The sequence below is a fragment of the Vreelandella vilamensis genome (genome assembly GCF_031451755.1).
In the GTDB taxonomy this organism is placed as follows: Bacteria; Pseudomonadota; Gammaproteobacteria; order Pseudomonadales; family Halomonadaceae; genus Vreelandella; species Vreelandella vilamensis.
In genome coordinates, this window is the sequence record NZ_JARWAN010000021.1 from 1 (window position 1) to 56998 (window position 56998).

At 58.3% G+C, this 56998-nt stretch carries 56 protein-coding genes (1 of these 56 cut by a window edge); 31 read left to right on the forward strand and 25 right to left on the reverse strand.

Annotation, left to right across the window (positions count from 1 at the left end):
* The first annotated feature begins 328 nt into the window (after nt 1-328).
* Entirely contained in the window at nt 329-745 is a 417-nt protein-coding gene (locus tag QC823_RS12320) for a hypothetical protein (RefSeq protein WP_309656649.1), read from the forward strand.
* Between the two features lie 103 nt (nt 746-848).
* On the opposite strand, the gene rpoD is transcribed toward QC823_RS12320, so the two are convergent.
* The 3 genes from rpoD to rpsU form a co-directional block, all read right to left on the reverse strand.
* Nucleotides 849-2699, reverse strand: coding sequence for an RNA polymerase sigma factor RpoD (gene rpoD, locus QC823_RS12325; protein ID WP_309656650.1), 1851 nt, complete (start codon nt 2697-2699; stop codon nt 849-851).
* Between the two features lie 292 nt (nt 2700-2991).
* A complete protein-coding gene (gene dnaG, locus QC823_RS12330; RefSeq protein WP_309656651.1) occupies nt 2992-4836 on the reverse strand; it encodes a DNA primase in 1845 nt (614 codons plus the stop codon).
* A gap of 102 nt (nt 4837-4938) precedes the next feature.
* On the reverse strand, nt 4939-5154 hold the full coding sequence (rpsU, locus tag QC823_RS12335) for a 30S ribosomal protein S21 (protein WP_160419605.1): 216 nt from the start codon (nt 5152-5154) through the stop codon (nt 4939-4941).
* Nucleotides 5155-5398: 244 nt separating this feature from the next.
* Here rpsU and tsaD point away from each other — a divergent pair, with 244 nt between their 5' ends.
* Entirely contained in the window at nt 5399-6463 is a 1065-nt protein-coding gene (tsaD, locus tag QC823_RS12340) for a tRNA (adenosine(37)-N6)-threonylcarbamoyltransferase complex transferase subunit TsaD (protein WP_309656652.1), read from the forward strand.
* Here the strand turns inward: tsaD and plsY are convergent.
* Nucleotides 6447-7022 carry a glycerol-3-phosphate 1-O-acyltransferase PlsY gene (gene plsY / locus QC823_RS12345; RefSeq protein ID WP_309656653.1) on the reverse strand — a complete coding sequence of 192 codons (576 nt, stop codon included), beginning with the start codon at nt 7020-7022 and terminating at the stop codon, nt 6447-6449. The two genes, tsaD and plsY, sit on opposite strands and share 17 nt — an antisense overlap.
* Nucleotides 7023-7134: 112 nt before the next feature.
* Here plsY and folB point away from each other — a divergent pair, with 112 nt between their 5' ends.
* Both folB and folK read left to right on the forward strand, forming a co-directional pair.
* Nucleotides 7135-7503 (forward strand): dihydroneopterin aldolase, encoded by a 369-nt coding sequence (folB, locus tag QC823_RS12350; RefSeq protein WP_309656654.1) that lies wholly within the window; start codon nt 7135-7137, stop codon nt 7501-7503.
* Nucleotides 7503-8048, forward strand: a complete 546-nt coding sequence (gene folK / locus QC823_RS12355; RefSeq protein ID WP_309656655.1) for a 2-amino-4-hydroxy-6-hydroxymethyldihydropteridine diphosphokinase — start codon at nt 7503-7505, stop codon at nt 8046-8048. The genes folB and folK overlap by 1 nt, the downstream gene beginning before the upstream one ends.
* Nucleotides 8049-8059: 11 nt before the next feature.
* Here folK and QC823_RS12360 read toward each other — a convergent pair whose 3' ends face one another.
* The 7 genes from QC823_RS12360 to QC823_RS12390 are packed head-to-tail and all read right to left on the reverse strand — an operon-like array spanning nt 8060 to nt 15848.
* Nucleotides 8060-9202, reverse strand: coding sequence for a tRNA nucleotidyltransferase/poly(A) polymerase-related protein (locus tag QC823_RS12360; protein WP_309656656.1), 1143 nt, complete (start codon nt 9200-9202; stop codon nt 8060-8062).
* Nucleotides 9199-10014, reverse strand: a complete 816-nt coding sequence (locus tag QC823_RS12365; RefSeq protein ID WP_309656657.1) for a symmetrical bis(5'-nucleosyl)-tetraphosphatase — start codon at nt 10012-10014, stop codon at nt 9199-9201. The genes QC823_RS12360 and QC823_RS12365 overlap by 4 nt, the downstream gene beginning before the upstream one ends.
* A gap of 33 nt (nt 10015-10047) precedes the next feature.
* Entirely contained in the window at nt 10048-10425 is a 378-nt protein-coding gene (gene apaG, locus QC823_RS12370; protein ID WP_309656658.1) for a Co2+/Mg2+ efflux protein ApaG, read from the reverse strand.
* Nucleotides 10422-11237 carry a 16S rRNA (adenine(1518)-N(6)/adenine(1519)-N(6))-dimethyltransferase RsmA gene (gene rsmA / locus QC823_RS12375; protein WP_309656659.1) on the reverse strand — a complete coding sequence of 272 codons (816 nt, stop codon included), beginning with the start codon at nt 11235-11237 and terminating at the stop codon, nt 10422-10424. The genes apaG and rsmA overlap by 4 nt, the downstream gene beginning before the upstream one ends.
* 17 nt (nt 11238-11254) lie before the next feature.
* Nucleotides 11255-12331, reverse strand: a complete 1077-nt coding sequence (pdxA, locus tag QC823_RS12380; protein ID WP_309656660.1) for a 4-hydroxythreonine-4-phosphate dehydrogenase PdxA — start codon at nt 12329-12331, stop codon at nt 11255-11257.
* Complete coding sequence (locus tag QC823_RS12385; protein WP_309656661.1) at nt 12331-13356, reverse strand: peptidylprolyl isomerase; 1026 nt, start codon at nt 13354-13356, stop codon at nt 12331-12333. Before QC823_RS12385 ends, pdxA begins: the two co-directional genes overlap by 1 nt.
* Nucleotides 13357-13400: 44 nt before the next feature.
* Nucleotides 13401-15848 carry an LPS-assembly protein LptD gene (locus QC823_RS12390; protein ID WP_309656662.1) on the reverse strand — a complete coding sequence of 816 codons (2448 nt, stop codon included), beginning with the start codon at nt 15846-15848 and terminating at the stop codon, nt 13401-13403.
* Nucleotides 15849-15918: 70 nt separating this feature from the next.
* On the opposite strand from QC823_RS12390, the gene QC823_RS12395 reads away from it, so the two are divergent.
* The 4 genes from QC823_RS12395 to speD all read left to right on the forward strand — a co-directional run bounded on the left by QC823_RS12395 (nt 15919) and on the right by speD (nt 19160).
* Nucleotides 15919-16944, forward strand: a complete 1026-nt coding sequence (locus QC823_RS12395; protein ID WP_309656663.1) for an aminoglycoside phosphotransferase family protein — start codon at nt 15919-15921, stop codon at nt 16942-16944.
* Entirely contained in the window at nt 16941-17606 is a 666-nt protein-coding gene (gene murU / locus QC823_RS12400) for an N-acetylmuramate alpha-1-phosphate uridylyltransferase MurU (RefSeq protein ID WP_309656664.1), read from the forward strand. Before QC823_RS12395 ends, murU begins: the two co-directional genes overlap by 4 nt.
* A 162-nt stretch (nt 17607-17768) precedes the next feature.
* Nucleotides 17769-18194, forward strand: a complete 426-nt coding sequence (locus QC823_RS12405; RefSeq protein WP_309656665.1) for an OsmC family protein — start codon at nt 17769-17771, stop codon at nt 18192-18194.
* A gap of 171 nt (nt 18195-18365) precedes the next feature.
* Nucleotides 18366-19160, forward strand: coding sequence for an adenosylmethionine decarboxylase (gene speD, locus QC823_RS12410; RefSeq protein WP_309656666.1), 795 nt, complete (start codon nt 18366-18368; stop codon nt 19158-19160).
* A 65-nt stretch (nt 19161-19225) separates the two neighbouring features.
* Here speD and lpxL read toward each other — a convergent pair whose 3' ends face one another.
* The 12 genes from lpxL to QC823_RS12470 all read right to left on the reverse strand — a co-directional run bounded on the left by lpxL (nt 19226) and on the right by QC823_RS12470 (nt 29911).
* A complete protein-coding gene (lpxL, locus tag QC823_RS12415) occupies nt 19226-20140 on the reverse strand; it encodes an LpxL/LpxP family Kdo(2)-lipid IV(A) lauroyl/palmitoleoyl acyltransferase (protein ID WP_309656667.1) in 915 nt (304 codons plus the stop codon).
* 60 nt (nt 20141-20200) lie between these two features.
* A complete protein-coding gene (alr, locus tag QC823_RS12420) occupies nt 20201-21310 on the reverse strand; it encodes an alanine racemase (RefSeq protein WP_309656668.1) in 1110 nt (369 codons plus the stop codon).
* A gap of 33 nt (nt 21311-21343) precedes the next feature.
* The gene (rpoS, locus tag QC823_RS12425; protein ID WP_309656669.1) at nt 21344-22321 is read right to left on the reverse strand and encodes an RNA polymerase sigma factor RpoS; all 978 of its coding nucleotides are present in this window, start codon (nt 22319-22321) and stop codon (nt 21344-21346) included.
* A gap of 174 nt (nt 22322-22495) precedes the next feature.
* Nucleotides 22496-23515: a peptidoglycan DD-metalloendopeptidase family protein gene (locus QC823_RS12430; RefSeq protein WP_309656670.1), complete on the reverse strand. Its 1020-nt coding sequence runs from the start codon at nt 23513-23515 to the stop codon at nt 22496-22498.
* 7 nt (nt 23516-23522) lie between these two features.
* Nucleotides 23523-24488: a DUF368 domain-containing protein gene (locus QC823_RS12435; protein ID WP_309656671.1), complete on the reverse strand. Its 966-nt coding sequence runs from the start codon at nt 24486-24488 to the stop codon at nt 23523-23525.
* Complete coding sequence (locus tag QC823_RS12440; protein WP_309656672.1) at nt 24485-25162, reverse strand: protein-L-isoaspartate(D-aspartate) O-methyltransferase; 678 nt, start codon at nt 25160-25162, stop codon at nt 24485-24487. Before QC823_RS12440 ends, QC823_RS12435 begins: the two co-directional genes overlap by 4 nt.
* A complete protein-coding gene (surE, locus tag QC823_RS12445; protein WP_309656673.1) occupies nt 25149-25895 on the reverse strand; it encodes a 5'/3'-nucleotidase SurE in 747 nt (248 codons plus the stop codon). The genes QC823_RS12440 and surE overlap by 14 nt, the downstream gene beginning before the upstream one ends.
* Nucleotides 25896-25931: 36 nt before the next feature.
* Nucleotides 25932-26981: a tRNA pseudouridine(13) synthase TruD gene (gene truD, locus QC823_RS12450; protein WP_309656674.1), complete on the reverse strand. Its 1050-nt coding sequence runs from the start codon at nt 26979-26981 to the stop codon at nt 25932-25934.
* The gene (gene ispF, locus QC823_RS12455) at nt 26978-27460 is read right to left on the reverse strand and encodes a 2-C-methyl-D-erythritol 2,4-cyclodiphosphate synthase (protein WP_309656675.1); all 483 of its coding nucleotides are present in this window, start codon (nt 27458-27460) and stop codon (nt 26978-26980) included. Before ispF ends, truD begins: the two co-directional genes overlap by 4 nt.
* A 57-nt stretch (nt 27461-27517) precedes the next feature.
* Nucleotides 27518-28216: a 2-C-methyl-D-erythritol 4-phosphate cytidylyltransferase gene (gene ispD, locus QC823_RS12460; RefSeq protein ID WP_309656676.1), complete on the reverse strand. Its 699-nt coding sequence runs from the start codon at nt 28214-28216 to the stop codon at nt 27518-27520.
* Nucleotides 28213-28593 carry a cell division protein FtsB gene (gene ftsB, locus QC823_RS12465; protein WP_309656677.1) on the reverse strand — a complete coding sequence of 127 codons (381 nt, stop codon included), beginning with the start codon at nt 28591-28593 and terminating at the stop codon, nt 28213-28215. Before ftsB ends, ispD begins: the two co-directional genes overlap by 4 nt.
* A gap of 118 nt (nt 28594-28711) precedes the next feature.
* Nucleotides 28712-29911, reverse strand: coding sequence for a GNAT family N-acetyltransferase (locus QC823_RS12470; protein ID WP_309656678.1), 1200 nt, complete (start codon nt 29909-29911; stop codon nt 28712-28714).
* Between the two features lie 88 nt (nt 29912-29999).
* Between QC823_RS12470 and QC823_RS12475 the strand changes: the two genes are divergently transcribed.
* The 4 genes from QC823_RS12475 to QC823_RS12490 are packed head-to-tail and all read left to right on the forward strand — an operon-like array spanning nt 30000 to nt 36671.
* Nucleotides 30000-31364, forward strand: a complete 1365-nt coding sequence (locus QC823_RS12475; protein WP_309656679.1) for an aldehyde dehydrogenase family protein — start codon at nt 30000-30002, stop codon at nt 31362-31364.
* Between the two features lie 54 nt (nt 31365-31418).
* A complete protein-coding gene (locus QC823_RS12480) occupies nt 31419-34025 on the forward strand; it encodes an ATP-binding protein (protein ID WP_309656680.1) in 2607 nt (868 codons plus the stop codon).
* The gene (locus QC823_RS12485; RefSeq protein ID WP_309656681.1) at nt 34025-35785 is read left to right on the forward strand and encodes a GGDEF/EAL domain-containing response regulator; all 1761 of its coding nucleotides are present in this window, start codon (nt 34025-34027) and stop codon (nt 35783-35785) included. Before QC823_RS12480 ends, QC823_RS12485 begins: the two co-directional genes overlap by 1 nt.
* A gap of 16 nt (nt 35786-35801) precedes the next feature.
* The gene (locus QC823_RS12490) at nt 35802-36671 is read left to right on the forward strand and encodes a MurR/RpiR family transcriptional regulator (RefSeq protein ID WP_309656682.1); all 870 of its coding nucleotides are present in this window, start codon (nt 35802-35804) and stop codon (nt 36669-36671) included.
* Between the two features lie 20 nt (nt 36672-36691).
* On the opposite strand, the gene QC823_RS12495 is transcribed toward QC823_RS12490, so the two are convergent.
* Nucleotides 36692-37051, reverse strand: a complete 360-nt coding sequence (locus QC823_RS12495; protein WP_309656683.1) for a RidA family protein — start codon at nt 37049-37051, stop codon at nt 36692-36694.
* Nucleotides 37052-37193: 142 nt separating this feature from the next.
* On the opposite strand from QC823_RS12495, the gene queA reads away from it, so the two are divergent.
* From queA to secF, 5 genes are all read left to right on the forward strand, one after another.
* Nucleotides 37194-38225 (forward strand): tRNA preQ1(34) S-adenosylmethionine ribosyltransferase-isomerase QueA, encoded by a 1032-nt coding sequence (gene queA / locus QC823_RS12500; RefSeq protein WP_309656684.1) that lies wholly within the window; start codon nt 37194-37196, stop codon nt 38223-38225.
* A gap of 34 nt (nt 38226-38259) precedes the next feature.
* The gene (gene tgt, locus QC823_RS12505) at nt 38260-39378 is read left to right on the forward strand and encodes a tRNA guanosine(34) transglycosylase Tgt (protein WP_479715093.1); all 1119 of its coding nucleotides are present in this window, start codon (nt 38260-38262) and stop codon (nt 39376-39378) included.
* 88 nt (nt 39379-39466) lie between these two features.
* Nucleotides 39467-39793 carry a preprotein translocase subunit YajC gene (gene yajC / locus QC823_RS12510; protein ID WP_309656686.1) on the forward strand — a complete coding sequence of 109 codons (327 nt, stop codon included), beginning with the start codon at nt 39467-39469 and terminating at the stop codon, nt 39791-39793.
* Nucleotides 39794-39967: 174 nt separating this feature from the next.
* Nucleotides 39968-41824, forward strand: a complete 1857-nt coding sequence (secD, locus tag QC823_RS12515; RefSeq protein WP_309656711.1) for a protein translocase subunit SecD — start codon at nt 39968-39970, stop codon at nt 41822-41824.
* Between the two features lie 31 nt (nt 41825-41855).
* On the forward strand, nt 41856-42782 hold the full coding sequence (gene secF, locus QC823_RS12520) for a protein translocase subunit SecF (protein WP_309656687.1): 927 nt from the start codon (nt 41856-41858) through the stop codon (nt 42780-42782).
* Between the two features lie 233 nt (nt 42783-43015).
* On the opposite strand, the gene QC823_RS12525 is transcribed toward secF, so the two are convergent.
* Nucleotides 43016-43810 carry an inositol monophosphatase family protein gene (locus QC823_RS12525; protein WP_309656688.1) on the reverse strand — a complete coding sequence of 265 codons (795 nt, stop codon included), beginning with the start codon at nt 43808-43810 and terminating at the stop codon, nt 43016-43018.
* A 233-nt stretch (nt 43811-44043) separates the two neighbouring features.
* Here QC823_RS12525 and trmJ point away from each other — a divergent pair, with 233 nt between their 5' ends.
* From trmJ to der, 14 genes are all read left to right on the forward strand, one after another.
* Nucleotides 44044-44808 carry a tRNA (cytosine(32)/uridine(32)-2'-O)-methyltransferase TrmJ gene (trmJ, locus tag QC823_RS12530; protein ID WP_309656689.1) on the forward strand — a complete coding sequence of 255 codons (765 nt, stop codon included), beginning with the start codon at nt 44044-44046 and terminating at the stop codon, nt 44806-44808.
* A 170-nt stretch (nt 44809-44978) separates the two neighbouring features.
* Nucleotides 44979-45866 carry a serine O-acetyltransferase gene (gene cysE / locus QC823_RS12535; protein ID WP_422823655.1) on the forward strand — a complete coding sequence of 296 codons (888 nt, stop codon included), beginning with the start codon at nt 44979-44981 and terminating at the stop codon, nt 45864-45866.
* Nucleotides 45867-45942: 76 nt separating this feature from the next.
* Nucleotides 45943-46413 (forward strand): Fe-S cluster assembly transcription factor, encoded by a 471-nt coding sequence (locus tag QC823_RS12540; RefSeq protein ID WP_309656690.1) that lies wholly within the window; start codon nt 45943-45945, stop codon nt 46411-46413.
* Between the two features lie 32 nt (nt 46414-46445).
* A complete protein-coding gene (locus tag QC823_RS12545; RefSeq protein WP_309656691.1) occupies nt 46446-47606 on the forward strand; it encodes a cysteine desulfurase family protein in 1161 nt (386 codons plus the stop codon).
* A 29-nt stretch (nt 47607-47635) separates the two neighbouring features.
* On the forward strand, nt 47636-47962 hold the full coding sequence (locus QC823_RS12550; protein WP_309656692.1) for a HesB/IscA family protein: 327 nt from the start codon (nt 47636-47638) through the stop codon (nt 47960-47962).
* Between the two features lie 139 nt (nt 47963-48101).
* Complete coding sequence (gene ndk, locus QC823_RS12555; protein WP_309656693.1) at nt 48102-48527, forward strand: nucleoside-diphosphate kinase; 426 nt, start codon at nt 48102-48104, stop codon at nt 48525-48527.
* 127 nt (nt 48528-48654) lie between these two features.
* Entirely contained in the window at nt 48655-49818 is a 1164-nt protein-coding gene (gene rlmN, locus QC823_RS12560; RefSeq protein ID WP_309656694.1) for a dual-specificity RNA methyltransferase RlmN, read from the forward strand.
* 136 nt (nt 49819-49954) lie between these two features.
* Complete coding sequence (gene pilW, locus QC823_RS12565) at nt 49955-50650, forward strand: type IV pilus biogenesis/stability protein PilW (protein ID WP_309656695.1); 696 nt, start codon at nt 49955-49957, stop codon at nt 50648-50650.
* Between the two features lie 77 nt (nt 50651-50727).
* The gene (locus QC823_RS12570) at nt 50728-51786 is read left to right on the forward strand and encodes a RodZ domain-containing protein (protein ID WP_309656696.1); all 1059 of its coding nucleotides are present in this window, start codon (nt 50728-50730) and stop codon (nt 51784-51786) included.
* An 8-nt stretch (nt 51787-51794) separates the two neighbouring features.
* Nucleotides 51795-52910, forward strand: a complete 1116-nt coding sequence (gene ispG, locus QC823_RS12575) for a flavodoxin-dependent (E)-4-hydroxy-3-methylbut-2-enyl-diphosphate synthase (protein ID WP_309656697.1) — start codon at nt 51795-51797, stop codon at nt 52908-52910.
* Nucleotides 52911-52982: 72 nt separating this feature from the next.
* Nucleotides 52983-54287, forward strand: a complete 1305-nt coding sequence (gene hisS / locus QC823_RS12580; protein ID WP_309656698.1) for a histidine--tRNA ligase — start codon at nt 52983-52985, stop codon at nt 54285-54287.
* 42 nt (nt 54288-54329) lie between these two features.
* Nucleotides 54330-54989, forward strand: coding sequence for a YfgM family protein (locus QC823_RS12585; RefSeq protein WP_309656699.1), 660 nt, complete (start codon nt 54330-54332; stop codon nt 54987-54989).
* Nucleotides 54986-56152 carry an outer membrane protein assembly factor BamB gene (bamB, locus tag QC823_RS12590; protein ID WP_309656700.1) on the forward strand — a complete coding sequence of 389 codons (1167 nt, stop codon included), beginning with the start codon at nt 54986-54988 and terminating at the stop codon, nt 56150-56152. Before QC823_RS12585 ends, bamB begins: the two co-directional genes overlap by 4 nt.
* A protein-coding gene (gene der / locus QC823_RS12595) for a ribosome biogenesis GTPase Der (RefSeq protein WP_309656701.1) crosses the window boundary here: on the forward strand, nt 56149-56998 show its 5' portion. The gene runs 602 nt beyond the window's last position; 850 of the gene's 1452 nt are visible here — the first part of the coding sequence; its start codon is at nt 56149-56151; the stop codon falls past the right edge of the window. Before bamB ends, der begins: the two co-directional genes overlap by 4 nt.

Consider the following 56998-nt stretch of genomic DNA (forward strand, 5'->3'; position numbering starts at 1 on the left):
TTTCCATGAAAGCCTGTGCTCGGGTGGTGATGTTGTCAGAGACCCCATTATCTGAGCATCAGGCTTTCTTTAAAACTGTCCGAACCATTGATATTGACGTGCTAACAAAAAAAGTCGCGATATAATGAACAGTCGCACACGTATGTTTTTTGCCACATTATCATGCGAGCCTTGAGGCTTTCGCGTGACGTTTTACCGATCAAGAATGTCACGAAGACTCACGTAGACCCCGCTTGGCCCATTGCTTTTCGCTCTCTTTGTGTTCGCGCCGTTATCTACACCTTGTTGATCGGCATCATAGCCCAAGGCGCTTATTGGGAGGCGCAATGTGACGTTGCTGTTATTAGCCTTTATTGCCGCTTCTCTGGTGCGAGAACAAGACCGCTTTCTCGATACGTACGTGGCAGAAAACACCTGGAAAGTCTTGGTTGCGCTGAACGTTATCCCCTCAATTACGTGGGTCGTGATTCAGCGGCGCCATTTTCTTGCCGAACTTGCCCGCTATAGCAATACGCTCTCGTTGGGACTTTTTACCGCCGGCGTACTGACTACATACATTTTTTCTCGCCTTTTCGGACGCCAGGCGTTCTGGCAAACCGTCATGCAGGAACATTACATGCGCGACGTAAAAGACATGGCCGAAGAAGTCGTCGAGCTTTTAGGTTACAGCATGATATTGATCGCGATGGTGGAACTCGTTTTGCTTGCCCGGCGTATTTATCGGGCCCGACAGGCCAGCGCTTAACGCCACTACCTAACCCAGCACCTAACAAAAAGCCCCTGCAGCTAATTGAGCGCTGCAGGGGCTTTTTTTTCGACTTGGCTTTTTTTCACCCGCGGGTTAACGCCTACTCGTCTAAGAACGAGCGCAACGGCTCCGAGCGGCTCGGGTGGCGAAGCTTTCGCAGTGCCTTCGCTTCAATCTGACGGATTCGCTCACGCGTGACATCAAACTGTTTACCCACTTCTTCCAGCGTATGGTCGGTGTTCATGTCGATCCCAAAACGCATCCGTAACACTTTGGCTTCTCTTGCGGTAAGACCGCCAAGGACGTTGCGCGTGGCTTCGATCAGACCTTCACCGGTGGCCATATCGACAGGCAGCAGCATCGTGCTGTCTTCAATGAAATCCCCTAAATGAGAGTCATCGTCGTCGCCAATGGGGGTCTCCATTGAGATCGGTTCTTTAGCGATCTTCAACACCTTGCGTACTTTGTCTTCCGGCATTTCCAAACGCTCGCCAAGCTCTTCCGGCGTCGGCTCGCGGCCCATTTCTTGAAGCATCTGACGCGATACACGGTTGAGCTTGTTGATTGTCTCAATCATGTGGACCGGAATACGGATGGTGCGTGCTTGGTCGGCAATTGAGCGGGTAATTGCTTGACGAATCCACCACGTCGCATAGGTCGAAAACTTATAGCCACGGCGGTATTCAAACTTGTCCACGGCCTTCATCAACCCGATATTGCCTTCTTGAATCAGATCCAAAAATTGTAGACCACGGTTGGTGTACTTCTTGGCAATCGAGATGACCAAGCGCAGGTTAGCCTCAACCATTTCCTTTTTAGCGCGGCGTGCTTTCGCCTCACCAATAGAGAGCTTGCGGTTGACCTCTTTTAGCTCACCCACATTGAGCTGCACCATGTTTTCTTCAAAGGCAATTTTGCGCTGCGAACGCGCAATATCAGCCCGTAACGGTTCTAAACGGTCGGCATACTTGGGAAAGCCTTCTTGAAACTCATCCAACCATGCTTTGCGCGATTCATTGCCGGGAAATGCTTTAATAAACGTTTTGCGGGGCACCTTGGCTTTTTTCACGCACAGCTGCATGATCGCCTTTTCTTGCGCGCGCACTTGCTCAACACTGATACGGATCTGGCCCACTAAGCGCTCGAAGTGCTTGGGCACGAGCTTAATGGGCGAGAAGAGCTCCGCTAAACGCGTCTGCTCAGCTTTTACTTCAGGGCTGCGGCGACCGTGCTTTTCAAATGCTGCATTGACGGCGGCATTTTGCTCGCGAATCTGCTCAAAACGCGCACGTGCTTCTTCCGGGTCGGGACCACCCTCATTTGCCGTGGAGTCGTCGTCTTCATCCTCGTCATCGCCCTCGGCATCGTGATCAACCTCAACCTCGGGCTCGGGCTCGGGCACCTCGGCTTCAGCGACGCCGGGAATACCTTCATCAGGATCGATAAAGCCAGAGAACAAATCCGATAGCCGCCCTGGAGCTTCTTCATCTTGCGTGGCGTCATAGGCATCAAGAATAGAGCTTACCGCACCTGGCAAATAGGCCAGCGCAGACATTACCTCGCGGGTACCTTCTTCAATACGCTTGGCGATTTCAATTTCGCCTTCACGCGTCAAAAGCTCGACCGTGCCCATTTCGCGCATGTACATGCGCACCGGGTCGGTAGTGCGGCCCACGTCGCTTTCTACCGCTGCCAGCGCCGCCACCGCCTCTTCGGCAGCGGACTCATCAGTAGAATGATCCGACATCATCAAGGTATCTTCATCAGGCGCTTCTTCAACGACGCTAATGCCCATGTCGTTGATCATGCCGATGATATCTTCCACTTGATCCGGATCGGCGATATCCTCAGGTAGATGGTCGTTGACCTCAGCGTAAGTTAGGAAGCCTTGCTCCTTACCCCGCGCGATCAACTCCTTCAGACGTGACTGCTGCTGCGCATTTCCAGCCATAGAAACCCTATCTCGACGAAGAAGAATGAAGCACCTGAAACATTGAACGTATTACGTGCAACCAGCCGAACAGTATAGCGTGAGCAGTGGGTTATTTTCCAGCTTGACGTATTTGCGCGGTTATTCAGGTGTGTTAGTTTATTTGGTTGGGCCAATTTTGGTCACTGGTGACTATCTTGAGGTAAGTTGCCAAATTTCAACCCCGGCCACCTCTTTCCCAGCTTGCCCGACTGTCTTTCTTTTCCCGACTGTCTTTCTGTTTTCCGACTTTTTGTCAGCACCGAGCGAGTTGTCAGCGCTGGGCGAGCTCGACCACTAAACGGGCAAGGCGCGCCCGCTGCGCGTTATCCAGTTTTTGCCCGGCGCGCTCATGGGCGATCAATGCCTCGTATTCCTGCTCTGGCGAACGCTTGCGTTGCAATTGCTGCAAGTGCGCCATCATGCCTTTCAACTCTTCCTCTCTAGCGGCCTTCGGAATCAAAAGCTCACGCCGAGCAAGTTCTGCCAGCGTTTGGCCTTGCTGGCTACCCTGAAAGTGCGCTAATAGCACTTGCGGGCTGCGATAACGCCCCGCTTTAAGCAACGCAATTAACTCGCGACACAAGTTGCCGTCAGCACTATCTGGCAGCCAATCCAATGGCTCGTCTACCGCCTCAACCAAACGCGGCTCGTGAAGCAGCAACTGCAACACCCGCGCCACCGGCGAGAGTACGCCCGTACGTCTAGGCGCATCATACCCAACAGGTTCTGGCGCTATCGCCTCCTCTTGAGCAAACTCACTCGCCTGCGACTGCTCCTTCGCTCCGCCAGACATGGCAGACGTTTTGGCCGCACGCTTTTCCAGCAAGGCTTCCAGCTGCGCCTCACGTAAGCCGCTGCGTTTCGCCAACTCTTCCAATAATAGCGATTTGAGCATGCCTTCCGGCACTTGGTTCAATGCCGTCAACACATGATTGGCAAAACGCTCACGCCCTTCGACACTGCTCAAGTCACGCCCTTGCGACGCCTGCTCAAACAGAAACTCCGAAAGCGGCATGGCGCAAGTGACACGGTCCTTGAACTCCTGGGCGCCCTCCCGGCGCACCAGATCGTCGGGGTCATCGCCTTCGGGCAGAAACAGAAAACGCGCCTCGCGGCCATCGATCATTTGCGGCAAGGCCGTCTCTAACGCGCGGCTTGCCGCTTGACGCCCGGCACGGTCGCCGTCAAAACAGAACACCACGCGGCTGACCAAACGAAACAGCCGCTTAAGATGATCCTCGGTGGTGGCGGTCCCCAGCGTCGCGACCGCGTTGCGGATGCCGAATTGCGCAAGCGCCACCACATCCATATAGCCCTCCACCATCACCAGCTGCTCAAGCTTCTCCGGTGATTGGCGCGCTTCATAAAGGCCATAAAGCTCACGGCCTTTATGAAACACCGGCGTCTCCGGAGAGTTTAAGTACTTCGGCTTACCGTCACCAAGTACCCGCCCACCAAAGGCAATCGTTCGCCCGCGCAAATCGCGGATCGGAAACATGACGCGGTCGCGAAAACGATCGTAGCTGCGCCCGGTGTCCTCACGGTGGATCAGCAGGCCATATTCCACCTGCACCGCCTCACTCACACCACGCTCGCTAAGGTGCTGCTTGAGAGACTCCCAACCTGCCGGGGCGTAACCGACACCGTAGGTCTTGATCACCTCAGGCGATAGACCTCGCTCCGCCAAATAGTGCTGGGCGGCTTGCCCTTCTTGCATAACTAACCTTTCACGATAGAAGCTCGCGGCTAATTCTAAAAGGTTAACGCCTTGCTTGCGCTTTTGCTCGCGTTCGCGCTCGCGCGGGTCGTCTGCGCCCTCACGGGGCACCTCTATCCCCATACGGCCAGCAAGCTGCTCAACCGCTTCAGGGAAAGGTAGCTTGTCGTACTCCATCAAAAAACGCAGCGCATTGCCGTGAGCCCCACAACCAAAGCAATGATAAAACTGCTTGTCGGCACTCACCGTAAACGATGGCGTTTTCTCTTGATGAAAAGGACAAAGACCTGAGTAGTTACGTCCAGACTTTTTGAGTTGAACGCGCTCACCCACCACCTCGACCACATCGACGCGGCCAAGCAGGTCATCAATAAACGTTTGGGGAATCTGGCCGGCCATACAGGAAAAGCCTCACCAATACGAAAAACAAGCGGCTACCCGTGGGCAGCCGCTTGGCATCCTTCTAGAAGAACCACTTACACAAGGCTCTTCCGGTACGGATCAATAGAGACGTTCGAAGCGCTTTTGTTCACGCTGAATCTTCTTCGCGTGACGTTTTACGGCAGCTGCCGCTTTGCGCTTGCGCTCTGCAGTCGGCTTTTCATAATTCTCACGACGACGTACTTCAGACAGAACGCCGGCTTTTTCGCAAGAACGCTTGAAGCGACGCAGGGCGACGTCAAACGGCTCGTTATCACGTACTTTTACAGAAGGCATTAAGCACTCACCTACCTTAAGGAATCTTGAGTTCGGATAGTACGTACACGATAAATCCAGTATGGAAAGCGTATTAACGCCTAGCGTGTACGACCCTGTTTACAGCGCACGATATTCTAGTAGTCGTGCGACTGCTTTGCAAACCATTGCGGCCAATTTTACACGCAGCCCGACGCACAAAAGCGCTGCAAGCTGCTAAAATCGCTTTTTTGATGATTGATAATCACGCTCTGGGAGCTTCATTATGCGCGTACTGGGCATCGAAACGTCCTGCGATGAAACCGGCGTTGCCATCTATGACACCGCTTACTCGGGCGGTGATGGACTCCTTGCCGATGCACTATATAGCCAAATCACCATGCACGCCGAATATGGCGGCGTCGTGCCGGAGCTCGCCTCCCGCGATCATACGCGCAAGCTTTTACCGCTGGTGGAGCAGGTCTTAAGCGAGGCTCACTTAACGCGCCAAGACCTTGATGGCATCGCCTACACCGCCGGGCCAGGTCTTGTGGGCGCGCTAATGGTGGGCGCGGCCACTGCGCACGGCATGGCACGCGCGCTGAATATCCCGGTGCTCGGCGTGCATCACATGGAAGGCCATTTGCTCGCGCCAATGCTGGAAAGCGAACCGCCTGCGTTTCCGTTTGTCGCGCTTTTGGTCTCCGGCGGACACACTCAACTGGTGGCAGTAGAAGGAATCGGCCGCTACCAGCTGCTGGGGGAATCGGTCGACGACGCCGCCGGCGAAGCCTTCGATAAAGCCGCCAAAATGCTCGGCTTACCCTATCCTGGCGGCCCGCATGTCGCCCGCCTGGCGGAACAAGGCGACCCCAAACGGTTTCGCTTTCCTCGCCCGATGACCGACCGCCCAGGGCTTGATTTCAGTTTCTCCGGCTTAAAAACCCATACGCTGACCGCGATTCGCGAACTAGAAAAAACTCACGCCCTTGACGAACAAGCCCGCGCTGACGTCGCCCGCGCTTTTGAAGAAGCGGTAGTCGACACGTTGGTGATCAAGTGCCGCCGCGCGCTGGATCAAACCGGCCTTAAGCGTATCGTCATGGCCGGTGGTGTCAGCGCCAACACGCGCCTGCGCGAGCGGCTGGCCGTCGAGTGTAAAAAACGCAACGCCCGCGCCTACTATCCGCGCGGGCGCTTTTGCACCGACAACGGCGCCATGATTGCGTATGTCGGCGCGCAGCGATTGGCCGCCGGCGAGCGCGACACAACCGGGCACATGCAGGCCACGCCACGCTGGCCGCTGGATCAGCTGAGCGCGCCCACTAGCGCCCTCAGCGCCGATGTTTAAAGCGCGCTTCGTCCCCGCGCCGAAGACGCCGTAGATTAGCCCAGTGACGCGCCAACACCATCAGGCTAAACGCCCCCACCACTGGGACATACGCCGGATCAAGCCAGATACACGTAAGCGGCGCGGCTAGCGCACTGAGCAGGGAGGCTATCGCGGCCGTTCTCAGCTGCCATGCGCTAAGCGCCCATACCGCTGCACTGATCAGCGCAACGCCGGGGGTCAATATCAGCAGCACGCCAAAAGCGCTCGCCACCGCTTTGCCACCGCGAAAACGGTGCCAAAGCGGATAACTGTGACCAAGCAATACCGCAAGCCCAACCAACCCTTGCAGCCATACCGGGTAGCCCAAGGCTTTTGCTCCGAGCACCGCCGGCATGCCCTTGGCGGCATCCAATAGCAGCGTGAGGCCGGCAAGTTTCGGCCCATAAAGGCGCAAAACATTAGAGAACCCTGGGTTACAAGACCCGCGCTCACGTGGATCTGCCATACCGGCCAGCCGGCAAACACTCAATGATGACAGCCAACTGCCACTGAGGTAGCCCACTATGATCCACACCATGGCGCGTCCCCTTTATTGATTCCTGCCCTTTGCATGCAGATTTTGCCAGCGGGCGACTGTCGTTTCCCGGCCGCCTCAAGTACAATTCTTGGCCTATCGCAGGGGAAGGTTTATGGATCGCATCTTTATCGAAGCGCTCGGCGTCGACACCGTAATCGGCGTATATGAGTGGGAGCGCACCATTTTACAGTCGCTCAGCCTGGATCTAATGATGGCGACCGATATTCGTCCGGCAGCTGCCAGCGACGATTTACGCTTCACCCTGGATTATGCCGCGATCTGCCAGCGCATTCAGTATTTTGCCCGTGAACACCAGTTTGCGCTGATCGAAACCTTTGCTGAGCGCTTGGCCGATACGCTACGCCATGAATTCCCTCTCACTTGGCTTGAGCTAACGGTGCGCAAACCAGGCGCGGTGCCCAACGCGCACAGCGTCGGGCTGACCATCCGCCGCGGCACCCTGCCGAAAGAGACCGTGTGATGCAACAAGTGACCGTCAGCCTGGGCAGCAATATCGATCCCGTCCGCCATATTCACCTCTGTTTGGATGCCTTAACGGCTCGCTTTGGCACCCTTGATATCTCACGCGTCTTTGAGAGTGAGCCGGTTGGCTTTGACGACAACCGCAACTTTTACAACCTGGTAGTGGCGTTTGAAAGCGACGCCTCACCGGGTGAACTGCAAGCCTGGGCCAAACGCTTGGAAGCAAAACACGGCCGTCGTCCAGACACACCCAAGTTTAGCCCACGCGCACTGGATATCGACCTGCTGACCGTCGGCACACGCTGCGGCGTGGTCGAGGGCGTGACGCTTCCCCGCGATGAAATCACCCGCAACGCTTTTGTATTGCAACCGCTCGCGGAGCTTTTGCCCCACGAGGCACACCCGGTTTGTGGCACGTCTTACGCCACCTTGTGGCAGCATTTTGATCCCGGCGCACAACGGCTCTGGCCGGTGGACTTCACCTGGCGCGGGCGCTTGATTTCTCAGGCTGACACCCCACTTTCACTCGCCGCCGCCCGCTAAACCTTCGCCCACTAAACCTTCGACAATACCCCCTCAATGGCGGCCAAGCGTTCGCGACCCAGCGCCTTGCCAATCTCGGCGCCTTGATAGCCTGCGTCTACCAGCGCTTTGGGGCTAACGGCAGCGGCCTCTCGCCACGCTTGACGCAGTACGACTTCTTTTGATGGCAAGAGTACTTCCACCAACGCCAACTGGATTTCCACTTGCTCGGGCCTGCGCCAGCCGTCTAGCCGCGCCAGCCAGTGAAGTGTGGCGTCAGGCGTTAACGCACCCGCTAGAAAACGCTGCGTCAGCGCGCTGTGGGCCGCCAGTCGCGCGACCGCCTTGGGCAGTTTAAGCCGCGCGGCAAGCGCCTCGCGCTGGTTGTCGTCAAGCGGCGATACCAATCGCGCGTAGCGCCAGTGGGCCTGGCTCGCACCGCCCGTGGGCGCCTTTTTCATGGCCGCCACCCCATCATTAAAGGCCTTGCCGTTAAGTTCGGGGAACCACACCGCTAGCGCTCCGCACGCCTTCAGCGCTTGAAAGTACGCCTCTGGTACGGGTTCACCGAGCGCTTTTTCGCTTTCGACCCAAACGCGCTCGGCGGCCAAGTGCTCAAGTTCGCCGCTCTCGCTCACCTGCGCCATTAACGCTTGGGTTTCATCCGCGATACGAAAGCCACGCTCGGCGTAGCGGGCCAAAAAGCGCGCGGTGCGCAGTACGCGAAGCGGATCTTCGCTAAACGCGCTGGAGATGTGGCGCAGTTGGCGTGCGTTAAGGTCGTCAAGGCCGTCATAGGGGTCGATGATGTCGCCGTTTGGCGCCTCAGCCATGGCGTTGATGGTCAAATCGCGGCGCTGTAAATCCTCTTCCAGCGTGACATCCGGACTTGCGTGGACTTCAAAGCCGCTGTAACCATGCCCCGCCTTGCGTTCGGTACGCGCCAGGGCATACTCCTCGGCGGTTTCGGGGTGCAAAAACACCGGGAAGTCGCGCCCCACCGGCTTGAAGCCACGCTTGTGCATCGCCTTTGGTGTTGCACCGACCACCACCCAATCGTTGTCGTAAACCGGCCAACCCAGCAGCGCATCGCGCACCGCCCCACCGACACGGTAAACCTCAAGCCCTTCTAATCGCGGGTCTTGCCTTGGATCTGGCTTGTGCGGGGTGCTCATCGCGTGCGCCCTGTCCGCTGGCTTGGCATTGTGGTTAGCGCGCCGGTTTCCAGCGTCATCGCGGTCAACGCCCCACCCCAAGCGCAGCCGGTATCCAGTGCGTGCACATCGATTGCGGCCGCTGGCGTCTCGCCTGAAAGTGCCGCCCAGTGGCCAAACAGCAGCCGCGCTTTATCATCGCGCGGGTACTGAAACCACGGTGCAAACCCTTCAGGCGCACTATCAAGCCCCTGCTTGGCGGCGAAATCCAGTTGCTCATTGGCACTGATAAAACGCATCCGCGCCATCACGTTAACGATACAGCGCAAACGATCCATCCCTTCCAGATCATCCCGCCAACGGTCAGGCTGATCACCAAACAGATCGCGCAAAAAAGCGCCTGCCTGATGACCTTGCAGCGCGGCCTGTACCTCTTCATCGAGCGCTTGCGCGTGCGTCAACGACCAGGACGGCAAAATGCCCGCATGCACCATGAGTGTGTCATCTTCGCGCATGGTGAGCGGCTGCTGCTGCAGCCAATCCAGCAGCGCGTCGCGGTCTGGGGCGTTGAGAATGTCTTCGAGCGTATCGTTTTTGCGCAGCTTGCCACCGCCGCGTGCCGCTACCAACAGATGAAAGTCGTGATTACCCAGCACGCAGCGTGCGCCCAGCGCACGGGCTTCGCGCAAACATTCAAGCGAGCCGGGGCCGCGATTGACCAGATCGCCCACCAGCCATAGCCGGTCGCGGTCGGGGTTGAAGGCGAGCGTTTCCAGCAGCGCGACGAACTCTTTATGGCAGCCGTGTAGATCGCCGATCACGTAGGTGCTCATTGAATACTCCCTAAGTTGCTGGGTGAAGCGAGGTTAGTGAATCGCCAGCGGGGCCGCGAGACGAAAAGGCGCGACAGGCACGTCAAAGGCACGCTGCGTTGAGGTATCGAGCAGCGTATACGCGCCTTCCATGGTGCCCACGGGCGTTTGCAAAATCGCCCGGCTGGTGTAGCGAAAACGCTGCCCCGGGCCAATCAGCGGCTGCTGCCCTACCACCCCCTTGCCGCGCACCTCCTGGCAGGCGCCGCTGCCTTGGGTGATTTTCCAGTAGCGCGCGAGTAACTGAACGCTGTGCGGGCTGTTGTTTTCAATCGTGACGCGGTAGCTGAACACATGGCGCGCTTCTGCGACGCTGGACTCCTGGGCGCTGTAGTCCACGGTGATCGCAACGTGAATGGGTAATTCGCTCACGTTTCATTCCCTCCTGAGTCGTCCGTGGCGACGCGGTTAGCAATGCGCACAAACTCCTCCACCGTCAGCGTTTGCGGACGGCGAGCGGGATCAATACCGAGCGCTTCCAGCGTATCGGCATCAACGCGGCCTTTGAGGTTATTGCGCAGGGTTTTGCGCCGCTGACCAAAGGCTTGCTTCACCAGCGAAAACAATAGCGGCGTATCCTCGGCGATATGGGGGAGCATTGCATGAGGGGTTAAGCGCACGATCGCCGAATCCACTTTCGGGCGCGGCACAAAGGCTTCCGGCGGCACGATAAAAAGCTTCTCGACCTGGCAATAGTATTGCGCCATTACCGAAAGCCGCCCCCAGTCGGGGCCGCCCGGCTCGGCCGCCAAGCGCTCGACCACCTCTTTTTGCAGCATGAAGTGCATGTCCGCCACCGCGTCTTCGGCCTCTAACAAATGCACTATCAGCGGGGTGGAGATGTTGTAGGGCAAATTCCCCACCACGCGCAGCGGCGGGCCGTCGCCTTTAAGCGCTTGAAAATCAAATGTCAGTGCATCGCCTTCATGGATCACAAAATCGGGGTAGTTAAAAAACTGCACCCTGAGCCCTGGAATCAAGTCGCGGTCGAGCTCGATCACTTCAAGCTTTCCCGTTGCCTCTAAAAGCGGGTCAGTCAGCGCACCCTGGCCAGGGCCAATCTCAACCAGACGGTCGCCGTCGCGCGGGCCGATGGCACGAATAATGCGCCCGATAATGCCGAGATCGCGAAGAAAGTTCTGCCCAAAACGTTTGCGAGCGCGGTGTTGCGGCACGTGAGACATGAAGCGAAATTCCTGGGTCAAAGATGAGAAGTCGTACCGGTGGCGGCGCGCTGGTCGGCGAGACGACGCGCCAGCCGAATCGCCACGCCAAGACTTGCCGGTGAGGCCTTGCCGGTGCCGGCAAGATCAAGCGCGGTACCGTGATCCACCGAGGTGCGCACCAGCGGCAGCCCCAAGGTGATATTGGCGGCGTTGCCGAAACCGGCATACTTGAGTACCGCCAAACCTTGGTCGTGATACATCGCCAGTACCGCATCTACCTCGGCGAGATGGCGCGGGGTGAAAAGCGTATCCGCTGGATAGGGGCCGCGAATATCCAACCCCTGTGCGCGCAGCGCCTCAAGGGTGGGAGAGATAATCTCTAACTCTTCACGGCCAAGGTGGCCGTCCTCGCCGGCGTGGGGGTTTAACCCGCACACGGCGATACGCGGCTTAGGAATACCAAACTGCCGGGACAAATCCGACGCGAGTATGTGGCTAATACGGGTAAGGCGCTCGGGCGTGATGGCATCGGCCACGGCGCGCAGCGGCAAGTGCGTGGTGACCAGTGCTACGCGCAAATCCGCCGCCCCCAGCCAACCCGGCGCTTGAGCATGCAAGGCGCTGTCGGTGGCCAGCATCATCACCACTTCATCGACGCCGCACGCGTCGCGCAGCCATTCGGTATGCCCGGTAAAGCTGGCAAAGCCGCCGTCGATAATCACCCCCTTATGCAGCGGCGCGGTGGTGATCGCGGCGGCATGGCCGTTTTGGCACGCGCGCACAGCCAGTGCAAGCGTCGCGATCACATAAGCGGCGTTAGCGGGGTTCAGCACCCCCGGCAAGCACGGCGCGTTTAGCGCCACCGGCCAAACGGGCAGGACACCCGGCCCTTCCGGCAGCGGCTCGCCCGGCTGGCACGCCACCGTCTCTACCCGAAGCCCCAGTGCCTTGGCGCGCTCCGCCAGCAGGGTGATATCCCCCACGGCGACGCTGTGCGGCGGCAGCGCGTCACGCTCGGCGAGCATCAGCGTTAACTCCGGGCCGATGCCCGCTGGCTCACCGGTGGTAATCACCACCGGCAAGGGCGTTGACGCTGCCTCTTGCGATGGCATTAGAGACGAATCTCCACAAACGCCTGCGAGCGAATTTCCCGCTCCCAGGTACTCATTTCTTCATTGGCGCGACGCTGAAAAATCGCTTGGCGCACCTGCTCGCGGCGAGCCTCGTCGGTGACGTCTTCACGGCGACGCTCCAACACTTCGATCACGTGATAGCCAAACTGCGAACGCACCGGTGCCGAGACTTGATTAGGCGAGAGCTCGCGCATTGCCTCCTCAAACGCCGGCACGGTTTGCCCCGGACGTACCCAGCCGAGTGAGCCACCGTTGAGCGCACTACCACTGTCGTCGCTCATTTCGCGCGCCACAGTAGCGAAGTCTTCGCCTTGCATGAGACGCTCGCGCGCTTGCTCGGCGCGCTCGCGGGCCTGCTCTTCATTACGCGTGGGGTTAAGCTCCACCAGAATATGACGGGCACGGGTCTCTTCGATGACCGAGGTGTCACCCGACGTGGAGGGCTGCTGGCTTAAAAAGCGCTGAACATCGCGCTCGCTGACCGAAACCCGCTGCCCGATTTGACGCTGTTGCACTTGACGCATAAGAAGCTCACGGCGCACGTCTTCGCGCACTTGAGCAAGACTCATGCCGTCCTCTTCAAGACGGTCGGCAAAGGCTTCAAGCGACATGCCGTTAGACTCGGCGATGCTGCGCACTTGGCGATTAAGCTCAGTGTCGTCAACGCTTAAATTAGCATCACGCGCCATTTGCAGCTGAATTTCCTCTACCACCATGCGCTCGAGCACTTGCTCTTCAAGCTGCGCGCGCGGGGGCGGCGTATTACCTTGCGTTTCCATCTGGCTGACAACGCGATCAAGGCGATTTTCGAGCTCACTTTGCATAATCGCGCCGTCGTTCACCACCGCCACGATACGGTCAATTACTTGACGCTCGCCAAACGGTTGCGATTGCGCCTCAACCGAGGCGGACGTCAGGCCGACACCAGCGCTCATGCAAAGCACTAACGCACTACTGAACGCGCGATATTTAGCGCGACCTAACAACATCTTTCTCAATATCATGAAAACGTCTCTTTTAATGTCCCTGACTCATCGCCTGCCAACGCCTAAAGCGATGTCGGCTGATAGCCGGGAATGGTGCGTTCAAAATAGCTATCTGCCTCTTGGCCTACCCCACCTAGGCCACGAAAAACAAACCGTAAGAACAGACCGCGGTCGTTAAAATCATCCTCGACGCGGGCGGTATCGTTGTCATCCAGCCACTGGCGCCACACGAGTTGGAGTCCATAGCAGCAGTCGTTCCATTGCACGCCAAAAAGCTGCTCCAGGGGGCGATCATTGGTTTGATCGTGCAGGTAACGGCCAATCAAATCAATCCGCGGGCTTGCCTTCCACGCAAGTGACAGGTCCCACTCTTCTCTTGAATAGTTACGATAGCTGTCATCGCCCGGCACAAGGCTCGGATCAAACCCTTCGATCTCCCAGCGGTAGCCAAGGTTCGCCACGTGCCCGCGCGGGTGACGGTAGGCAAGATCAACGCTTGAGCGTTCGGTCAACTCGCGCTGGTCATCGTAAAGCCACTCGGCGCCAGTGCTCCAACGGTCGTTAATCTGCCAATCAAGACGTGTCACCCAAGGCGAGCGATCACGGGTAGCCTGATAATAGCTTTCCGGATTGACGTCGTTGTTGGCGCTGACGCGCTCGGGCAGGGAATTGTCATCGCCGTCGATCCCCACGCGGCGATCGGCAAAATAGAGGCTTTGCCCAACGCCAACACGCACTTTCTCATGGCCCGACTCGTCCTCCAAAAGCCGTGATTGCACGCCCAGCGACAGGCGGTTTAAATCGCCCACCCGGTCGGTGCCGGAAAAGCGCTTGGCCGACCACAGCTGCTCCCAAGAAAAAGCGCGTTCGCGGCTATCAAACTCAGGCAAATCCACCTGATTAGTGCGCGGGACAAACGCATAGTTCACACGCGGCTCTAGCGTCTGGCGGTAGTCGCGCTCGCCAAGATCCAGCTCGCGTTCAAAAACAAGCCCGCCATCGAGGGAGCTGATCGCGACGCTACGATCAGGCGATCTATCCAGCGTCGTTTCGCGGTTACCGTAGTCCAGCGCGTAGGCGGTGTGCCAAAGTTCGGTTCGTGGTTCCCAATAGCCCCACGGGCGCTCAACGCGCCATCCCAGCACAGGCGCTAGGTGCAACCGGCCACCGATCGCGGCTTCGCGTTCGGGCACCAGCATTTCGTCCACGTCGCGCCAGAAATAAGTGGCGTTGCTGCTCCACTCACGATAAAAGCCATTTTCCTGCTGCCAGCGCGCCTGGGCGCTCACGCTGGGCAAGCGGTAGAAAGGTTTATCGCTGTCGCTTAAAGGATCGTCCAAGCGTTGATAACCTTGGGCGCGCGCATCCAAGCGCCAGCGCTCGCCCTGGTAATCCACCTGAGCTAAGCGCTCCAGGCCATAACGGTCGCTAGAGCCGAACTCGCTGCCAAAATCATTAAAATAGCGCCCGTCACTGGCCGCGCCGTAACGCAGTTGATAATCGCTGCGGGCAGTCACGCGACCTGCATGCTGGGCGTCAACATACCAGCGGTTTTCGCCTTGGTAGCGCCCTTCATCACCGCCGGAGCCGCCGTTATCGCTATTCAGCCACGCCCCTTCAAGGCGACCGCGGCCATGGCGCTCCATCAGGTAGCGATACTCGCCGCCAAGCAGCAGGCCCCGGTCGCTAATCCAGCGCGGCGTGATGGTGGCATCGCGATTAGGAGCGATATTCCAGTAGAAAGGCTGGGTGTAGTCGAGTTGGTCGCTGGAAAAACCGATCGTCGGCGAAAGCAAACCGGTATGGCGACGGTCATCGATAGGAAAACGCAGCCATGGCCAGTAAAACACCGGCACGTCGTGAATTTCCAAACGCGCGTGGCGCGCGGTGCCAAAGCCGCTGGCTTGGTCTAAGTGAATATCACCACTGATTAACTCCCAGGTATTCTCGCCAGGTTCGCAGGTGGTAAAGCTGGCTTCCCGCAGACGGTATTGCGCTTCGCCCACTTGCTCTAAGCGCTCCGCTTGGCCGCGCACACGCTCTTCGTAAAGCACGTAATGGCTGTTACTGACGCTGCCACGGTCATCCACCAGCGACATCGTCGCTTCAGACCCGCGCAGGAGTGCACGACCATCGCGAAGCGCAAACGCCCCTTCGGCATCGACCCGTTCTCGGCTGGCCGGCACATAAAGGGACTCGGCTTCAAGCTCTGTGTCGCCACGGCGCAAAACAACATCACCGCGCAACATCGCTTCGCCGTCCGCCGCGTAATCGGATTCGTTGGTTTCTATCTGCAGCTCACGCGGGTCACTGCTCGCGGGAAGCCGGTAGCCAGGCATCACGTAACGCCCGCGACATACCCGGTTCACGGCTTCGTCTTGCTCCCAGGCTTGCCAGTCCAGCGCCGTGGCTGGCAACGGCTCGCTCTGGCCAATCGCGGCGTTTGAGACACCCACAAGCAAGCTGCCAGCGAGCGTTAGCGGCGCGGTACGCAAAAATCGCTTGCCCATGTTCGTTATCCTTGGCATCGAGAATCGGTATTATACAGCTCGCATCATGCCCGACTAGCCAGGAGCTTGCATGTCATCATCCCGGATAAACGCCCTTTTGACTTGGGCTGCAACTCAACACGACCTTTCACCTCGCGACATATCTATCGCGCCCGCCGGCGGTGACGCGAGTTTTCGGCGCTATTTTCGCCTCACGCTGCCAAGCGGCGAAACGCAGGTGGTGATGGATGCCCCGCCCGACCAAGAAGACTCCACGCCGTTTGTCACCATTGCGCGGCAGTGGCGAGCGGCGGGGCTGCCGGTACCGCGCGTTCACGCCGCCGACCTGGATGCCGGCTTTTTGTTGCTGGATGATCTGGGTGAAACACCGCTGCAAACGTTTTTTACCGACACGGATGCCGTGTTGGCCCACACGCGTGACGCGCTTGCCTTGGTCGGTGCGCTGCAAAACCGCGCCAACCCGGCGGCACTGCCCGCCTTTGATGAAGCGCTGTTGGGCCGCGAGCTCGATTTGTTCCCCGAGTGGCACTTGCGTGCCTGGCTTGACCTACCGGTACCGGAAAGTTGGCCCTCCCTTCGCGCCGTGCTAATGGCGCAAGCGCTCTCGCAACCGGTGGTCACCGTTCACCGCGACTTCGATGCCATGAACCTGATGCCACATCAAGGTCAGCTTTACATGATCGATTTCCAAGACGCCGTGGCGGGCCCCATAAGCTACGATGCGATCTCGCTGTTGCGTGGGCGCTACTGGCGCTTTTCTCAGCGTGAGTTCGACGGCTTTATGGCCGAGGTGTACCGCCAGGCCCGCGACGATGGCCGGTTATCGAGCACTACGGACGAGGCAACCTTCTTACGTCAAAGCCACGCCATGGCCGCTCAGCGCTCGCTGAAAGTCCTGGGGATTTTCTGCCGTTTGACTCTGCGCGACGGCAAGCGCGGGTATCTCGAACGCTTGCCCGATTTTCTCGTGCATTTGGAAGACAGCCTTGTCGCGTTACCCGAGCACGCCGACTTTGCTGATTGGCTCAAGCAAACGCTGCGCCCGGCGATCATGCAAAAGCTCGCCACGCTCGATGCTCAGGAGCGGCCCGAATGAAAGCGATGATTCTGGCCGCCGGGCTTGGCAAACGCATGCGCCCACTCACTGACACCTGCCCCAAGCCGCTTTTGCCGGTGGCCGGAAAACCACTGATTGTGCATCACTTGGAGCGCTTAAAGCGCGCCGGCTTTGTAGATGTCGTGATCAACGTTAGCTACCGCGGCGAGCAGATCATTGAGGCCCTTGGCGATGGCCAAGCCTTCGGGCTACGCCTGCATTTTAGCCGTGAAGAAACTCCGCTTGAAACCGGCGGCGGGATTCGACAGGCGCTGTCACTGCTCGGCGAGACGCCCTTTTTGCTAGTTAACGGCGATGTGTGGTGCGAGACGCTACCACGCCAACTTGCACTCAAAAACGGGGATCTTGCCCACCTCATGCTCGTGGATAACCCGGAGCATCACCCGGAAGGCGACTTTTCGCTGAGCGGCGGCCGCGTTCGCCACTTTGGGGAGCCTAAGCTCACCTTCTCGGGTGTGAGCGTGATCGACCCGACGCTTGTCGCTAGGCATGCACCCGGCGCCTTTGCATTGGCCCCCCTGCTCAAAGCGGCCATGACAGCAGACCGCGTCAGCGGCGAGCACTTTCGCGGCCAATGGGTGGACGTGGGCACACCCGAACGGCTCAAAGCGCTTGATCGCGCGCTTCGCGATAGCGTTTAGCCACGCCACTGTTAACCAAGTCACTATGAACGAAGCCACTGTCAACCAAGCTACGCTCACCGCCATGGGGAAAGCCAACCGTACCAAAGCGATTAAATGTTATGCTGCATGTCTTATACCTACCGGCAGCCAGACGTTAGACCGACCAGACAGGAGAGAAACGTGAAAGCACGGGTTAAATGGACCGATGGACGCCAATTTGTGACGGAATCCGGCAGTGGCCACAGCGTTGTTATCGATGGCCCGCCCGATCACGGCGGGCGCAATACCGGGCCGCGCCCGATGGAAATGCTGCTCATGGGCATGGGCGGCTGTACCGCCTTTGATATTCTTAACATTCTCGACAAAGCGCGCGCCGATGTGACCGACTGCGTCGCCGAGCTTGACGCCGAGCGTGCCGACAGCGTGCCGTCTGTCTTTACCAAGATTCACGTTCATTTTGTGATCTCAGGCCGCGGCCTCAAAGAGAAGCAGGTTCAGCGCGCCGTTGAGCTCTCTGCGGATAAATACTGCAGCGCCTCGATCATGCTCGGCCAGGGTGGCGTTGAAATCACCCACTCATTTGACGTTGTACAAGCGTCGTCGTAGACCTAAACGGCGCAATCCGTGTGAAAAAATTGCCCTGGCCGGATGCATCGCTGCCTTCAGCCGGGCATAATACGCGCGCTCGTATTCAACGGCTTTTCCACTGATAGAAGTGGGCTTGGTTCCGGCGCTGGCTCGTCGGGGTGTCTTCATCCGCCATAGGGAGGTTCGGACGTGTCAGATAATCTCCGACTCCACGGGTTTAACAACCTGACAAGCTCCTTGAGCTTTAATATTTACGACATCTGTTACGCCAAAACCGAAGAGCAGCGATCTGCTTATATCGATTATATCGATGAGCTCTACAATGCGGAGCGCTTGACCCAGATCCTCAAGGACGTCACCAACATTATTGGCGCCCATGTGCTCAATATTTCGCGCCAGGACTATGAGCCCCATGGGGCGAGCGTGACAATCCTGATTGCCGAGCACGAGTTAGACGAGGCAGACCCCGGCCAAACTAAGCCCGGCCCTGGCCCGTTGCCGGAAACCGTGGTCGCGCACTTGGATAAGAGCCACGTGACCGTGCACAGCTATCCGGAATCGCATCCGGATAACGGCATTAGCACCTTCCGGTTAGATATCGATGTCTCCACTTGTGGTCATATCAGCCCGCTCAAGGCGCTGAATTACCTGATTCACAGCTTCGACTCCGACATTGTCACCACGGATTACCGGGTACGTGGCTTTACGCGTGACGTTGATGGCAAGAAACTCTTCATCGATCACGAGATTACCTCGATCCAGGATTACCTCGCCGACGATACCAAGCAGCAATATCAAATGATTGATGTGAACGTGTACCAAGAAAACATGTTCCACACCAAAATGCTGCTGAAAGACTTTCATCTGGATAACTACCTGTTCGGCACCTCACGGCGCGATCTCACCTTCGAAGAAGCCCGCAATATTGAAAACCGTTTGCGCAAGGAGATGCTCGAAATTTTCTACTCGCGCAATTTAGATTAGCGTCAGCGCTCCTCGATAACCCAAACCGGGCCTGCTGCAGGCCCGGTTTTTTTTCAAGCAAGTATTTAATAAATCTTCGCTTCGCCTTCGGGGCGGGTTTTAAACCGGCGATGAAGCCAGAGGTATTGCTCAGGGTGCTTGAGAATCGCCTGTTCGATGATAGCGTTAACGCGCGTGGCGTCGGTGACATCATTCCCGCTAGGATAGCTTTCCAGCGCAGGTAACCACTCGAAGGTATAGGTGCGGTTATCCGGGTTGCGGTGGAACATCAGCAGCACGACGGGGGCGTCGGTTAAGCGGGCGATTTTGGCCGTTAGCTTGATGGTGGCCGCCTGCTGACCAAAAAAAGGCGCGAACACGCTCGCGTCTCGACCAAAATCCTGATCCGGTGAGTACCAAACCGAGCGCCCCGCTTTTATCCGGCGAACTGCCGCGCGTAAGTCGTAACGATCAATCAGTTGGCCGAAATTACGCTGACGCGCACGCATCATGAAGCGGTCAAACAGCGGATTATTGTGCGGTCGATAGACCGCATCGCCAGAAAAAAACAACGAATGTAACGCTCCCCCCAAATCCAGCGACGAAAAGTGCACACCTACAATCAGCACGCCTTTGCCTTGCGCCTCGGCGCGGGCGAGATGCTCCTCGCCAATGCATGCCACCCGATGGCGAAAGTCTTCGGCATCGCGACACCAGACGGCTGCGGTTTCCAGCAGCCCAATGCCGTTGGCAATAAACGTCTCCTTCACCAGACGGCGCTGCGCGTCAGCGCTTTTGTCAGGAAAACAGAGTGCCACGTTGGTTTCCGTAATATGCCGACGCCGTTTAGCCACGCGCCAAGCCGTCAACCCGATGCCTTTGCCTAGCCACAACTTCATCCGCCACGGCAGCCACGCCGCCACATACATCGCGCCAATCGCAAGCCATGTCGGCCAATAATAGGGGTGAGCAAAGGAGTTGGGGTAGCGCGATTTCGCCATGCGGTTTCATTCGTCTTTGATAATGGGAGTTTGACGCTCGGTGACGTTTACACGCCTAATTTAAACACCAGCATAATGCCGCGGCACACGCGGTAGCACGCCGGTGAGCAGGGTATAGCTGATGGTGTCACAGTGGCGTGCAACCTCATCGATTGATAGCACTTCGCCGTTGTGTGATTTACCCCACAACACCACCTCGCTGCCGATGGCGGCGCTGGGGATATCCGTCACGTCCACGGTGAGCATGTCCATCGAGACTTTGCCGGCAAGCGCGGCGCGCTTACCATTCACCAGCACCGGCGTGCCGTCAACGGCGTGGCGATCATAACCGTCACCATAACCCGCCGCGATCACCGCAATACGTGAACGACGCGCCGCACGCCAACGCCCGCCATAGCCAACAGGCTCACCCACGTCGACCTCACGCAGGGCGATAATCTCTGAGCGTAGCGTCATCACCGGCTGCAATTGGCGGGTGAACTTGGTGGGGGCTTCCAGCGGATCACTTCCGTAGAGCATCACGCCAGGGCGATTCCAGGCACCGTGGGCCTCTGGGCGAGCCAGCGTTGCAGGCGAGTTGGCCAGGCAAAGCGGTGCGTCAAGCTCGGCGGCAAGCGCTTTCAGAGTCGCCATTTGTTGAGAAAAATAGCCGGTATCCATTGCATCAGCCGTCGCAAAATGGCTCATCAAGTGCAGGGCGCTAACCTCTGGCATGGCCTCAAGCGTGCGCCATACACTCACCGCCTGCTCGGGCGCAAACCCCAGTCGATGCATACCGGAATCGACCTTAAGCCAAACAGGGATTGGCGCGCTCGGCGTAAATGCCTGCAGGGCGTCAAGCTGCCAGCCGCTGTGAATGGCCATCCACAGCCGGTGTTTATCCACATAAGGGAGCTCATCGGCGGAGAAAATACCTTCGAGCAATACAATCGGCGTTTGAATGCCCGCATCACGCAGCACCATCGCTTCTTCGAGACACGCCACGGCAAAGGCCGGCACCTGGCTTTCAAGCGCCTTACTTTCAAGCGCCTGAGCACACGCCACCGCACCGTGACCGTAAGCATCCGCCTTGATGACGGCCACAGATTGGCTTTGGGGGGCGCAGGCGCATGCGAGGCGGTAATTATGACGCAGTGCGTCCAGGTCGATATGAGCTACCAACGGGCGCATGCGTGGTCTCGCTTATCATTGGTGGGTGAAACATTAGCTTTCGAAAATAGCATCCAGCGAAAGGCCTTGTTTTTCCAGTACGCGCCGCAATTTCTTCAAGCCTTCCACTTGAATTTGGCGCACACGTTCGCGCGTAAGGCCGATTTCCGCCCCCACTTCTTCCAACGTTGCGGGTTCATGGCCACGCAAACCGAAGCGGCGCACGACCACTTCGCGCTGTTTTTCCGTCAATTCGCCCAGCCATTCGTCCACGTGTTCTTTGACATCACCATCCACCAATGAGGCTTCCGGACCGTGATCGTCGTCATCGGTCAAGGTATCGATCAGTGACTTGTCGCTATCGCCGCCGAGGGGGTAATCGACAGAGGAGACACGCTCGTTAAGCCCGAGCATTTTTTTGACCGTCTCGACCGGTTTATCCAGATGGTCGGCGATCTCTTCCGGTGTGGCTTCGTGATCGAGTTTCTGCGTCAGCTCACGCGCGGCGCGCAAGTAGATATTGAGCTCTTTGACCACGTGAATCGGCAAACGAATCGTGCGGGTCTGATTCATCAGCGCGCGCTCGATCGTTTGCCGGATCCACCAGGTGGCGTAGGTTGAAAAGCGAAAGCCGCGCTCAGGGTCAAACTTTTCCACGGCGCGAATAAGGCCTAAGTTGCCCTCTTCGATCAAATCCAACAGTGTCAGGCCGCGGTTAAGGTATCGACGAGCGATCTTCACCACGAGACGCAGATTGGACTCAATCATTCGCGAGCGACCCAGCGGGTCGCCTTTGCGGGCTAGACGGCCGTAGTGGACCTCCTCTTCGGGCGTTAGCAGCGGCGAAAAGCCGATTTCATTGAGATAGATCTGCGTGGCATCCAGACTCTGGTTTTGCTGACGCCCTTCACGCCCGAGCGCTTTTTCAAACGCCTCTTCTTCGGCAGCCGCCGCTTCGCTGTCTATCTCACTTAGCGCTTCTTCAGCAGCACTAAGGTCTACTTCCTGTAGTTCACGTTCAAGCATACTCATCGTTCGTTCCCCCGTACCTCGACTTTAGTGCCGCTATCTGAACGCCAAGAGTCTTTTGATCGCCAAGCACTTTTACATCCCAAGTACTTTTACATCGCAAGTTCTTTGGCATACCAAGTTCTTTTGCACGTCACTGATGCGCTTGGTTTTATCGCTATTAAAGTGTCGATTTACTTAACGTGATGGCAGAAACGCTAGAGGATCTTGAGGCTGACCATCCTTGCGCACCTCAAAATGCAGCCTCACGTCTTCTGCGTCGCTATCGCCCATCGTGGCAATCGTTTCCCCTGCTTTTACCACGTCATTTTCGCTTACGCGAAGGCTGTCATTATGCGCATAGGCGGTCAGAAACTCGTCGTTATGCTTAAGCAGTACCAAGTTGCCATACCCGCGAACACCGCTGCCAGCGTAGACCACAATCCCTGGCCCGGCAGCTTTGACAGGTTGCCCCTTTTCCCCAGCGATATCAATCCCGGCAGTGATACTTTGCCCTTCGCCAAAAGTACTCACCACCTCGCCTTCAACCGGCCATTGCCAATCTATTGTGTCGGCGGGGGTGTAGGTTCTGGCGCTACGATCTTCGCTCGGGGTTTGGCTAGGCTCAGCTTGTGGTTCCGGCTCAGCTTGTGGTGCGGGCTCGGCGGTTTGCGGCTCGCGGTCGGGTTCTGGTTCGGGCTGGGAAACGGCGGCCGTTTCAGGGCCAGCTTCAACGTCTGATGCTTGCGAGGATTGCGCGACAGCGACGCTTTCAGCGGCGTCAACCGCTTCACGCTCTGCCGTGACACGCTGATTGCGCTCGAGGGCCGACTCATCCGGCAACAGCCAATCCATTTCTTGTTCTTCCGGCGCGACAGCAGCACCACTTGCGCCAAGCCCAGTGGCAACCGCTCCCTGCGAGCCGCCACGACGAGCGGGCGTGTCACTGGTTTGGCCTTCGCGCAGCTGAATGGTTTGTCCGGGGTAAATGTTGTAAGGCGGGTCAATATCATTCAGCGCGGCAAGATCGCGATAGTCCATGTCGTGTTGCCACGCAATGCCATAGAGGGTATCGCCCGCGTTGACGGTATATTGCGAACTACTTTCAACGGCCTGGCGCGCGTCGCTTAAATCACGCACTTGTGGGCCAGCGCCTTGCTGATTGGCACAGCCAGCAACGGCCAGAGCAAGTGCCGACATCATCAAAACCTTACGCATGCAATTCTTACTCCTTTTCAGCGCCGAGGTGAGCGCCGCGTGACGTATTTGTGGCGATGGCCTGGCGATTGAGTGCGACAACCAACACGGCTCCCACTAGCATGAGCAAGATAACCCCCCACACTTGGGCAGAGCCGCCGACCAGTTGCGCGTAATCATCCGGCATTAAATAGCGATGTGCCAACGGGATCATCTGCCCATCAGGGCCAAGCTGATAGCTTACCAGCTCGCGCCAAGGCCAGAGAACCGGCAAGGAGCCAATAATAAAGCCCAGTAACAACTGCATGGTAGCACCGTGATGGCGATCCAAGAGCCACGATAAAAGGCGCGAGAAGAGCGCAAGCCCAACGGCGCAGCCGGCCGCAAAAATGGCGATCACGGTCATATCAAACCCACGTATCGCCTGCATAATGGTGCCATAAAGCCCCATGGTGAGAAGCAAAAAGCTACCCGATACTCCGGGAAGTATCATCGCGCTAATCGCAATCGCGCCGGCCACCGCCACGATCAGCGCTTCATTGCCCAGCATTAGCACAAGCGGCATCAGCCCCGGCAGGGCTTTGGCTATCAAAAGCCCGATAATTAACGGCAGCACATACCAGAGCTTCCACCCCGTATGCGCCTGATGTACCACCAGTGCCGACGCCGCAACGAGCCCAAAAAAGAAACCGTTGAGTAGCAGCGGATGCGCCTCCATCAGCCAAACGGCCAAGTGCGCCACGCTGAACAAGCTAACCGCGACGCCTAGCAGCAACGGTAGCAAGAAGACCAAGTTCAAATGGCGCCACACGCCTTTCATTCCCCCTTGGCGAAAGGCGCGCCAGGCGCTCGGGCCAAACTGGCGGATGGTGTGAATCAACTCCTCGTAAATGCCGGTAACGAACGCAATCGTCCCGCCTGATACTCCCGGCACCGCGTCAGCGGCACCCATTCCAGCGCCTTTAAGAAAGAGGCCCAATGTTTGACGCTTCAATCCACCACTCCTTGCAACAGGGGAACAAACCGCACCGGCTCTAACCGACGCTTGTCGTAACTTTGCCCAACGCGGCGCACTTGCGTAAGCCACTGGGTGCCGTCGGCGTCTTCCAACGGGGCAATCAACACACCGCCATCGCTTAACTGCTCTAACAGCGTCGGCGGTAGCGTTTGAGCGCAGGCGGTGAGCAAAATAACGTCAAAAGGGGCCGCTTGCGGCCAACCACTATTGCCGTCTGCTACCGCGAGGCGCGCTTTTGCGTCCAACCGCTTAAGCCGCGCAGCGGCACGCCGGTGTAAGGCGTAAATACGCTCAAGCGAGTAAAGCGTGGGCACTAAGCGTGAAAGAATGAGCGTTTGATACCCCGAGCCGGTGCCAAGTTCCAACACGCGCTGCGGCGTTTCCCGCAGCGTAAGCTCCGTCATGCGCGCCACGGTCAACGGCTGGGAAAGCGTCTGGCCAAAACCGATGGGCAGCGACGTGTCTTCGTAGGCACGGTGAGCAAGCGCCTCATCGACAAACAGATGCCGTGGCGCATCGGCCATCACCGCCAACACCCGCTCATCGCGAATGCCTTGATGCGCCATGCGTTCGACCATCCGATCGCGGGTGCGCTGCGAGGTCATGCCACGGCCACGCAACTCCGTAGGAGACAATTCAGGCAAAAGCATCCAACCAATCCTGCACATCGCCACGGGCTGGGTGGCGGGTTAAATCGGTTTGCAGCGGCGTGATGGAAACAAATCCCGCCTCCACGGCGGCAAAATCCGTATCCTCGCCATCATCGGCATTCTCCCCCACCGCCGCGATCCAATAACGCGTGCGGCCACGTGGGTCTTCTGTTGCGAGCGGCTTGGCCGCCGGGCCGCGAAAGCCCAAACGCGTGACTCGCACGCCGCGAATTTGCTCCCAAGGCACATCTGGCACATTGACATTCAATAACGTACGCGGGGGCAACGAAAGCTGCTCCGCCGCGCCGACGAGGGTGGCGGCTATTTTCGCGGCGGTCTCAAAATAGCGGTGACCGCAAAGCGACATGGCAATCGCTGTCATGCCCAAGTTACGCCCCTCCATGGCAGCGGCCACGGTACCGGAATAGAGCACGTCATCGCCAAGATTACTGCCGTGATTGATTCCCGAGATAACTAAATCGGGCATCTCATCCCAAACACCGTTGACGCCGAGATAAACGCAATCGGCCGGGGTGCCATCGACGCTGTAAAAGCCATTATCTAACGCGCTTAGCAGCAGCGGGCGCGACAGCGTTAGCGAATTACTCGCCCCGCTGCGATCACGGTCCGGTGCCACCACTCGTATTTTCGCGTGCGCCGTCAGCGCCTCAAACAGCGCGCGCAGACCGGGCGCATGAACGCCGTCGTCGTTGGAAAGCAGCAATCGCCGCATCATCTATCTCCTTAGTTTTAACCGCCGACTGTTAGCTTAGCCGCCGGCAAAGTCGGGGTGCGCAATCAGCTCGCCAAGCACGGCGGTGGCAAAGCTGCCGCGCGGCAGCGAAAACGTCAGCACCACGTTGCCCGCCTCAACCGTTAAATCAGGCTCGCCCAGGCGCATCCGCAGCGCGCGGCGCGCCGGCTTGACACCGCTACGCGAAAGCCCATCACATAGCACCGGGTGACGCTCGGCCAACCCGGCCTCAAAGCGCTGCGCGGGGGATTCGTCTGGCGTATAGCCCACGCCCCACAAAACGCCCGTGGGGTGAATATCCAACGCTTCAGCGCGGGCTTTTAGCGTTGGATCGACCTCATCGGTGCGAAAGACACTTTGCGTGCCGTCCAACATCAGCGTGTCGCCGGCCAGCGGCGTGTTCCAATGGCTCGCGTTGATCCGCGCGCTCAAAAGTTCATTGAACAAAAAACTGCGCGCGCTGGAAAGCAGCATTCCTTGACGATCATCGCGCTTGCGCCAACCGCGCGCCAATACGGCTTCCGCGCGGGCGAGGTTACGCCCGCCGAGGCCAAAGCGCTGCGGGCCGAAGTAGTTTGCCACACCCTGCGCGCAAAGCGCCTCCCAGCGTGCGATCACGTCGCCACTGTCTACCGCCTCGCCGCTCAGGCGAAGGGTAAAACGGTTGGTGCGATGCACGCCGCGCTTTAACTTACGCGGATGACGTGCCTGCGCCAAGACGCGCACGTCCACGACGGCTAAACGCTCGGTGAGGTCAACCGGTGCATCACGCCCTGGCAAATGGACACTTAGCCACTGCTGGGTAATCGCTACGCGGTCCTTCATTCCCGAGTAACCAATGTCTTTGGGTGTGGCATCGCAACGTCGCGCAAGCTGTTTCACCACCTCCAACGTCGTTTGATTGCGCTTTTCAATATAAAGCCACAGATGCTCGCCGTGCGCTTCGGGGGTGAAATCAAGCTGCTCCTCGACGATAAAATCTTCGGGCGCGGCGCGATAGCGTCCCGGCAGCGGTGACCCAAACGTCGTGTCTAACGTGCGCGCCCAAGCGGGAACTCCACTCATGGATTGCCCCGCGACGTGAGCAGCACGACGGCTTCAGCCGCAATGCCTTCCCCGCGTCCGGTGAACCCAAGCCGCTCGGTGGTGGTGGCTTTAACGTTGACTTGGGAAAGCGCAAGCGCCATATCCTCGGCGATGACCGCGCGCATGGCGTCAATATGTGGCGCCATTTTCGGCGCCTGCGCCATGATCGTGGTATCCACGTTCGCCACCTCCCAACCAGCATCCTTCACCAGCGCCCACACGCGGCGCAGTAAATCGCGACTATCCGCGCCCTTCCAAGCGTCGTCGGTATCGGGGAAGTGGCGGCCAATATCGCCCAGCGCACAGGCGCCGAGCAGCGCATCGCACAGCGCGTGAAGCAGCACATCGCCATCGGAGTGGGCGACAAAGCCGTGAGTAAAGGGCAATTTAACGCCGCCGATCATGACATGCTCGCCGGGGCCAAAACGGTGAACATCAAAGCCGTGGCCGATGCGCATCCAACACTCCTTTTCGTTATCGATCACATAGTAAAAAGCGCATCAAAGACAGCGCATTCACGCGCGACTCTGCTCGCGCTGCGCCGCCAAAATCGCCGCGGCCAGCGCCAAATCGTCTGGGTGAGTGACTTTCAGGTTGTCACGACGGCCGCTGACAAGCTTAGGCCTATGGCCTAACGCCTCAACCGCGGAGGCTTCATCGGTCACTAAGGTTTCGTGCTCGCGGGCATGAACAAGCGCCTGACAAAGCAGCGCGTAACGAAACCCTTGCGGGGTCAGCGCGTGCCACAGGCCGTCGCGAGGCTCGGTGCGCGCGCTGGTACCGTCACGGTTTTCGCGCTTCATGGTATCCGCCACCGGCATCGCCAACAGCGCCCCGCCGGCGTGCTGACTCGCGGCCTGTTCAAGCGCGCCCACATCGGCCGTGCTGACGCAAGGGCGTGCCACGTCGTGTACCAGCACCACGTCATCCGCCGCGGCATCCATCGCTTGCAGCGCATTCAACACGCTATCCATCCGTTCGGCCCCGCCCGAGACACGCTGCCAGTGGGTAAAAGGCACCCACGCGGGGTCAAACCAGCGATCCTGCTCATCCAAACACAGCACTAAGCGCGCGTGCGGCAATGCCGTATGCAAGCGCGCCAGCGTGACGGCAAGAATCGGCACATTCTCAAGCGTGAGATACTGTTTGGGCAGTGCCGCGCCCATGCGCTTTCCCTGCCCGGCCGCGGGCACAATCAGCCAGGTGGTGCTCATTGACTGGGCTCCGACACTGGCGCGACGAGACCGGCATTGATTTCAATCAGCTGCGGTTCAATCGCTACGCCCGGCACCCAGAAAAACTGCTCGTCTGCCCGGACCATGCCCATGTCACTGCGCGCGCGCTCTTCAATCGCGTCCAGCCCCTGTTTAAGGTCGGTGACCTCGGCGGCAAGCCGGGCATTGCGGTCGCGCAGCGGCGCATTCACCGCTTCTTGAGTGGCCACTCGCTTTTCCACTATCTGTAGATCGAACCAGCCGCCGGTTCCCCACCAAAGTTGATACTGCAACACCAACAACAGGAGAAATAGCCCCAGCGCGAGCCACTTTCGAAAAGCCCAGCCACCTGCCTCACCGTTCGCTTCGCTACTCACCGCACCGCCTACTAAAAAAAAAAATGTTGAGAAAACACTGCGCCGCATTATGCCACCATGCACCTAGCGCAGCGAGCCGCCCGACGCCATTTGGGCTATTTACCCGCACGACTTATTTTCACCCCTTGCCTTCACGCCGAAACGGCAGCGCATCGCTGGCGGCGTGACGGTAAGCCGCCATGTGGTGGGCTTCTTCCTCGCAGAACCGGGCAACCCCGGCGGCAAGCCCTGGGTGAGCAAAATAGTGCAGCGAGCGAAGCGGCTGCGGGTGGAAGCCGCGCACCAGCTTATGCTCGCCCTGGGTGCCAGGGTCGAAAAGCGTCAGCCCCTGCTCCAAACAGTATTCGATCCCCTGGTAGTAACAGGCTTCAAAATGCAGGCAATCGGCGAGCACCTCGCTGCCCCAGTAACGCCCATAAAGGCTCTGCGTACCGCGAAAGTAAAGCGCGGCGGCGACCGGGCGCTCATCCAAGCGTGCCTGCACCAGCAGTAGCGATTCCGGCATGGTGCGTTTTATGCGCTGGAAAAAGTCGCGGTTAAGATACGGTGGGCGGCCGCGCTCGTGGTAGGTATGGGTATAGCAACGGTAGAAATGCGCCAGCGCCTCGGGGGTAATGGTCTCGCCTTCCAGGCGGTGCAGGGTAATACCTTGATCGGCCACAATGCGCCGTTCGCGTTTGATCATTTTGCGCCGCTTGGCCGTCAACGTCGCGAGAAAACCGTCAAAGTCGCCAAAGCGTGGGGTATCACCCCCTCCATCACGCCACTGAAACTGCACTCCTTCGCGGGCAATGAGGTCAGGGCAAAGCGCCTGCCAAGCCGCCACGTCGTCGCGCGCACTGAACAACAAGTGCCAACTTGACAGCGCCTCGTCGTCGCACAGCTGCCACAAGCCTTGCGCCAGCGCTTCGCGCACCTTCGCTTCATCGCTTTCGGGGGCAATCAACGTGCGTGGCCCCGGCACCGGGGTATAAGGAATCGCGCTCAGGGCTTTCGGATAGTAACGCCCGCCGGCGCGCTCCAAGGCGTCGGCAAACGTCCAATCAAAAACGTATTCACCATACGAGTGGTGTTTGCGATAAAGCGGTAGCGCGCCCACCAGCGCTTGCCCTTGCCACACAGCCAGATGCGCAGGCTCCCAGCCGGTCGCCGGACTCACCGAGCCGCTCGCTTCCAACGCATGCAGGTATGCGTGGCGCAAAAACGGGTGATCGGGATCGGCCAGTCGATCCCATTGACTTGCGGTAACACACGCAATCTTAGGTAGAATAGTGCAAACAAGCGGCGATGAACCGGACGACAGCGTCAGCGAGGGCATAGCACCTCCAAGGTTGTAAGACACGAATAGCGCCGCGAACCCTCTACACTAGCGGAATGCCCGACGGGATTCACCTGGAGACGCGCTAATGTCGCATGACCTTCACCGCCAGCTTCAACACGGCTTTGACATCCAACGCCAAGCCGCCGATCAGGCCCCATTCCCGAGCCTGGCAACACGCCGGGACCGGCTTACGCGTTTAGCGCGCATGACCAAGCATCACCAGCGCGAGATTATCGCCGCGATTGTCCAAGATTTCGGCCAGCGTAGCGAGAGTGAAATCCGTCTGGCAGAAACCAGCGCCGTCATTCACGCCGCGCGATACGCACGGCGCAAGCTTAAAGGCTGGATGCGCCCGCGTCGGGCGAGCGTCTCGTGGCGGCTGCTCCCTGCGCGGGCACGCATCAATCCGCAGCCGCTTGGAGTGGTCGGCATTCTTTCGCCGTGGAACTACCCCTGGAGTTTGGCGCTAATGCCCGCCATCGACGCCATCGCCGCGGGCAACCGCGTGATGCTCAAACCCAGCGAGCATACCCCGGCGACCAGCGCCCTGCTGGCCGAGCTGGTGTCGCGCTACTTTGACTCGGACGAGTTTAGCGTGATTCAAGGCGGCGCCGACACTGCTCAGGCATTTAGCGCCCTGGCGTTTGATCACCTGCTATTCACCGGCTCTACCGCCGTCGGGCGCGAGGTCGCCAAGGCCGCGGCCGCCAACCTAACGCCGACCACGCTTGAGCTTGGCGGTAAGTCGCCGGTCATCGTCGCCGATGACGCCGACCTTGACGCTGCCGCCGCGGCGATTATTTTCGGCAAAGGCTTCAACGGCGGGCAAACCTGTATCGCCCCCGATTATGTGTTGGTGGAAGGGCGTCACCTGGACGCGTTGGTTCACGCGCTACGCGATACCATCGCCAAGCAGCGCCCGGATGAGCGCGACGTTACCACCCCGCTCAATGCGCGCCACGCGGCTCGTAGTGACAAGCTGCTGAAAGAAGCCCACAACCACGGCTGCCGCGTGATTGACTCAGGCGAACACGCCCCGGCGCTGGTCGTTGACCCCAACCAAGACCTGGCGCTGATGCAAGAGGAAATATTTGGCCGCGTACTACCGGTGATTAGCGTGAAAGACATCGACGCCGCTATTGGCTATATTACCGCTCGCCCGCATCCGCTCGCACTTTACGCGTTCACCCGCGACACCGCCTTGCAACGCCGCTTAACCCGCGAAACGCGCTCAGGCGCGCTGGTGTTTAACGAAACGCTTTTGCACCATGCCGTACCTGGGCTGCCGTTTGGCGGCGTGGGCGATAGCGGCCATGGGGCCTATCACGGTCGCCATGGTTTTGAACGCTTCAGCCACCGGCGCAGCGTGTTCTATCAAGCCAAGCACGCGCCCACCGCTTGCATTCGCCCCCCTTACCGGCGCTGGCTGTTCAAACTTCTGGGCTACTAAGACGTCAACCTGATGATTCTCAGCCAAGTGCCTGACTTTTTTTATGGAGGGCTTATGCAAGTGCCCAGCACACCCGATAACGAAGCACAGCGACTCAAAGCGCTACATGAACTTCATGTGCTCGATACTCCCCCCGAGCAAGCATTTGACCGCCTGACAGAGCTTGCCCGCGAGCTTTTTGACGTTCCTATCGCCCTCGTGTCGCTGATGGATGAAAACCGGCAGTGGTTTAAGTCCCACCTGGGGTTAGAGGCGCAAGAAACCCCGCGCGACATCTCTTTCTGCGCCCACGCCGTGGCCGACAATGCCCCGCTTGTGATTCCCGACACGTTAAAAGATGCGCGCTTTGCGGATAACCCGCTGGTCGAATCATCGCCTCATATCCGCTTTTATGCCGGTTTCCCGCTGCGTCCTATCGACGACCTGCCAGTCGGGACACTTTGCTTGTTAGATACTCAGCCGCGCACGTTGTCAGACCGCGACTACCGTTTGCTTGAGAACCTAGCGGGCCAGGCGGAAACGCTACTGCACCAGCAAAAAAACAACGCCGACCTCGCCCGTACGGCCAAACGCTTCGAAACGCTTTTTGACTCCAGCGCCGTTGCCAAAGTGCGGACTGACCGCGCCGGGACGATCATTGCGATTAACCCTGCCGCCGTTAACCTGTTGGGCTACACCAAAGAACAGCTCATCGGCCAAAACGTCGCGATACTCGCCCCGCCAGAAATCGCCGGGGAACACGATGCCTATATTAGCCGCTACCTCGCCGGCGGTAGCCCCAAGGTCATTGGCAAGGGCCGCGAGGCAGAAGCACAGCACAAAGATGGCCACCGGATTCCCGTGCATTTAGCCATTAACGCCATCGAGGGCGAACACGGCAACGTGGATGAGTTTCTGGGGGTACTCACTGATTTAAGCAGCATCTATGCCACCCACAAACGCATGCATAAGGAACAGAGCCTGCTCAAAGTGCTCCACCAAGGCATTACCGATTATCAGGCGTTGATGTCGGGTGAGCGGCTGTGGACCTTTTTAATGGAAGCGTTACGCACCCTCACCGACAGTGACTATTCCCTGATCGGGGAAGTGTTGCCCACTGACACCACCAGCGTGTTAAAAATTCACGCCATTACCGATCTCTCGTGGAGTGAGCAGTCGCGTGGATTAATGGAGCGGTTGCGCCGTGGCGATATGATGCTTACCAACCCCAACACCCTGCTTGGTCGCGTCTTTGCGCACGGAGAGGTCATCATGACCGATGACCTTTATCATCATAGGCTGCGTGGCGGCTTCCCCCCCGGGCATCCTCCAATCAATAACTACCTCGGCGTCCCCATTTTTAGCTCGGGCGAACTGATCGGCATGTTCGCCATTGCCAATAGTCAGCAGACGCTAAACCAAGAACTGCTCGACTGGCTGCAACCGTTTATCGACACCTGCGCCCTGCTGATCAACCTTTATCGCCAGATGGCTGAACGCGAACACGTCATGGGCGAGCTTGCGCAAGCGCGCGACCAAGCCGAAAAAGCCAACCGTGCCAAAAGCGAGTTTCTCTCCTCCATGAGCCATGAACTACGCACCCCGCTCAACTCGATATTAGGGTTTGCGCAAATCCTCGCCAGCGGTAAACGCAACCCGCTCAACGACAAGCAGTTACGTCAGGTCAATCAAATTGAAAAAAGCGGTCAGCACCTATTGAGCCTGATTAACGAAGTACTGGATTTGGCCAAAGTTGAGGCGGGGAGGCTGCCGCTTTCGATTGAACCCATTAATGTGCAAAGCGTCATCCAAGATGCTTGCGATACGCTTGAAGCAAACGCCGAGACGGCCGGCATCACGCTGGTGCGTTGCGAGGCCCCGGCCGAGTGGCGGGTGTCCGCCGATTACACCCGCACCAAACAGGTACTCCTAAACCTGATTTCCAACGCCATTAAGTACAACCACGCTAACGGGCGCGTTGAGATAAGCGCTAACACAAAAGGCAGTACGATTTGCATTGGTGTCAGCGATAACGGCCCCGGCATTGCCCCTGAGCGACATCACGAGCTGTTTGAGCCATTTAACCGCCTGGATGCCGAAAACGGCGCGATTGAAGGCACTGGTATCGGGCTTGCCATCACCCGTGAACTGGTGGATCGCATGGGCGGCGATATCAGCGTGGACAGCATGCCTGGCCAAGGTGCCACGTTCTCGTTCACTCTCCCCCTTGCCAGCGACAAATATAACGCCCCCAAGCACCCACATACTGAGCGCGACCCCCACCCAAGCGCACCGTCCCAACAGCACACGCTGCTGTACATTGAAGACAACCCGGCCAATCAACGACTCATGGAAGACATTATCGACGATATCGATGATGTCACGCTGCGCACCGTGCCGACGGCGGAGATTGGCCTAGACATTATCCGCAGTCGCCAGCCCGACGTGATTCTAATAGACATTCACCTGCCAGGCATGAATGGCTACCAAGCGCTAGAGGCCATTCGCAAAGACGAGACGCTCAACCACCTTCCGGTCATCGCGCTTTCGGCCAACGCCATGCCCAGCGATATTAAAAACGGCATAGAAGCAGGCTTTGACGACTACCTAACCAAACCCCTGGAAATTGAAAAACTGCTGAGTACGCTGCTGCGACACACCCAGCCGCGAGGGAGCGCCTAATGAACTTAGCCAATAAGCACCTTTTGGTGGTTGACGATAACCCCGTTAATGTCGAGCTGATGCTTGATCTGCTCGATGAACACGGCTTTAGCCACGTGCATGGCATCAGCGACCCACGCCATGTGCTGGATTATTGCCAGGAGCAGCTGCCGGACTTACTCCTTTTGGATATTCGCATGCCGCACCTTGACGGCTATGCCTTAATCGAGCAGCTGCGCGAACACTTCGCGGAACAGACTCCGCCGATCATCGTGCTGACGGCGCAAATCGACGACGCCACCCGCCACAAGGCGCTTGGTATGGGCGTGCGGGATTTTCTTACCAAGCCGTTTAAGCACGACGAAGTGCTGCAACGCATTCGCAATACGCTCAATGTTGAACACCGCTACTACGTGCGCAACCAACAGGCGGACACGCTGGAACGCATGGTGGAAAAACGTACCCGCGAGCTTGATCGTCAATCGCGCACCGACCCCATCACGCAGCTTCCCAACCGCCGCGGGCTAATCCAAGCGTTGCGCGAAACCTCGCTTGGCGGCCATGGTGCCGGGCTTTTGTTTATCGCGCTCGATGGGCTAGACGATGTGGTACGTCTCCACGGCTATAGCATCGCCGAAAAGCTACTGCGCCAACTCGGCCAAACCCTTTTAGCCGAGCTTGATGACACGCAAACCCTAGGGCTGTGGGGCGGTAGTGAACTACTTCTGCTGTCTCCTGAGAACGACCCCGATACCCTAACCGCTCTCGCCACGCGCTTGCTCGCCTGCATTGATCAAGACCAAGAGTTGGATGATTTGCTAATCAATATCAGTGCGCGCATTGGTATCAGCTGGGCAACAGGCTATTTTGGGGGAGAGCGCTTGGTGCACATGGCCTCACTTTCGCTCCCACGTAACGAAGGCCAGCGCGTACAGTGCTATTCCGAAACCCTGGAAGAACAGCAGCGCCACCGTTTAAAAGTACAAAACGCCTTGCGCGGCGCCACCAAACGGGGCGAAATGTCGCTGGTGTTCCAACCCAAGCTGTCGCTAAAAACGCTTCGCATTACCGGTGCCGAGGCACTCCTGCGCTGGAAACACCCGGAAATGGGCCACCTATCGCCAGGGCTATTTATTCCCTTGGCCGAGGCCAGTGGTGATATTCTCGCCATTGGTGAGTGGGTGCTGGAACAGTCCCTCCTCCAAGCGGTCACCTGGCAGCAGAGACCCTGGGTCAGCGATGATTTCCATATCGCCGTGAACGTCGCCGCCCGCCAGCTTGCGCGCCCGCATTTTGCCCAAAAGCTGCTCAAACGCATGGCTGAACACCAGGTGCCGCACCGGTTGATCAGCATTGAAGTGACGGAATCGGGGTTGATGCAGGATATGGCCAACGCTCGCCACCAACTCGCGCAGCTAAAGGAAGCCGGCATTAGCGTGGCGATTGACGATTTCGGCACCGGACACTCCTCGCTTGCGTACCTAAAAACGCTGCCTATCTCCACGCTCAAAATCGACCGCGCCTTTGTCATGGACCTGGAAGACAGCGACACCGACCGCGAGCTAGCGCGCACGATTACGCAGTTGGCCCACGCGGTGAACTGCGATGTCGTGGCGGAAGGCATTGAAACCGCCGCTCAGGCGGCGTATTTACGCTCGATTGGCTGCGAGATAGCGCAGGGGTATTTTTATTCTCGGCCACTCCCGGCGGATGACTTTGCTCACTGGTGCGCTCACTGGGCACCCGACGCTTCCTCCCCCTCAACCCCCACCACCCCTTGACGCACGGAGATACCTAATGGCTCACGACCTGCTTGACCGCTTACGCCAACGCTTGGAAGAGCTCAACCGCTCGGAACGCAAGGTCGCCAACGTCATTTTGGCCGACCCCGGCGCCGCCACCAGCTTGAGCATCGCCAGCCTCGCGCAAGCCGCCAGCGTCAGTGAGCCCACCGTTAACCGTTTCTGCCGCAGCTTCAGCGCCAAAGGCTTTCCCGACTTCAAAATCAAACTGGCGCAAAGTCTCGCGGGCGGTACGCCGTATGTCACCCGTGCTGTCGAGCCGAATGACGACGCCAGCCAGTACACACAGAAAATTTTTGGCGCCACTATCGCCGCGCTCGATGATGCACGCCGCGCGGTGGACGCGCAGGCCGTTGAGCGAATGGTCGATTACCTGATTCAAGCCAAGCAGATCCACTTTTTTGGCCTAGGCGCCTCCGGGGCGGTCGCCCAAGACGCCCAGCACAAGTTTTTCCGCTTTAACTTACCGGTGATGGCGTATGTCGATGTTCTCATGCAGCGCATGGTGGCCGCCGCCTGCCACACTGGCGATGTGGTGGTGGTGATCTCCTACACCGGGCGTACCCGAGAACTGGTAGATATCGCCCGGCTAGCGCGCGAATCAGGCGCGGTGGTATTAGGGATCACCGCCCCCGGCTCACCGTTGGCGTTTGAATGCACCGCTACGTTAGACGTTGCCACCCCCGAGGACACCGATCACTACATGCCGATGACCTCGCGAATGATTCAGCTCACGCTGATTGATGCGCTTGCCACCGGCGTTACCCTGCGACGCGGCGAAGATTTTCTGCCGCACCTGAAAAAGATCAAAGACAGCCTGCGCGACACTCGTTTCCCCGCCGAGAAAAAGCCCGATTTATCGTAAAACAAGCGCCGAAGCAAGCGCTATGCGTCGACGGCAGCGGTCACGGTAATTTCCACCTTCAGCTCGTCGGCGGGCATCGGCGCGCACACGCAAGTGCGTGCCGGTGCATAACCTTCGGGCACCCAGGCATCCCAGACGGCATTCATGGCGGCAAAGTCACTGCCGTCTTTCAGGTAAATCGTCGCGGTTAAAAGCTGCTCGCGGCTTGCGCCAATTTCCTTAAGCAACGCCTCCACACGGGCGAGCATGCTGTAGGTTTGCTCGGTAATATCGCCGTGGCGCGCCTCAGGCCCCGCCACTTGGCCGCACAGATAGGCCACGCCGCTGTGGATTACCGCACGGCTCATGCGAGCTTTGGTATCGTGACGCTGGACAGACATAAAAAAACCTCAAAAAAACGTAATGGAATGGAAGCGGCTCATGTTACCCACTCTCTGCGCAATCGGCACGCAAGCCGACTGACTTTCCCGACGTGAAGCGCTATCCTATGCCGCCTGTTTGACCACCGATAAGGGCCGTTTCATGCAGCGTGCCGATTTTGCCTATGAGCTACCCGAAGAGCTGATTGCTCGCTATCCCTCTGAGCAGCGCAGCGACTGCCGCTTGCTGTGCGTGGATGGCCGTGACGGCCACCTGGAGCACCGCCGTTTCCCGGAGTTGCTCGAAATCCTTGAGCCGGGGGATCTTTTGGTGTTCAACGACACCCGCGTGATTCCTGCGCGCCTGCACGGCCAAAAAGCCAGCGGCGGCAAGGTGGAAATGCTTTTGGAGCGACCACTGGATGCGCATCGCGGCCTGGCCCACCTGCGTTCGAGCAAATCCCCCAAGCCGGGCACCGAGCTACTCTTCGAGGGCGGTATCCACGCCGTGGTCGAAGGTCGCCGCGACGCGCTTTTCGAGCTGCGTTTTCTTGGCGACACGCCGATGATTGCGCTGTTAGAAAAGCACGGCCACATGCCGCTGCCGCCGTATATTACTCGCGAAGACGAGCTTAGCGACCGCGAGCGCTATCAGACCGTCTACGCCCGCCGCGATGGCGCCGTGGCAGCCCCCACGGCTGGGCTTCACTTTGATCAACCGCTGCTCGATGCACTGGCGGAAAAAGGCATCGACAGCGCCTTTGTCACCCTGCACGTCGGCGCCGGCACCTTTCAGCCGGTGCGCGCGGACGATATCCGCGAGCATCACATGCACAGCGAGTGGATCGACGTTAGCGAGCCAGCGTGCCAAAAAGTGCGCGCCGCACAACAGGCGGGCAAGCGCGTCGTCGCGGTGGGCACCACCAGCGTGCGCTGCTTGGAGAGCGCCTGCCGAAACAGCCCAGACGGTCAAATCGCCCCGTTCAGCGGCGATACCGATATTTTTATCTACCCTGGCTATCAGTGGCGCTGCGTGGATGCCTTGATCACCAACTTCCACCTGCCCGAATCGACGCTACTAATGTTGGTTTCCGCCTTTGCCGGCTATGAGAACATCATGCACGCTTACCGCGCCGCGGTGAGAGAGCGCTATGCGTTTTTCAGTTACGGCGACGCGATGCTGCTTACGCGCTAATTAACGAGTTATTGTGATGCGAAACGAATGCTTTATGCGCTTTGAGCGCCTGGCCGATGACGGTCGCGCCCGCCGCGGGCGCTTACACTTCCCCCGTGGCACGGTCGAGACGCCGGCATTTATGCCGGTGGGCACCTACGGCACCGTTAAAGGAATGACCCCAGCGGCGGTAGAAGAGATCGGCGCGGAGATCATTCTCGGCAACACCTTCCACCTGTGGCTGCGCCCCGGCACCGAGGTCATCGAAGCCCACGGCGATTTGCACGACTTCGCCCAGTGGCAAAAACCCATCCTGACCGACTCGGGCGGTTTCCAAGTCTTTTCGCTCGGCGCGATGCGCAAAATCACCGAGGAAGGCGTGCATTTTCGCTCCCCCGTCGACGGTGCCAAGGTCTTTATGGGGCCGGAAGAATCCATGGCCGTGCAGCGCGCCCTCGGCTCTGATGTCGTGATGATTTTTGACGAATGCACGCCTTATCCGGCGACGTTCGAAGACGCCGAAAAATCCATGGAACTGTCGCTTCGCTGGGCCAAGCGCTCGCGCGAGGCGCATGGCGACTCGCCGTCGGCGCTGTTCGGTATTATTCAGGGGGGGATGCACCCGGCCCTTCGCGAACGCTCGCTCAAAGGCTTGTTAGATATTGGCTTTGACGGCCTTGCCATTGGCGGACTTTCGGTCGGCGAACCGAAAGAAGAAATGATCAAAACGCTGGATTACCTTCCCACTTGGATGCCCGACGAGACGCCGCGCTACCTCATGGGCGTGGGCAAGCCAGAAGACCTGGTGGAAGGCGTGCGCCGCGGGGTGGATATGTTTGACTGCGTGATGCCAACCCGCAACGCGCGAAACGGCCATCTGTTCACCGCCGAAGGTACGGTTAAAATCCGCAACGCCAAACACCGTTTTGATACCCGCCCGCTTGAACAAGGGTGCGACTGCTATACCTGTCAGCACTTCTCGCGCGGTTACTTACATCACCTTGACCGCTGCAACGAGATGCTCGGCTCGATGCTCAATACCGTGCATAACTTACGCTACTACCAGCGTGTTATGGCGGATTTGCGCGCAGCTATCGAAGCGGGTACATTGACGGCCTTTGTGGAAGGCTTCTACGCTCAGCGCGGTCTACCGGTGCCTCCCGACCCAAATTAATCGCCGCCAGCCGATTGGCTGATGGCGCCATTACCACGTTCCACTCAACCTTGCCCAACAATGCGCAGTTAACTTAGGAGCTTACTCAATGCTGGAATTTTTCATCTCTCCCGCCCACGCCCAAGACGCGGCCGCTGGCGGTGGCATCGCCCAAATCGTGATGCTGGTCGGCTTCGTGGCGATTTTCTACTTCCTGCTGTGGCGCCCGCAATCCAAGCGCGCCAAGCAGCACAAACAGCTCATCAGCAACTTGGAAAAGGGCGATGAAATCGTGATCGGCGGCGGGCTCGTCGGTCGCGTCACCAAGGTCAGCGATGAGTTTTTGAGCATGGAAGTGGCTGACGGCACCGAAGTCAACGTGCAAAAGAACGCCGTTGCCGCCGTGCTGCCCAAGGGCACCATCAAGTCCATCTGAACGCATTTACCCTCCTGCCGGCCAGTGCCTGACGAGCTAGCGTCTGACAAGCTAGCGCCAGCCACCCTGGCAGGAATGCCATCGTCTGAACGTCGGTGAGCTCAAAGATGGTGAACCATGCCGTGTTCGCGCCTGCGACACGGCATTCCGTTTGACGTTGAAGGCAGGGCCTGCATGCTCAACCGTTACCCCCTGTGGAAGTACCTGATAATACTGGTCATTTTGGTGGCTGGTCTGATCTACTCGCTTCCTAACCTATTTCCGGAAGATCCCGCCGTTCAAATCAGCAGCGCGCAAAACGATATCGCCATAACACAACGCGACATCGAGCGTGTGGAAAACACGTTAGCTGACAACAACATCGACGTGAAAGCCGTTGAACAAACGGCAAATCAGTGGTTGATTCGTCTGCAAAATGACGATGATCAGCTACGCGCGCGCGACCTCATTAGCGAAACGCTCGGGAGCGGCATCACTGTTGCGCTTAACCTTGCCGAGGCCACACCGGGTTGGCTGCAAGCCCTCTCCGCGTCACCAATGACGCTCGGGCTCGATCTGCGTGGCGGGGTCCACTTTCTGCTTGAAGTCGATATGGACGCCGCGCTAACACAGCGTTTGGAAGTCAACGCCAGTGCCATGCGCGAGCTTTTGCGCAACGAGCGTATTCGCTATCGCAATACCGAGATTGAGGCGCGCAGCATTTCGCTTGAGTTTATTAACGCTGAAGACCGCGATAGTGCTCGTAGCCTGATCAGCCGCGAATTCCCCGACTTTGACTACCAAAACGAAGGCGAAGGGCGCGGCGCCCGCTTGGAAATGACGCTGACCGATGAATCGGTCAATGAAATTCAAGATTACGCCATCAACCAAAACCTCACCACGCTACGTAACCGCGTCAACGAGTTAGGCGTTGCCGAGCCCCTCGTCCAGCGCCAAGGGCCGAACCAGATCGTGGTGGAGCTCCCCGGCGTGCAGGACACCACGGCGGCTAAGCGTATCGTGGGGGCCACGGCGAACTTGGAATTCCGCCTTGAGGCGCGACCCGATACGCCCGATAACGAAACCGAGAGTCTCCCCTTCCGCAACGAGCCTTCGCGTAGCGCTGAATTGATGCGCGATGTGATTATCACTGGCGACAGTGTCTCCAGTGCCAATCACAGCTTTGACGAAAACGGCCGTGCGCAAGTCAATATTGACCTTGACGGTACCGGTGGCACGCTGATGAACCGCGCCACGCGCACCAATATCGGCCGCAACATGGCGGTGCTGTTTATCGAGCATAAAAGCGAAGAAAGTACCGTCATCGACCCGGAAACCGGTGAAGAAACCACCGTCCGCGAGCCCTATGTGGAGCGAGGTATTATCAGCCTTGCCACGATTCAAAGCGCGCTGAGCAATAGTTTTCGTATTACCGGGCTAGACTCCCCCAATGAAGCCGCTGAGCTTGCGCTACTGCTGCGCTCGGGGTCGCTGGCCGCGCCAATTTACTTTGCGCAAGAGCGCACCATTGGCCCAAGCCTGGGACAAGAAAATATCGAGCGCGGCATCATGTCGGTGCAAATTGGCCTGCTGCTGGTCGTGCTCTTTATGCTGGTGCGCTACAAGGTTTTTGGCGTATTCGCCAATATCGCCCTAGCGTTTAACTTAACGCTACTGGTCGCGGTAATGTCGATGCTTGGCGCCACGCTCACGCTCCCCGGTATTGCCGGCATTGTGCTAACGCTGGGGATGGCCGTGGATGCCAATGTGCTGATTTTTGAGCGCATACGCGAAGAGCTACGCAACGGGCTGTCGATCCAGCAAGCCATTCATGCCGGCTACGAGCGCGCCTTTACCTCCATCGTGGATGCCAACATCACCACGTTTTTGGTGGCGGTGATTCTGTTCTCGATTGGTACCGGGCCGGTCAAAGGCTTTGCCGTGACACTCTCAATCGGCATTTTGACCTCCATGTTCACGGCGCTTTTAGTCACGCGTGCCATGGTCAACCTGACCTACGGCAGCAAACCGGTCAAAAAGCTGTGGATTTAATCCCGCTCAGCTCAGACGTTACGAGGTGGTAATGAAACCAATCACAGACCGGCAAATCGATTTTATGGGGCGACGCATGCTCGCCTTCATCGTGTCCGGCGTATTGCTGTTAATCGCGATTGGCGCCCTGATTTTTCAACAGCTTAATTTAGGCCTGGATTTTACCGGCGGTACGCTCATCGAAGTGCGCTATGGTAGCGCACCATCGCTTGACGCCATTCGCCAATTACTTGAAGAAAAAGGCTTTCGCGATGTCGCCGTACAAACCTTTGGCGCCTCGACCGAAGTACTCATTCGTCTGCAGCAAGCCTTTAGCCCGGAAGTAGGCGAGCAAGTCGTCAGCCTATTGCGCGATCAGGGCACCAACGTTGAACTGGTGCGGGCTGAGTTTGTGGGCGCCCAAGTGGGCGATCAACTGCGCGATCAAAGCGGCATGGGAATGTTGGTCGCCCTCGGCGTGGTGATGCTGTACGTTGCGTTTCGCTTTCAATACAAGTTCGCCATCGGCGCGCTACTTGCGCTGCTGCACGATGTGATTATCGTGATTGGCATATTTGCGCTGTTTCAACTGGATTTCGATCTTACCGTACTGGCGGCGATTCTCGCGGTTATTGGCTACTCGCTTAACGATACCATCGTGGTCTACGACCGTATTCGCGAGCAAATTCGCACCTCGCAGATCGATGACATGCAGCAGATTTTTAACGAAGCGATCAACGCCACGCTGTCACGCACGCTGGCCACATCGGGCACGACGCTCCTGGTGCTCTTGGCTCTGCTGTTTCTCGGTGGTGACATGATCGAGAACTTCGCCATCGCCTTGCTCATTGGTGTTGTGGTGGGGACGTTCTCGTCGATCTATATCTCGGGTGCGCTTTTGCTGCCGTTGAAACTGTCGCGCGAGGACCTCATTCCCTCGCGCAAAGAAATCGACGAAGAGGAGGAAGAGCTACCCTAATCAGGCGTTTCTCTTTACCGCAACAAAACGCTGCATCAACCAAAACGCCCCGCTGGCAGAAATGCCAGCGGGGCGTTTTCATTTGCTAAAACTCACTCTCCGCTCACCCTGAGACTGTCGAAGGGTTCATGGCGAAAGGTGGAAGCGCATTTCGACAAGCTCAATGCGAACGGGGTAAACAAGCTCAATACGAATGGATCAAGCTGACTGCGAGCGAAAAACCCAGCTCCATTTTACAGGTGCGGTGTAAGCTGCTTCATTAACGCCTTGTAAAGGCGCGGGCCGGCCGCCATTAGTTGACCTTCGATTTTGACCACCGGCTGCCCGGTAGGTGTCCCTATCAACGCGCCGGACTCTTTAAGCAGCAAGGTGCCGACGTGCATATCCTGTTCTTCCAGACCCAGCACAAAGCCACTGTCCACGCGCCCGGTCGCCACTTCACAAAGGTCTAACAAGCCGCTACCCGTTGCTACCAAGGTATCAAGCTGTGGGGCTAATTGCTGCATCAGGGTTAAATACGTCGGAAGGTGGCGCTGGCGTAGCTCGGTTTCCGGCAGGCTCATTGCCATCCGGGTGCCGGCCACCGCCGTTGATTTGCTGACACGCATGCGTTTGCCGTTGTACTGAGCGCCGCGACCGCGGCTGGCGATATACTCGTCATCGGCAAATGGCGCGATGATGACCGCATGCTCGGGGCGACCCTTAACCAAGCACACCACCGAAAAGGCAAACCCTTTCCCCGCCACGGCTAAGTTGGAGTAACCGTGTAGCGGCTCAATCTTCCACACAGTCTCCTCACCTTCTCCTTCACCGGCTTTGTGAGCGGTATAGCGGCCAGCTAGGCCGTGATGCGGGTAGCCGCGCTCAAGTTGCTGTACAACGGTGGCTTCAGCCTTGCGCGCCGCTTCGTCGAGCAGGCGGTTAAGATTGGTTTCGTCGTACGCATTTTCAATGCGCTCACGGATGCGGAGAAAATGTTCAATGCCGCTGCGCGCAGCGCGCAGCGTAAATTGGACCATCGGGTTCATGAACGGACCTTGTGTGGAAGATGATGTTAAAGAACGGGGTAAATGACGAGACGGCCTCAGCCACCTCTTGGGGGAGATTATTCTAGCAAAAGCCGACCAAAGTCGCTATGCGCTTTCTATGCCGTCGCTTCGTCATGCTACACTTAGCCGCCGTATTTGACCGCCATCGGGTGCCGAAAAACGCCACGCCGAGGCGATACCTCTTTCTTTTGTAAGCCTTACCGGACTTTTCTATGCTTGAGCGTCTTCGCGTCGTTTTAATTGGCACCAGCCATCCGGGCAATATCGGTGCTGTCGCCCGTGCCATGCACAACATGGGGTTAAGCGAACTTGCGTTGGTCGCACCGCGCTGCGAGGCCATCACCCAAGAGAGCATTTCACGCGCCTCAGGCGCGGATCACCTGCTGCACCAGGCAACGATTTTCCCGACACTCGAAGACGCCGTCGCCGATTGCACGCTTGCCGTGGGCGCTAGCGCGCGGACACGGACATTGCCGTGGCCGATGGTGTCGCCGCGGGAGCTGGCGGCGCGCCTGCCCAGCGAATGCCAGCACGACAACGCCCGCGTGGCGCTAGTGTTTGGCCGCGAGGATAGCGGGCTGACCAACGCCGAGCTACAACGTTGCCATGCCCACGTGCATATTCCCACCAACGCGGATTTTAGCTCGCTAAATCTTGCCGCCGCGGTACAGGTCATCGCTTACGAGTGCCGCCTCGCATGGCTTGAGCACACGCCACCCAACATGCCACGGGAAGAGCTCGACAGCGATCTTGCCTCTCACGAGGACCTAGAGCGCTACTTTGCGCACCTTGAGCAAACGCTGACGGCGATTGAGTTTCACGACCCCGCCAAACCCCGTCAACTGATGGCCCGCCTGCGGCGGCTGTACCTTCGCGCACGCCCCGAGCAGATGGAGCTTAATATTCTGCGTGGCATTCTGAGCGCGACGGAGAAAAAGATAGCGCAGCCAGAAAAAACATCGCTCGGTAAGAAATAATCCGGTCAGAAAGAGTCCGGTCAGAAAAGCAAGCATTGCTCACCCATGAATCACCTGGTGCCGCCATTCAAGCGCTCACGCTTGAATGGCGTCCTTCCTGCCCCCACCATACGTTATTCACTACGATTCGGTATTTAATACCGGGCCAGACCGTTTCACAGGACGCTCTCATGTTCCAACGCCTGCGCGAAGACATTAACAGCGTATTTGACCGCGACCCGGCGGCGCGCAACTTTTTTGAAGTGCTAACCAACTATCCTGGTCTGCACGCGCTGCTACTCCACCGCTTTAACCACTGGTTGTGGCGTAAAAATGCCAAGTGGCTCGCGCGCACGCTGTCGACGTTTTCCCGCTGGCTCACCGGTATTGAGATTCACCCCGGCGCCACCATTGGCCGGCGGTTTTTTATTGACCACGGCATGGGCGTGGTCATTGGTGAAACGGCGATCATCCACGATGATGTCACCCTCTACCACGGCGTGACGCTCGGCGGCACCAGCTGGCATAAAGGCCAGCGCCACCCAACGCTTGAAGATGGTGTCATCGTCGGTGCTGGCGCCAAAATTCTTGGCCCGTTTACCGTCGGCACCGGCGCTAAAATTGGCTCCAACGCGGTAGTGACGAAAGAGGTTCCCGCGGGCGCGACCGTTGTCGGCATCCCGGGCAAAATCGTCAAACGCACCGACCCGGATAGCGAAGAGGCACTGGATATCGACCCGGCGCGACGCGAAGCGATCCGCCAGAAATTCGGCTTTGATGCTTACGGCGTTAGCCAAGACATGCCCGACCCGGTCGCACGCTCCATGCAGGCCATGCTCGATCATATGCACGCGGTGGATGAGCGCATTGAGCGCATGTGTTCGACACTCTCAAGGCTAGATGCGAGCTACCGCGAAGGCCGCTTACCCGAGCTACGCGATGAGGATTTCGCCGAGATTCTCGATGAAGCGGACACCGGTTGCCCCGGCGTCGGCAAGCGCACTACTGACACAAGCACTGACTCAAACACGAGCCCTGACGACGCGACAAACACACCGCCACCGTCGGGCAAAGGTTGACCAAAGCAGTCGGGCTTTCCCATAATGGCAGCACATTTGCCGTAAATACGCTGTATGACAGCGTTGAGGTGCCGCCATGCGTTTGACGACTAAAGGCCGTTACGCCGTTACCGCCATGCTTGATCTGGCGCTCAATGCTGACGTAAGCCCCACGAGCCTAAGCGATATTTCCCAACGCCAAGGGATTTCGCTTTCTTACCTTGAGCAGCTGTTTGCACGGCTACGCCGTGCTGGCTTGGTTAAAAGTGTGCGCGGCCCCGGTGGCGGTTATTTACTCGCCGCGCCCCCTTGTGAAATCAGCGTGTCGCGGGTAATTGACGCCGTTAACGAAACCGTCGACGCCACCCGCTGCCAAGGGCTTTCTGATTGCCAAGAGGGTGACACCTGTTTAACGCACCACTTGTGGTGCGAGCTGTCGGGCCAGATTCGGCAGTTTCTCGACGATGTCACCCTGGAACAGTTGATGCAGCGTGGCGACGTGCGTCAAGTGGCGACGCGCCAACAAGCGCGCGCGGATGCCAATATTTCAACGCTCAACGTAACGTAGCGCGTAACGCAATCCACAACCGTGAACTGAACATGCCCCAGACGACGCCTTCACTGCCGATTTATCTCGATTACGCCGCCACTACACCGGTGGATGAACGCGTGGTCAGCGTTATGCAGCGCTATTTAACCGTGGATCAGCTATTTGCCAACCCAGCGTCGCGCAGCCACATGCTGGGCTGGCAAGCGGAACAGGCAGTCGAGCAAGCGCGGCGGCAGGTGGCTGACAGCATTAATGCCGACCCGCGCGAAATCGTCTGGACCAGCGGTGCCACCGAAGCGGATAACCTCGCACTGACGGGGTTTATGCGTGCGAACCGCGAGCGCGGCATGCACTTGGTCACCTCAACCATCGAGCACAAAGCCGTGGTCGATACCGCGAAAGCGCTTGAGTCTGAGGGCTTTGAGGTAACCTGGCTCCTACCTGGGCGCGATGGCCGCATTCAACCTGACCAGCTGCGTCAGGCGATGCGCGATGACACCGCCTTGGTATCGCTGATGGCGGTGCATAATGAGCTTGGCAGCATCAACGACATTGCCGCTTTGGCGTCCGTGGCACATGAGTTTGGCGCGGCGTTTCACACCGATGCGGCTCAGGCAGTTGGACGCATCGACTTAGACGTGGTCGCTCAGCAGGTTGATTTGATGTCGCTGTCGGGGCACAAAGCCTACGGCCCTAAAGGTGTTGGCGCGCTGTTTGTTAAACGCCACCCGGATATTCGCGTCGAAGCGCTCATTCACGGTGGCGGCCACGAACGCGGCATGCGCTCCGGTACGCTGCCTACGCACCAGATCGCCGGCATGGGCGAAGCCTTTACCCTGATGCGCGAGCACGCCGCCACCGAACAAGCGCACATTAGCGCGCTGAAACAGCATTTCCTTGCCGGGCTAGAAACGCTTGGCGGGGTGTATCTCAATTCACCGCCGGAAAATGCCGTGCCCAATATTCTCAACGTTGCGTTCCACGGCGTGGATGGCGAGGCGCTTTTGATGGCACTGCGTGATATTGCGGTTTCTACCGGATCAGCATGCAACTCAGCAAGCGTTGACCCGTCATATGTATTACTCGGCGTCGGTGTACCGCGTCGACTCGCCCTTGCCTCGCTGCGCTTTAGTTTTGGGCGTTTTACTCGCGAGGCTGACATCGACCATGCACTGCACGTACTTCAACACGCGGTCACCGGCCTGCGCTAATCAGCGAACGATCTTTTAGGAGGTGCCTTATGGCAACGCTCAATATTACCCCCGCTGCCGCCGAGCAGATTCATCATGTACTCGACGAGCGCGGTCAAGGCTTGGGGCTGCGCGTTTCGGTTAAGCCCAGCGGCTGCTCAGGCTACAGCTATGTGCTCGATTTCGCCGACGAAACCCATGAAGGTGACATAAGCTTTGAAGAGCACGGCGTCAAGGTCTTCGTCGACCAACAAGCCCTCGACATGCTCGATGGCAGCGAAGTCGACTACGTCAATGAAGGGCTCAATCGCTACTTTCGATTTAACAACCCCAATATCAAAGATGAATGTGGCTGCGGCGAAAGCTTTACCGTCTAGCCTCCCTGGCCATATTCATTCGTGTTGGGAAGCGCTATAATTGCGACCACTCGGTCCCACGCCGATTTTCTTTTACATTTGCCGCCTTTTCGGGCGGCACTTTCCTTTTCCATATCACGATTACTCAGGAGCCCTTACCATGGCGACCGAACGTACGCTTTCCATTATCAAGCCCGATGCCGTAGCCAAAAACGCGATTGGCGAGATTATTGCCCGTTTTGAAAAGGCTGGCCTTAAGGTCGTGGCCGCCAAAATGCTGCACCTTGACAACGACAAGGCCGGCGGTTTCTATGCCGAGCATAAAGAGCGTCCGTTCTTTAACGACCTGGTTGGCTTTATGACCTCTGGCCCGGTGGTGGTTCAAGTGCTCGAAGGCGAAAACGCCATCGCTAAAAACCGCGAGCTAATGGGCGCGACCAACCCGAAAGACGCCGAGCCCGGCACTATCCGCGCTGACTTTGCCGAGACCATCGACGCCAACGCCGTTCACGGCTCTGACTCGGCGGAAAGCGCTGAGCGCGAAATTAGTTACTTCTTCGGTAACGACGAAATCTGCCCGCGCTAAACGCGCTGGCACGCAGCGCAGGCCTTCCCACGCGTCATTGACCGGTTGGCCTGCGTTGCTTCTTTGTCTGTTGCCGGCCATTTACGCAGGCTCCCCACGCCCGCCTCTTTTCTAAATGCTGACCGCCATGACCACCACCGTTGCCCAACATACGCCCGCCACGCCGTCGGCTTCCGCCACGCCTGAGCGCGAAAACCTGCTAGGCATGTCCCGCGAGCAGATGGAGGCATTTTTTCTCTCCATTGGCGAAAAGAAGTTTCGTGCCAGCCAGGTGATGAAATGGATTCACCTTGAAGGGGTTGATGACTTCTCGGCCATGACCAACCTCTCTAAAGCGCTGCGCGAAAAGCTCGCTCGCGTCGCTGAGGTTCGTGGGCCTGGGGTGGTGTATGAAGGCACGTCCACCGACGGCACGCAAAAATGGGTGCTGGAAGTGGAAGACGGCAGCTACGTGGAAACCGTGCTGATCCCCGCGGATAACGGCAAGCGCCGCACACTGTGTGTGTCGTCTCAAGTTGGCTGCTCGCTGGACTGCAGTTTCTGCTCCACCGGCAAGCAGGGCTTTCAGCGTAACCTGACCGCCGCTGAAATCATCGGCCAGGTATGGGTGGCGCAGCGCAGTGTCGGCCCGCGTCGGGATACCGCCAACCGCCCGGTCACCAACGTGGTCATGATGGGCATGGGCGAACCGCTACTCAATTATGACAACGTCGTGCCGGCGATGAAGCTGATGCTCGACGATGACGGTTACGGGCTTTCCAAGCGCCGGGTGACGCTCTCCACCTCCGGGGTGGTGCCGATGCTCGATAAACTTGGCGATGAACTCGATGTCAGCTTGGCGGTCTCGCTGCACGCCGCCAATGACGAGTTGCGCAACGAACTCGTGCCGCTCAACCGTAAGTACAACATTCGCAGCTTGCTCGATGCCTGCCACCGCTACCTGGCAAAATCCGATGCCAGGCGCAATGTGACCATTGAGTACACACTGATTAAAGACATCAACGATCAACAACGCCACGCCGAAGAGCTGGCCACACTGCTCAATGAGCTGCCCTGCAAGATCAATCTGATTCCGTTTAACCCGTTCCCACATTCAGGCTACGAGAAGCCATCGCGTAACCAGTGCGTGCGCTTTCAGGAATGGCTTTTTGAGCTCGGCTACTCCGCGCCGATTCGCACTACCCGCGGCGATGATATCGACGCTGCCTGCGGCCAGCTAGTAGGACGGGTAAAAGACCGCACCAAGCGCCACGAGCGTTATATCCAATCGATCCAACTCGACGCCGATTAAATATAAGCTTCGCCTTACGCCGTTGGCTTGACTTACGCCCGTCACGGCGCTTTGATGGGACAGGTTTTTTGTAACGCTGCCTTTGAGGATCTCGATGATACGTAGTTGCCGGCCAAATCGCCCGCGAAGGGCACCCATGCTGACTGTACTCGTCAGCACGCTTTGGTTAGCCGGCTGTGCTTCGTTAAATGATGTCCCGTCTGAGAATCAGCCCGAAGCCGCCAACGCTTATACCCAGTTAGGGGTTGCCTATCTAGAGCGCGAGAACTTACCGCGAGCGCTTAACGCGCTAGACCGCGCGCTTGAGATTGACCCAAAGCATCCTGAAGCGCTACAGGCCTTGGCACTGGTTTATCAGCAACAGGGAGATACGGCGCTTGCTGACGAGCACTTTCAAAAAGCGCTCGATGCTGCCCCCGAGTTTACTCAGGCGCGCAACAACTACGCGGCTTTTCTGTATCAACAAACCGATTACGCGCGCGCCTGCGAACAGCTTGCGAGGGCTTCACAAGATGCGCAATATGCACGTCGTGCACAGCTATTTACCAACTTAGGCCAGTGTTACACCGCGCAAGAAAAGATAGACCGCGCGCGCGAAAGCTTCACGCGCGCGCAACAAATTGATCCGCGTCACGCACGCAGTTATTTATTGTTAGCCGAATTAGAGTTTTCACAGGGCAATACTTCCCAAGCCTGGACGTCATTGCAAACGTTTATGCAGTTGGCAGCGCCCAACCGCCAAGCGCTTGAACTGGCGATTGAGATCGCCAATGCGCGCGGTGAGTTTGATATGGCCGCCGATTATCAGCGCCAGCTGGGTCAGTTAGATTAAACGCACCATGTACCCGTGCGTTAGGTTAATGTTTTTACTGCCCTGATCACCCGCTTTTTAATGAAGGATGCTCAGCCATGAGCGACACACACACACAAGAGCCACATGACGAACCACTTACCGCTTCACCGGGAGAACAGCTTAAGCATCAACGCGAAAAGCTCGGATTATCGCTTCAAGAAACCGCTGACGCCTTGCATTTGCGTCCCGCCGTGGTAAATGGACTTGAGCGCGATAACTACGAGGAAATCCCCATTGCCACCTACCGCCGTGGTTACCTACGCGCTTATGCCAAATACCTGGGTATCGATGAAACACCGGTATTAGAGGCTTACCGAGAACGTCATGGGTCGCTAGAAGCGGAGCGCTCTATTGCGCCGGTGTCGGCCACCAAGCCACCCTCACGCATGGCCGCGCTACTGTTTAAGTTAGTGACGTTATTGATTATTGCCGGGCTTATCGCTGTCACGATCATGTGGTGGCAAAGCCGTGGCGGTAGTGCCCCGCCAGGGCTAGAGGACCCCGCACAACGCAACACACAGACTGAAATGGCAACACCCGAAAGCGCTGAGCAAGCACGTTCTGGACAAGACCGCGCTCCCGCTGACGTCAGCGAGCCGGCGCTAAGCGACACATCCCCGGTGGCCGATGCGATAAACGCCGCCCGTGAGCCTGCCGCAACCGAAGCGCCCGCGCCTGAAGAGATGACTGAGGCAACCGTGCCTGAGCAGATTGCGCCTGAGCAGACTGTTCCGGAACAACCACCCGCGACGCCCGCTGATATCACGGATGCTGAGCCCACCACGCTCGCTGACGCGACAACCGCCAACACGGAAGGCAGCGATGGCATGGCGGAAGATAGCGCCGATAGCCCTAGCGCCGCTGGCAACGCACCCAACACGCTTGAACTCACCTTCAACGAACAGTCGTGGACCGAGATTTTTGACGCCAATAACCAGCGCGTGTTTGTTGGCTTACAAGAACCCGGTACCACCGCAAGCGTAGAAGGCGAGCCGCCCTTTCGTTTAACCGTTGGCAATGCCACCGGCGTTGAGCTGCGCTACCAAGGCGACGTCGTCGACCTAGAAGCACGCGCTGGCGCCAACAATGTTGCCCGCTTTACCTTGGAAGAGTGATCCGCCGTATGCACGCCCCTTCTCCGATTAAACGCCGTCTCTCGCGCCAAATACACGTTGGCAACGTCGCGGTCGGCGGTGATGCCCCCATTTCGGTACAGAGCATGACCAATACCGACACCTGTGACGTGGCAGCCACCGTAGCGCAAATTCGTCGCCTGGAAGCCGCCGGTGCCGATATTGTGCGCGTTTCCGTGCCTGACATGGACGCCGCCGAGGCGTTTGGCAAGATCAAGCGCGAAGTGAATGTCCCGCTGGTGGCGGATATTCACTTCGACTACAAAATCGCCTTACGTGTCGCCGATTTGGGTGTTGATTGCCTGCGCATCAACCCCGGCAATATCGGCCGTGAAGACCGTGTGCGCGCCGTGGTGAGCGCCGCCCGTAATAACGGCATTCCGATTCGTATCGGCGTTAACGCCGGCTCGCTTGAAAAAGACCTGCAGAAAAAATACGGCGAGCCCACACCCGCCGCCCTGGTCGAATCCGCCATGCGCCATATCGACCATCTAGAGCGTCTTGATTTCCCCGATTTCAAGGTCAGCGTTAAGGCAAGCGATGTGTTTATGGCCGTGAGCGCCTACCGCGATCTCGCAAGCCGCATTGAACAGCCGCTCCACCTTGGCATCACCGAAGCCGGCGGGTTGCGCTCGGGCACAGTGAAGTCATCGATTGGCCTTGGCATGCTGTTGATGGATGGCATCGGCGACACCATTCGCGTATCGCTCGCCGCCGACCCCGTGGAAGAGATCAAAGTCGGCTTTGATATACTCAAAAGCCTCAAGCTGCGCGCCAAAGGCATCAATTTTATCGCCTGCCCTAGCTGCTCGCGCCAGAACTTCGATGTTATCGACACCATGAACCAACTCGAAGAACGTTTAGAAGACGTGATGACGCCGCTAAACGTGTCCGTGATTGGATGCGTGGTCAACGGCCCCGGCGAAGCCAAAGAGACTGATATCGGCCTTACCGGCGGCTCGCCGGCTAACCTGGTGTATATCGACGGCAAACCCGCGAGCAAACTGCGCAACGACCATTTGGTCGATGACCTTGAGCGTTTGATCCGCGAAAAGGTCGAAGAAAAAGAGCAGCGCGAAAAAGATACGATTGCCCGCAGCGACTGAGTGCGGGCACATCGAACACACGACGCGATCCAACAGACGTACTGAAAAAGCGTACCTAAAAAGGAGCTTTCATTGAGCCAGTCCGCTGCTAAACCTGCGAAGAAAATCCAAGCCATTCGCGGGATGAACGACCTTTTGCCCAGCGAAAGTCCCCGCTGGCAGTTTTTTGAGGCTAAAGTGCGCGCACTCATGTCGCGCTACGGGTTTGACGAGATACGCACCCCGATTGTTGAGCAGACGGCGCTGTTTGCGCGTTCAATTGGCGAAGTGACCGATATCGTCGAAAAAGAAATGTACACTTTCGACGACCGCAACGGTGACAGCCTCACCCTGCGCCCTGAAGGCACGGCAAGCTGTGTACGGGCGGCGATGGAACACGGTCTTTTACACAACCAAACCCAGCGGCTTTGGTATCAAGGGCCGATGTTTCGCCATGAGCGTCCGCAAAAAGGCCGTTACCGCCAGTTTCATCAGGTCGGGGTGGAAACCTACGGCTTTAACGGCCCGGATATCGACGCCGAAGTCATTTTGCTCTCCGCTCGCTTGTGGCAGGAGCTAGGGCTTGCCGAGCATGTGACGCTTGAACTCAACTCACTAGGCTCAAGTGAAGCGCGCGCCGCCTACCGCGACACGCTCGTTGCCTACTTTGAGCAGCACCGCGACGTATTGGATGACGATTCCCAGCGTCGGCTAACCACCAATCCGCTGCGCATTCTGGATTCCAAAAATCCGGCCATGGCCGAGATGCTTGACCGCGCACCGCAGCTAATGGATCACCTTGACGCCGAATCGCGCGAGCATTTCGAGCAGCTGAAAGCAATGCTCGATGCGGCGGGCATTCAATACGTCGTCAACCCGCGCTTGGTACGAGGCTTAGACTACTACAGCCGCACGGTCTTCGAATGGACCACCACCGCACTCGGCAGCCAAGGCACGGTCTGCGCCGGTGGCCGTTACGACGGCTTGGTCGAGCAACTGGGCGGCAAGCCAACGCCTGCGGTGGGCTTTGCCCTTGGCATTGAGCGGCTAATTTTGCTGCTGGAAACCTTAGAGTTGATTCCAGACGAAGCGCTTGGCGGCTGTGATGTGTATCTTGTGCCAATGGATGCCAGCACTGCCGCCTCGGCGTTAACCCTGGCGGAACAGCTCAGAGATGCGCTTCCTGAACTGCGCCTGCAGCTTCACTGCGGCGGTGGCAGTTTCAAAAGCCGGATGAAAAAGGCTGACAAAAGCGGCGCCCCTTATGCCCTGTTACTCGGCGAGGATGAGCAGCAAGCGCAGGCCGTCACGTTGAAATTCCTCCGCGATGAGCGCGAACAAGAACGTGTGCCCCAAACGCAGCTCGCCGCGACACTGACGACATTACTCGGCAAATAACCGACGCGGTAACTAACGCGCATGACCAGAAGGAGGCCGCCCGTGGCGGAGCTGAGAACTGAAGAAGAGCAGCTAGACGCAATTAAGCGCTGGTGGAAAGAAAACGGCACCTCGCTGATTGCCGGCGTAGCCCTTGCGGCGGCGGGTGTGTTTGGCTGGAATGCTTGGCAGGACTATCAAGACAACCAAGCCGAAGCCGCCTCCGTGCGCTATCAGCAGCTGGTGAATATGACAGCGGGCAACGCGCTTGATGACGCCACGCTAAATGAAGCGCGCTCGCTAGTCGGCGATATCACCGATAACCATGCTGACACGCTTTACGCTGAGCTTGCCAAATTGCTTGAGGCGCGCCTTGCCCTGCAACAAGACGACTTAGACGGCGCCAAAGCCGTCCTCGAAAACGTCGTGGAAAGCTCCTCTCGCCGCTACGTGCAAAGCCTTGCCTGGTTGCGCTTGGCGCGCCTTGCCGTGGCAACCGACGCCCCCGAGCAGGCGCTTGCACTGCTTGACGAGCCAATTACCGATGCCCTTGCCGCGCAGCAGGCGAATGTCCGGGGTGATGCGTATTTTGCCCTAGGCCAACCAGGTCAAGCGCGTGAAGCATGGCAGCAGGCACTCTCGATCGCACAAGAACAGAACCAGCCGCTTTACGGCGTGCAGCTTAAGCTGGATGACCTTGGCACTGAGGAGGGGGCACTATGATGACGGTCCGTTTTTCGCAGCATATGCGCCTAACCCTAGGCGCACTCGCGATGACCTTGCTTGCCGGCTGTGCCAGTCAAGGCGAGCCGGTGTATTCCCCTAAAGCGCTCACCTCTTTTGAGCAAACGTCTTCGCTTAACGAAGCGTGGAGCACCCGGGTGGGTAAAGGCTTAGGGCGCGCCCGTTATCCCATCGCCCCGGCCCGCGACGGCGATACTCTCTTTGCCGCCGATATCGAAGGCACTGTGGAGTCGTTTGCTGCTAAGAGTGGTGAGCGCCAATGGCGCGTGGCATTGGACGTCCCTATCTCCAGCGCGCTGACCGCCATTGCCGGCCAGGTATATTTGGGCACGCGCAACGGCGAAGTCTTAGCCCTCGATCAGCGCGACGGTAGCGTTAACTGGCGCGCCCACGTCTCAAGCGAGGTGCTTGCCGCGCCGCAGGCTAACCAGCAGCTATTAATCGTGCAAAGCAGTGATGGGCACGTCACCGCGCTTGACCGCCGCACCGGCGAAGAGCGCTGGGTGTATACCGCCTCCCTGCCGCGATTGACCCTACGCGGTACCGGCACACCGCAAACCATCGACCCCGTTACCTTTGCTGGCTTTGCCAATGGCCGTCTAACCACGCTCGATAACCGCAATGGTCAGCCTTTATGGGAACAACAAGTGGCCATCCCCAGCGGACGCAGTGACGTCGATCGTTTAGTGGATATCACCGGGCAGCCGGTACTAACGCCAGACGGTCGTCTTTTTGTGACCAGTTATAACGGTCGCGTGATGGCGTTGGAAGCCACCCGCGGTGAAGTGCTGTGGGCGCGTGATCTTTCCAGCCGTCACACGCCCGTTCTGGTGGGGGATTTTCTCTTTGTCGCCACCGATGCCAGCCACGTCGTTGCGCTAGATGCCGAAAACGGCCGCGAACTGTGGCGCAACGATGACCTTGAAGGCCGCTGGATCACCGCGCCCGCCTTTGCCGATGGCCGCCTGGTGTTTGGCGATGCCGAAGGCTATGTGCATTTGCTCAACGCGCGCGAGGGCGAGATCGTGGGTCGCACGCGCGTCGATAACTCCGGCATTAGCGTTCGCCCCGTGACCGAAGGCGGCACGATTCATGTTCAGGCCAATAATGGCCGCCTAGAAACGTTGGTAATTTCTCCATGACGCTAGACGATACATCGCAAGACACGGCTTCCGATACACTTTCGAGCACGCCGGTGATTGCGCTAGTCGGCCGCCCCAACGTGGGCAAATCGACTCTGTTTAACCGCTTAACCCGCTCCCGTGATGCGCTGGTGGCTGACTTTCCCGGCCTAACGCGCGACCGTAAATACGGCAACGGTATGCTCGGCGGCAAAGCGTATACGGTGATCGATACCGGCGGCATTAGCGGCGATGAGGAAGGGATCGACGCGGCCATGGCCGAACAGTCACTGGCGGCAATCGATGAAGCCGACATTGTGCTCTTTATGGTCGACGCCCGGGCGGGGCTTAATGTCGCCGATGAAGCAATTGCCAATCACCTGCGCGTTAACCAGAAAAAAACCTGGCTGGTGGTGAACAAAACCGACGGGCTGGAAGAGCACTCGGCCATGGCCGACTTCTGGACGCTCGGCTTGGGCGACCCATGGCCCATTGCCGCCGCGCATGGGCGCAACGTCTCCACGCTGATTGACACCGTGCTGGCGCCTTTCCCTGAGCGCGATGAGAGCATCCCCCCCGACACCGGCACCAAGGGCATTCGCATCGGCGTGATCGGCCGCCCTAACGTGGGCAAGTCAACGCTCGTCAACCGGCTGCTCGGCGAGGAGCGCGTGGTGGTGTTTGACGAAGCCGGCACCACCCGCGACGCTATTGAGATCCCCTTCGAACGGCGCGGCAAGCCCTACGTACTGGTGGATACCGCCGGCGTACGGCGGCGCAAGAACGTCAGCGAGATTGCGGAAAAGTTCTCCATTATCAAGACGCTGGATGCCATCAAAGAGTGCCATGTCGCGATTATGGTACTCG

Bases quoted from the DNA above. Each gene is read 5' to 3' on its own strand.
- QC823_RS12475 (WP_309656679.1), top strand. From the start codon at position 30,000: ATGTCGCATGACCTTCACCGCCAGCTTCAACACGGCTTTGACATCCAA.
- ispD (WP_309656676.1), bottom strand. From the start codon at position 28,216: ATGAGCACCACCTGGCTGATTGTGCCCGCGGCCGGGCAGGGAAAGCGC.
- QC823_RS12395 (WP_309656663.1), top strand. From the start codon at position 15,919: ATGTCATCATCCCGGATAAACGCCCTTTTGACTTGGGCTGCAACTCAA.
- rpoD (WP_309656650.1), bottom strand. From the start codon at position 2,699: ATGGCTGGAAATGCGCAGCAGCAGTCACGTCTGAAGGAGTTGATCGCG.
- secD (WP_309656711.1), top strand. From the start codon at position 39,968: ATGCTCAACCGTTACCCCCTGTGGAAGTACCTGATAATACTGGTCATT.
- pdxA (WP_309656660.1), bottom strand. From the start codon at position 12,331: ATGCCATCGCAAGAGGCAGCGTCAACGCCCTTGCCGGTGGTGATTACC.
- alr (WP_309656668.1), bottom strand. From the start codon at position 21,310: ATGCGCCCGTTGGTAGCTCATATCGACCTGGACGCACTGCGTCATAAT.
- QC823_RS12485 (WP_309656681.1), top strand. From the start codon at position 34,025: ATGAACTTAGCCAATAAGCACCTTTTGGTGGTTGACGATAACCCCGTT.
- folB (WP_309656654.1), top strand. From the start codon at position 7,135: ATGGATCGCATCTTTATCGAAGCGCTCGGCGTCGACACCGTAATCGGC.
- QC823_RS12545 (WP_309656691.1), top strand. From the start codon at position 46,446: ATGCCCCAGACGACGCCTTCACTGCCGATTTATCTCGATTACGCCGCC.
- QC823_RS12480 (WP_309656680.1), top strand. From the start codon at position 31,419: ATGCAAGTGCCCAGCACACCCGATAACGAAGCACAGCGACTCAAAGCG.
- QC823_RS12525 (WP_309656688.1), bottom strand. From the start codon at position 43,810: ATGAACCCGATGGTCCAATTTACGCTGCGCGCTGCGCGCAGCGGCATT.
- QC823_RS12390 (WP_309656662.1), bottom strand. From the start codon at position 15,848: ATGGGCAAGCGATTTTTGCGTACCGCGCCGCTAACGCTCGCTGGCAGC.
- QC823_RS12365 (WP_309656657.1), bottom strand. From the start codon at position 10,014: ATGAGCACCTACGTGATCGGCGATCTACACGGCTGCCATAAAGAGTTC.
- ispG (WP_309656697.1), top strand. From the start codon at position 51,795: ATGCACGCCCCTTCTCCGATTAAACGCCGTCTCTCGCGCCAAATACAC.
- lpxL (WP_309656667.1), bottom strand. From the start codon at position 20,140: ATGGCGAAATCGCGCTACCCCAACTCCTTTGCTCACCCCTATTATTGG.
- ispF (WP_309656675.1), bottom strand. From the start codon at position 27,460: ATGCGCATCGGCCACGGCTTTGATGTTCACCGTTTTGGCCCCGGCGAG.
- rpsU (WP_160419605.1), bottom strand. From the start codon at position 5,154: ATGCCTTCTGTAAAAGTACGTGATAACGAGCCGTTTGACGTCGCCCTG.
- bamB (WP_309656700.1), top strand. From the start codon at position 54,986: ATGATGACGGTCCGTTTTTCGCAGCATATGCGCCTAACCCTAGGCGCA.
- QC823_RS12385 (WP_309656661.1), bottom strand. From the start codon at position 13,356: ATGATATTGAGAAAGATGTTGTTAGGTCGCGCTAAATATCGCGCGTTC.
- QC823_RS12495 (WP_309656683.1), bottom strand. From the start codon at position 37,051: ATGTCTGTCCAGCGTCACGATACCAAAGCTCGCATGAGCCGTGCGGTA.
- QC823_RS12550 (WP_309656692.1), top strand. From the start codon at position 47,636: ATGGCAACGCTCAATATTACCCCCGCTGCCGCCGAGCAGATTCATCAT.
- QC823_RS12490 (WP_309656682.1), top strand. From the start codon at position 35,802: ATGGCTCACGACCTGCTTGACCGCTTACGCCAACGCTTGGAAGAGCTC.
- rlmN (WP_309656694.1), top strand. From the start codon at position 48,655: ATGACCACCACCGTTGCCCAACATACGCCCGCCACGCCGTCGGCTTCC.
- trmJ (WP_309656689.1), top strand. From the start codon at position 44,044: ATGCTTGAGCGTCTTCGCGTCGTTTTAATTGGCACCAGCCATCCGGGC.
- murU (WP_309656664.1), top strand. From the start codon at position 16,941: ATGAAAGCGATGATTCTGGCCGCCGGGCTTGGCAAACGCATGCGCCCA.
- surE (WP_309656673.1), bottom strand. From the start codon at position 25,895: ATGCGGCGATTGCTGCTTTCCAACGACGACGGCGTTCATGCGCCCGGT.
- QC823_RS12540 (WP_309656690.1), top strand. From the start codon at position 45,943: ATGCGTTTGACGACTAAAGGCCGTTACGCCGTTACCGCCATGCTTGAT.
- folK (WP_309656655.1), top strand. From the start codon at position 7,503: ATGCAACAAGTGACCGTCAGCCTGGGCAGCAATATCGATCCCGTCCGC.
- ndk (WP_309656693.1), top strand. From the start codon at position 48,102: ATGGCGACCGAACGTACGCTTTCCATTATCAAGCCCGATGCCGTAGCC.
- QC823_RS12570 (WP_309656696.1), top strand. From the start codon at position 50,728: ATGAGCGACACACACACACAAGAGCCACATGACGAACCACTTACCGCT.
- dnaG (WP_309656651.1), bottom strand. From the start codon at position 4,836: ATGGCCGGCCAGATTCCCCAAACGTTTATTGATGACCTGCTTGGCCGC.
- pilW (WP_309656695.1), top strand. From the start codon at position 49,955: ATGCTGACTGTACTCGTCAGCACGCTTTGGTTAGCCGGCTGTGCTTCG.
- QC823_RS12440 (WP_309656672.1), bottom strand. From the start codon at position 25,162: ATGCTTTTGCCTGAATTGTCTCCTACGGAGTTGCGTGGCCGTGGCATG.
- cysE (WP_422823655.1), top strand. From the start codon at position 44,979: ATGTTCCAACGCCTGCGCGAAGACATTAACAGCGTATTTGACCGCGAC.
- tgt (WP_479715093.1), top strand. From the start codon at position 38,260: ATGCGCTTTGAGCGCCTGGCCGATGACGGTCGCGCCCGCCGCGGGCGC.
- secF (WP_309656687.1), top strand. From the start codon at position 41,856: ATGAAACCAATCACAGACCGGCAAATCGATTTTATGGGGCGACGCATG.
- tsaD (WP_309656652.1), top strand. From the start codon at position 5,399: ATGCGCGTACTGGGCATCGAAACGTCCTGCGATGAAACCGGCGTTGCC.
- rsmA (WP_309656659.1), bottom strand. From the start codon at position 11,237: ATGTCTCACGTGCCGCAACACCGCGCTCGCAAACGTTTTGGGCAGAAC.
- queA (WP_309656684.1), top strand. From the start codon at position 37,194: ATGCAGCGTGCCGATTTTGCCTATGAGCTACCCGAAGAGCTGATTGCT.
- rpoS (WP_309656669.1), bottom strand. From the start codon at position 22,321: ATGAGTATGCTTGAACGTGAACTACAGGAAGTAGACCTTAGTGCTGCT.
- QC823_RS12360 (WP_309656656.1), bottom strand. From the start codon at position 9,202: ATGAGCACCCCGCACAAGCCAGATCCAAGGCAAGACCCGCGATTAGAA.
- plsY (WP_309656653.1), bottom strand. From the start codon at position 7,022: ATGGTGTGGATCATAGTGGGCTACCTCAGTGGCAGTTGGCTGTCATCA.
- QC823_RS12430 (WP_309656670.1), bottom strand. From the start codon at position 23,515: ATGCGTAAGGTTTTGATGATGTCGGCACTTGCTCTGGCCGTTGCTGGC.
- yajC (WP_309656686.1), top strand. From the start codon at position 39,467: ATGCTGGAATTTTTCATCTCTCCCGCCCACGCCCAAGACGCGGCCGCT.
- truD (WP_309656674.1), bottom strand. From the start codon at position 26,981: ATGAGTGGAGTTCCCGCTTGGGCGCGCACGTTAGACACGACGTTTGGG.
- QC823_RS12470 (WP_309656678.1), bottom strand. From the start codon at position 29,911: ATGCCCTCGCTGACGCTGTCGTCCGGTTCATCGCCGCTTGTTTGCACT.